Genomic DNA, 57,671 nt, shown 5'->3' with positions numbered 1-57,671 from the left:
CTTGCATGTCACAATATCAAAAAAGCCTTTGGAGAAGAAGTAATTGTCTCCGGCGGCTCCTTTCATATAGAAGACCACGAAAAAGCAGCTCTCGTAGGACCGAACGGTGCTGGAAAGACAACACTTCTTAAGATGATCGTTGGTGAGATACAGGCGGACGGCGGCAATGTTGTTCTGACACGTGGCAAGACGATGGGATATCTGGCACAGCATCAGGATATGAATAATGACCATACGATCTATCAAGAGGTACGCACTGCAAAAGCCGATATTCTCGACATGGAGCGGCAGATTCGTGAGATTGAACAGGAAATGAAGCATTTAAGCGGCGAACGTCTGGAAGAACGTATGAATACATACCAGCGGCTCACAGTAGCATTCGAACGTGAAAATGGATACGCCTGCGAAAGTGAGATTACTGGTGTTTTAAAAGGACTTGGATTTACAGAAGAAGAATTCGCAAAACCGGTCGCGACTTTATCCGGAGGTCAGAAAACCCGTGTCTCTCTCGGAAAACTGCTCCTCACAAAGCCGGATATTCTGCTTTTGGACGAGCCAACCAACCATTTGGATTTAAATTCCATCTCATGGCTGGAAACTTATCTTCTGAATTATCCTGGTGCAGTACTGATTGTCTCTCATGACCGGTATTTTCTGAACCGGGTTGTAACAAAAGTTGTCGAGATCGAACTGGGCAAGCTTACCACTTTCATGGGCAATTATACAGATTACGCCAAGAAAAAGGAAATGCTCCGTGAAGCCAGAATGAAAGAGTATCTGAATCAGCAGCAGGAAATTAAGCATCAGGAAGCGGTCATTGAAAAGCTTCGCTCCTTCAACCGTGAAAAATCCATTAAGCGTGCAGAAAGCCGTGAAAAGATGCTGGATAAGATGACCCCGGTTGAAAAACCGATGGAACTGCATACAGATATGCACTTAACACTGGAACCTTCCTGTGTCAGCGGTAATGATGTCTTAATTGTCGAGCATTTAAGCAAAGCATTTCCACCACAGATTTTATTTGAAAATATCAGCTTCGAAATCAAGCGAGGGGAACATGTCGCGATCATTGGAGACAATGGAACCGGAAAAACAACAATCCTTAAGATTTTAAATCAGGTACTCAAAGCTGATTCTGGAAGTTTCCGTCTCGGTTCTAATGTAAAGATTGGTTACTACGATCAGGAACATCACGTTCTGCATATGGAAAAAACTATTTTCCAGGAGATTTCCGATGACTATCCTAATCTTAATAACACGCAGATCCGTAAAGTGCTGGCAGCATTTTTATTTACCGGAGATGATGTATTTAAACTGATTGGTGACTTAAGCGGTGGCGAACGTGGACGCGTGTCCCTTGCAAAGCTGATGCTTTCTGAAGCGAACTTCCTGATTCTCGATGAGCCGACCAACCATCTGGATATTACATCAAAAGAGATTCTGGAACATGCACTGAATAATTACACAGGAACGGTTCTTTATGTTTCACACGACCGTTACTTTATCAATCAGACTGCAACACGTATCATGGATCTTGTTAATCATACGTTTGTAAATTATATTGGAAATTATGATTATTATCTTGAGAAAAAAGAAGAACTGACAGCCGCATACTCCAATACGTCTCGCTTAGAAAATAATTCCTCTTCTGCAGCTGCTGACTTGGCCTCTGATTCAAAGTTAAGCTGGCAGGAACAAAAAGAAGCTCAGGCAAAAGAACGGAAACGCGCTAATGAATTCAAAAAGACAGAAGAACGAATCGGTGTTCTGGAAGATAGAAGTGCTGAAATTGATATTCTAATGTCGCAGGAGGAAGTTTATACGAATTCAGTAAAATGTCAGGAACTTGCGAAAGAACGTGCAGAAATTGACGCTGAACTTGAAACTTTATATGAAAAATGGGAAGAGCTGGCCGAATAAGCCAGCTCATTTTTCTACTCTTCAAAAACACGTTTGATACTATCATAATGCAGGAAGATTCCTTCGTCAGCCAGAGCCTTGATCTCATCCGCTGTTGCAATCTTATATCCTGCAGTCTCTTCTGTCTGAAGATGCAGGTCTTCTTCTTTAAAATCCTTTTCAAAACGATAGACATCTACAAAATAATTGTCGCCTTCTCCAGGATTTTCTCTGTGATAAGTAAACATATAACCGCCCACACAGCCATTTACATCCAATCCTGTTTCTTCCAGTACCTCACGGCGTACCGCTTCCTCGGAGCTTTCGCCTGCCTGTGCAGCGCCTCCGGAAACTTCCCACCAGCCTGGTGCCCATGCCTTTGTCAGAACGCGGCGGGTAATCAGATATTTTCCATCTGGACGGCGGATCACACCTAACACTGTCAAGTGATACTCATCCTCTTTCAGGCACCAGTCATTGCGCTTCATTTTTCGCCCGGTCAGCTGTTTGTTTTTATCATAAATATCCCAGTATTCCATGCATTTCAACTCTTTCTATACTAACTTTTCAGCAATCGCTTTAATAAAGTCTTCACTGTTTAACACTGTTGGATTCGGAAGTGTTGTGATAAGAGCCAGATCTTTTGTCATCTTTCCTTCCTCAATTGTATCAATCGTTGCCTTCTCTAATTTATCTGCAAAATCCATCAGATCCTGATTTTGATCCAGTTCACCACGTTTACGAAGAGCTCCGCTCCATGCAAAGATTGTTGCAACAGAGTTCGTAGAAGTTTCTTCACCTTTTAAATGCTTGTAATAATGACGCTGTACTGTACCGTGAGCAGCTTCATACTCGTAATATCCTTCCGGTGATACAAGCACGGATGTCATCATGGCAAGAGAACCAAATGCAGAAGAAATCATATCGCTCATAACATCTCCATCATAGTTCTTGCATGCCCAGATGTAGCCTCCTTCAGATTTCATAACACGCGCTACAGCATCATCAATCAATGTGTAGAAATATTCGATACCGGCTTCATCGAATTTTTCTTTATATTCTGCATCAAAGATTTCCTGGAAAATGTCTTTGAATGTGTGGTCATATTTCTTAGAAATTGTATCTTTTGTTGCGAACCAGAGATCCTGCTTTGTGTCTAATGCGTAATTGAAGCAGCTTCTGGCAAAGCTCTCGATAGAACCACAGAGGTTATGGATTCCCTGAGCAACCCCTGGTCCGTCATATTTGTGGACAAGTTCTTTGATCTGTGTTCCATCATCTCCTGTATACACAAGCTCTACCTTTCCAGGTCCAGGAACCTTGATTTCTGTATTTTTATATACATCACCATAAGCATGTCTTGCAATGGTAATTGGCTTTTTCCAATTTTTAACGCATGGCTCGATTCCTTTTACAACGATCGGTGCACGGAATACAGTTCCATCCAAAATTGCACGGATGGTACCATTCGGGCTTTTCCACATTTCCTTCAGATTATACTCTGGCATACGCGCAGCATTCGGTGTAATTGTTGCACATTTTACTGCTACTTTGTACTTCTTTGTTGCTTCTGCGGAATCAAATGTAACCTGATCATTCGTCTCATTACGATGTTCAAGTCCAAGATCATAATAATCTGTATTTAACTCAATAAATGGATTCAGAAGATGTTCTTTGATCATCTTCCAGAGAATTCTTGTCATCTCATCTCCGTCCATCTCTACAATTGGTGTTGTCATTTTAATTTTCGCCATGTTTTTGTCCTCCTGCCACTATATAAACTTTACTTATATGATTCTTTTAATTTGAAACATTAATCTTCAATTTCGATATGAAGATTTTCCATTACATGCATGATGTGCAGATTTGCAAGTCTTTCCGCTTCATCAGCATCCCCTTTTTTGATTGCTTCCAAAATTGCCTTGTGCTCCTCGATGGACTTCTCAGCCCGGTTTTTTGCGCCTACAGACAACATACGTGCCATCTTTACATATTTGTGAAAATCCGATAACGTATGTTCCATAATCCGGCTGTTGGATGCTTCATATAGAACATGATGGAATTTACCGTCAAGATCTGACACCTGAACAACTTTGTCCTTATCCTTTTTCAAATGAAACTCAGATAAAAGAACAATTTCTTCCAGCTGCTCAATCTGTTCTGGAGTGATGTGCTCTGTCGCCCATCTGGCGCACATACCTTCCAACATAGAACGAATCATGTAAATATCCTGAACGTCTTTCGGCGTAATACCTGTTACATAGGCTCCTTTATTAGGAACAATCTTTACAAGTCCTTCCAGTTCCAATTGTCTAAGTGCCTCACGGACCGGAGTCCTGCTGACTCCCATCTCCTCACCGATTGTAATCTCCCTAAGTTCATCACAATCCTTATAGACACCAGATAAAATATCCTCCCTCAATTTTTCAAATACCCTTCCTCTAAGAGAACGGTCCTGATACTCTTCCATAATTTTAACCTTCTTCGTGACCTCCTGGAATCTTTCTGACACTAAAAAGTCACCTTTCTTTTTATATAATGCACTTCGTGTATAATTGTATACAATCAAATCTCATATGTCAAGAGACAAAACAAAAATCCTTCAAAAATCCCATAGTAAAAAGAGAAAACCCGAAACTTTTTTTGAATCTTGCTCTTTCTGGTTTTCTCTTCTATGATATTTTTATTCAAGAATGCCGAGGCATTCTTGCTGCAAGGTGCGCGTCATGCAATTGCATGACATACTTCTACTGCGCACCTCTGCAATCCTGCCGGAGGCTATATCAGCTGGGGGATTAACTCCCAGCTAATACAATTTTGCACCGATCTCTCTTGGCCGGAATCCTTTTTCTTCCAGAGCTTTCATAATCTGGTTCTTATGCTCTGTACCGTAAGCTTCCATTGTAATACGAAGCTCCACGGCAGCATTACGGTTGGTGCTAACGAACTGGTTATGTTCCAGTTTAATAACATTTCCCTGGGCATCAGCAATCGTCTGAGCAACAAGCGCAAGCTGTCCCGGTTTATCCGGAAGTAATACAGATGCCGAAAAGATACGGTCTCTCTGAATCAGTCCATGCTGTACAATGGAAGACATTGTGATAACATCCATGTTGCCTCCACTTAAAATTGCAACCGCCTTCTTTCCTTTCAAATCTAACTGCTTGAGTGCTGCAACTGTCAGCAGTCCGGAATTCTCAACAATCATTTTATGATTTTCGACCATATCGAGGAAAGCTCCGACAAGCTCATCATCTTCTACAGTCAGCATCTGATCGATGTTCTTCTTTGCATACTCGAAAATGTGGTCTCCGACACGTTTTACTGCAGTACCGTCTGCTATGGTATTTGCACTGTCCAATGTGACCGGCTCGCCAGAAGCAAGTGCCATTGTCATACTTGGCGCAGCAGCAGGCTCAACACCGATCACTTTAATCTTTGGATTCAACATTTTTGCAAGTGTAGATACACCTGTAATCAATCCGCCGCCACCAACTGGCGCAAGAATATAATCGACGGTCGGAAGCTCCTGCACAATTTCCATTGCAATACTCCCCTGACCTGCTACGATGTCCAGATCATCAAACGGATGCACAAATGTACTTCCGCGCTCCTGGGCCAGTTTTTCGGCATACGCACAGGAATCATCATAGACATCTCCGTAAAGAATCACCTCTGCGCCGTAGCTTTTTGTACGATTTACTTTGATCAAGGGTGTTACTGTTGGCATAACGATTGTAGCCTTGCATCCAAATTTCTGTGCTGCGTATGCAACACCCTGTGCATGGTTTCCGGCTGATGCAGCCACCAGTCCTTTTGCTCTTGCCTCTTCAGACATTGTGCTGATCTTATAATATGCGCCACGCACTTTATAAGCTCCTGTATACTGCATATTTTCCGGCTTCAGATAAACCTTACCGCCCGTCTGCTGGCTTAAGTTTTCACTGTATACCAGTTTCGTCGGAAGAGTTACGTTTTTTACAATTTCGCTTGCCTCTTCAAATTTTTCTAATGTTAACATACTTCATTCTCTCCTTTTACATCAAACAATGCATTTACAAATGTATCAGAATTAAATTTCTGCAGATCGTCAATCGTCTCGCCGACACCGATATATTTTACCGGAATACCAAGTTCCGCCTGGATTGCAACTGCAATACCACCTTTTGCAGTTCCATCCATTTTTGTCAGGATAACACCGGTAATATCAGCAACTTCATTAAATTCCTTTGCCTGAGCAAGTGCATTCTGACCTGTTGTGGCATCTAGCACTACCAGTGTCTCACGATATGCGTCCGGAAATTCACGGTCAATGATTTTATTCATTTTACGAAGCTCTTCCATCAGGTTCTTCTTATTGTGAAGCCGTCCGGCAGTATCAATCAAAAGTACATCGGCATGTCTTGCCTTGGCAGCTGCAACTGCGTCATAGACAACGGCTGCAGGATCAGAACCTTCCTGGCCTCCGATCAATTCTGCTTGTGCACGGTTCGCCCACTCTTTCAACTGCTCTCCCGCTGCAGCACGAAATGTATCTGCGGCAGCCAACACAACTTTTTTATTCTGACTGCGGAGTTTTCCAGCTAATTTACCAATCGTAGTTGTCTTTCCGACACCATTCACTCCAATGACCATGACCACCGAAGTTCTCTCTTCAAATTCATAAGCAGCTTCTCCGACGTCCATCTGCTCTTTGATGCTGTCAATCAGGATTTGTCTGCATTCAACAGGTTCTTTGATATGCTGGGTTTTTACCTTTTCTCTTAATTTGTCCAGAATATCATACGTTGCCTGAACTCCGAGATCGCCCATGATGAGGACTTCCTCCAGTTCTTCATAAAAGTCCTCATCAATATGTGTAAATCCGTTAAAAATACTGTCCATACTGGACACAATATTATCTCTTGTCTTTGTGAGACCATCGACAAGTCGTCTGAAAAAACCTTTCTTTTCTTCTGCCATACTTTTACTCCTTTCAAGGCCGCCCCCCTGCCATTCAAGAATGCCGAGGCATTCTTGCTGCGAGGTGCGCGTCATGCAATTGCATGACATACTTCTACGTTCTATCTTACCTGCGCTTTCTCTAATCGTCCAGTTCATCTTCCAGAAGACTGACGGACACAAGTGTCGAAATTCCTTTTTCCTGCATGGTGATTCCGTACAGACGGTCTGCCGCAGTCATTGTACCTCGTCTGTGCGTAATGACAATGAACTGTGTATTCTTTGTAAGCTTATGCAGATACTGTGCAAAACGGTCAACATTGCTATCGTCCAGTGCTGCCTCAATCTCGTCAAGCAGACAGAACGGGGACGGCTTGAGATTCTGAATTGCAAATAATAATGAGATTGCTGTCAGAGACTTCTCTCCACCAGATAACTGCATCATATTCTGCAGTTTCTTTCCAGGCGGCTGAGCAATAATACGAATTCCTGCTTCCAGAACATCTTCATCGTCCATCAGTTCCAATGTACCTTTTCCACCTCCGAACAATTGCTTAAATACGTGGTCGAATTCCTGACAAATGTGTGCGAACTGCTCTGTGAACTGCTTTCGCATCGCTTCGTCCAATTCTGCGATAATTTTTTCCAGTGTTGCTTCTGCTTCCACGAGATCATCATGCTGCGTCTTTAAGAACTCATATCGCTCCGATACATTTTTATAGTCCTCAATGGCATTGACATTAACATTTCCTAAAGCGCGTATTTCTCCTTTTAATTCCTGAATACGCTTTTTTATCTTCGCAACATCCGTTAAATTTTCATTCCTAAGCTCCATCGCACGATTATAAGTGAGTTCATACTCTTCCCACATATAATTGATCTGCTTCTCGGCAGCTTCTTCATAACTGTTTTTCTGACTCTCCAGACGGAAGATTTCTTTATCCAGATCAGAAATCTGCCTGGAGAGGTCTTCACGCTTCTGTAAGAAATCTTTATGGCGCTGGTTTAGATCTTCACGTGTCTTCTTCGCCTTTTCAATCTCATCCTGAATTTCCACAAATAATTCTCCGGAATTCTCAATCGTCTGGAGCAGTTCCTGAATCTGAGATTCTTTTTCCTCGATTTCTTTGCTCGTACCGCCTTTACTTGCTTCCAGCCCCTTCAACTCTTCGCGGAATTTTTGCATCTCTTCCTGAATACGTTCTGCATTTTCCATTACGAACAGAACCTTTTGTTCTGTAGCAGCACAGGATAAATGTGCATTTTCCGAAGCCTGCTGCTGTAATATTTCCTGATGTTTCAGATCATCTAACTTTATCTGCCCTTCTTCAATCTGTTTATTCAGGTCACGTTCTAACTGTTCAGACGTATCCAGCTCTACATTGATAGACTGCTGATTATCCATGATATCACTGATCTCCTGATCCAGTTGCTGTGTCTCTTTCTGAATTTCCAGCGCAGTCTGATTCGCTGCTTCGATCTTGCTCTTTGCCTGATCGGCATTCATCTTCGCTGTATTTTGGCGGACATATGCTTTCTGTAGTAAATCTTTGATCTGTTCGATTTTATCATAGTAACTGGAACGATTGTTTTTCAGCTCCGCGATCTCCTGCTCTGTCTTTGCTACATCAGCACGGAGTTTTTGGACAGCCTGCTCCAGATCTTCTATCTCACGGCGTCTGCTTAAAAGGTTGCTGGAATTCTTGAATGCTCCACCAGTCATAGAACCGCCCGGATTGATGAGATCACCTTCCAGCGTTACAATTCGAATAGACTGCCTGTATTTTCTTGCAATGGCAAGTCCGTGATCAATATGATCGACAACCAGTGTTCTGCCAAGCAGAGAGCCTGCCAGTTCCAGGTACTTGTCTTCCACCATAACAAGAGTGTCTGCAAGACCGATAACTCCTTCTTCATTCAATGCCTGTGGCTGAGCGATTCCTCCATGGGAACGGATCTGCGTCAGTGGGAGGAATGTTGCACGACCGAATTTATTCTTTTTCAAAAATTCAATCATACGTTTTGCTGTCTGTTCGTTATCTGTAACAATATTCTGGATACTGCCGCCAAGAGCCGTCTCAATGGCTGTCTCATATTTTTTCTCTACTTTAATAATATCTGCAACAACACCTAACAGCCCTTTTTCATGACTGCGGTTATCCATAACACGCTTAATACTGTTACCGTATCCGTCGTAGCGTTCAGTCATATTTCTAAGAGACTCCAGGCGCGAATGCTCTCTGTGGTAAGCACTCTGACTTGCACGGATCTGCTCATTTTTTTCATTTAGAGACTTTTGAAGTTCCTGAATCTGTGATTCATAGTTCTTCTTCTCTTCTGCAAAGGAAATAATCTGATCTGATACTTCTTTTAATTCCGCATAAAATGTCTCATATTGTTCTTTCTGAAAACCGGCTTCACTTTGCGCACCAAAATATCTCTGGTTCAGTCCGGATTTCCGCACCTGGATCTGTTCCATCATAGTATCGAACTTCTGGATCTGAGCTTTTGTGGATGCACGGTTTCCGAGAATTTCCCGAATATCATTCTGGTTCTTTTCAATATCAGAACTAAGACTTGCAATACGAATCTGAAGCTTGTTCAGATTCTCTTTTTCAAGTGTTTCTGCTTTTCGACCGGAATCTAATTCTGCCTGGAGTCTTGTCTGATCCGAAATCAGAGTACCAAGCTGTTCCTCACGCTCAGAAAGTTCCCGTTCAATGGACTGGGCCCGATTCGCGTAATGCTCATCATTCATTCTGGCACTGTGGATCTGCTCCTTCAAAAGAGCAATCTGATTCTCCAACTGTTGTTTTAACATGCTTGTCTCAGTAAGCTTGCGATTATAAGTCTCAATAGACGCGTCCATCGTATCGACTTGTTCTTCAATACTTTCATATTCCTGCTTTGTATCTTCATACAAGCGGTTTGCTTCTCCCATCTGAGCCTTTGTCAGATTATCTTTTGCTTCCACATCCCGGATCTGCTCTTTCAGGCGGTCTGCCTCTAACAGAAACATATTGATATCATAAGTCTTCAGTTCTTCTTTTTTCTTCAGATATTCTCGTGCTTTCTCAGACTGCCGTTCCAATGGGCCGACCTGCTTCTCAAGCTCTGAAAGAATATCATTGACACGGATCAGATTCTGCTGTTCCTCTTCCAGCTTCTTCACAGACATACTCTTACGTCTTTTGAATTTTACAATGCCGGCAGCCTCATCAAACAACTCTCGCCGCTCTTCCGGTTTACCACTTAATATCTTGTCAATCTGTCCCTGTCCGATAATGGAGTATCCTTCTTTGCCGATACCTGTATCATAAAATAATTCATTAATATCTTTCAGCCGGCATGCACTGCCATTGATCAGATATTCACTTTCACCAGAACGGTATAACTTTCTTGTTACCGTAACTTCTTCGAAATCAATCGCAAGTTTATGATCTGAATTATCCAATGTGATTGCTACAGACGCATAGCTTAACGGTTTACGGTTCTCTGTACCGGAAAAGATAACATCTTGCATTGTGCCGCCTCGAAGCTGCTTGACACGCTGTTCACCAAGTACCCACCGCACCGCATCGGCTACATTACTCTTACCACTTCCGTTTGGTCCGACAATGCCTGTAATACCGTTGTGAAAATCGAATTTTATCTTATTTGCAAAGGACTTAAACCCCTGCACTTCTATGCTTTTTAAATACATACAACACCTACTTTATATTCTTTTTGTGGAGCTTCAGAATGGTCTTGTAGGCAGCTTCCTGTTCTGCGCTCTTTTTTGTACGTCCTTTTCCGATTCCATAGACCTGTTCTCCGATTTGAAGTTCGACCTGGAAAGTTTTATCGTGATCTGGCCCCTCTTCCCCAACCAGATGGTAAGAAAGTTCTTCTTTAAAATGTGCCTGCACAATTTCCTGCAGGATAGTCTTGCTATCATAAAAGAGCTTTTTATTCTCCAGGTCTTTTAAAATGAATCGGTTGATAAACTCTTTTGCATTAGCAAAACCACCGTCTACATAGATTGCACCAATCAGTGCCTCCATAGCATCAGAAGTAACAGATTCTCTCTTCCTTCCTCCTGTTGCATCCTCTCCTTTTCCAAGAAGCAGATATTCTCCAAGTTCAATCTCCCGTGCACAAAATGCGAGTGCCGGTTCGCAAACCATGCTGGCGCGGGTCTTTGTTAATTCTCCTTCCGGAGTTGTCGGATGTTCAAAAAATAAAAATTCACTGGACACAAGTTCCAGTACTGCATCACCCAGGAATTCCAGGCGCTCATTACATTCATACTTCGGAAGATGCTCTTCATTCACATAGGAGCTGTGACTCATCGCCTTCTTAAGAAGCGCAAAATCCTGAAATGTATATCCGATTCTATGTTCTAGTTCTTTTAAATTTCTCTTCATGCTCATTCTCCTATAGTCAGAAAGAGAGAAAGCCCTTTTTCCGGACTTTCTCACTTATTATATCTTAGTTGTTTCCAGTTGCATTCTGGATCTGCTCAACAGCATCTCCTACCGTCACGATCTTCTCAGCATCTTCATCACTGATCTCAAGTTCAAACTCATCCTCTATAGCTGTAACAATCTGGAATACATCCAAGGAATCTGCGTCCAGGTCATCCTTGAATGTAGAATCCATTGTAATTTTGTCCTCGTCAACATCACAGACCTCTGCAATAATTTTTTTCAGTTTTTCAAACTCCATAATTACGTCTCCTTTTGCTTGTTTGTTCATTCTTTTATTCAGTGGCAGCTTCTTCCGCCTGAATACTTGCTTTGATTTTCTCACTGATATTCTGTTGTTTAAATGTGACACACTGAATGATCGTATTCGTCACTTCTTTTGCTTTCGCACTTCCGTGGGTCTTAACTACAAGACCGTTCAATCCCAGAAGCGGAGCTCCACCGTACTCTGTAGCATCGAATGTCTTCAAAGTCGTCTTAAGCGCCGGTTTTACAAGAAGCGCGCCAATCTTGCTTCGAAGAGTGGACATCATACCGCCTTTGATCTTATCGACAAGAACAGCCCCCAGTCCTTCATAAAGCTTTAAGATCACATTTCCCACAAATGCTTCACAGACAATTACATCTGCCTGGCCATGTGGAATCTCTCTCGCCTCCACACTTCCGATAAAATTAATTCCCGGAAGTTCTTTTAACTGTGGAAATGTGTCTTTGACCAGTGCATTGCCCTTCTCTTCTTCCGCACCGATATTCACGATACCTACCTTCGGATCCTTTATACCAAGAACATTCTCCATATAGATGGAACCCATCTTGGCAAACTGAAGAAGATGTGCCGGTCTGGCGTCTACATTCGCACCACAGTCAATCAAAAGAGAAACTCCTTTTTCCGTTGGAATAAGCGGAGCTAATGGCGCACGGTCAACACCTTTGATTCTGCCAACGATCACCTGTCCGCCCACAAGAATCGCGCCGGAACTTCCGGCTGACACAAAAGCATCTGCTTTTCCCTCTTTTACAAGCTTCATCCCGACTACGATGGAAGAATCTTTCTTCCTGCGTATAGCATGTACCGGCGGCTCTGCTGTCTCGATCACTTCTGTCGCATTCACGATCTCGATCTGCTCTGGATTGTAGGTCTTGCCTTCCAGACCTTTTCTTATGACGTCTTCAATACCGACCAGAATGACTTTTACATTCTTTTCCTTGGAAATGGCATCAATTGCGCCGTCAATCATTGCAGCCGGAGCATTATCTCCACCCATAGCATCCAGTACTACTGTTGTAATTTCTGACATGATATTTCCTCCTGTCTCTACTGGTAATATTCTACTAAACATCACCGGAAAAATCAACACGTATCTTTACAACATGACAATCAATGCAGCTGTGATCAGTCCGATACTGATCAGCATCGAAATGGAATTAATTGTACTGGAAAGCTCATAATCTTCTCCCAGAGCATCTGTATAAGCCGGACAAGCGCTGGCAATCGGGCTTAAAAATGCAAGAACAAGCGCTTGTCTGATCTGCAGTGGGAATGGCAGACAGAAAAAAGCAATCGCAGCAAATGATATGGTCACTGCATAACGCGTGAACAAAATCCGGATCACATGACTGATTCCATCTTTTTTAATATTCAGTTTGAATCCGACCCCGATCATCAGCATCGCCGTAAATGCATTGGCATTGGAGCCAATCTGTGTAACCGACAATACTAGTCTGGGAATCGGAATCCCAAGAATCAAAATGATCAACATCCCAAAATAAACAAGAAACGGTGTGGATTTACTCAATGCCCGCCCCATAGTCTTCAGCGAATTTTTTAACTGCATTTTGGTACCGGTCTCTGTTCCCGGCACTCTATGTATAGAATTTTTAAATACTTCCGCAACTGCCTTTGCCCCACCGTTACAATAAAAAGCATTTCCCATATCAAATAGTGTGATGCCAAGAAGACTGAGTGGCTCTAAAAAGCTCTGTGCAAACGGCAGGCAGAAATTTCCGATATTGTATCCTGACAAATTCAAAATATCAAATGGAATATTCTCTTTTTTTCCTGTCATTCTCGATGTGAAAAATGCAATAAACATCATAAGAATTCCAACAAAAAGACTAAGTCCTGTTACTGTTAAAAGCGAAATCTGAAAATCTACTTTTGAAAATGAATAGATAATTGCACATGGCAACGTGATATTTAACAAAATTTTTGCAAGTGTACGGAAATCCTGTTCATGAAAAAATCCGACTTTCTTCAGAAAAACTCCAAGTGCAATAATAAGCAGATACGCTGCTGCGCGGTATAAAATGTCATTCATAATCTGTCCCTCTACTTCTATTTTACTCAGGTTTTACTATACCACAGAATTCCATTTTTTCAATCCTTAACTTCCAATCTTATATAGTTACCGTTCATAGTACCTGTGCTCAGTAACCTTATATCCACCCACAGTAATCCCCATCACGAATCTTGTTGTCATATAAAATGGCACAAAAAAAACAGCTTTAAGCTGCTACGAAGTTAAATCAATAAAATTTATACACATGGACTATACATTATACATAACCGTTGAAATTCGTTTGTTTAAATTGGGGTACAAAGTGGGGTACATGTTAGAAAATACCGCTTTATCACGGGGTTAAGGAATGCCTCAACCCCCTAGATTTACAGCGTTTCTTGCTCATTAGTCCTGAGCAATGATTTCTTTTTTGTTGTAGCTTCCGCAAGCCTTGCAGACTCTATGAGGCATCATTAATTCGCCGCACTTGCTGCATTTTACCAGGTTCGGAGCACTCATCTTCCAATTAGCTCTTCTCTTATCTCTTCTAGCTTTTGAAGATTTGTTCTTTGGACAAATTGACATAGGTTACACCTCCTTAAAATTCTTAAAAACATCGCGGATAACTGACATTCTAGGGTCAAGACTCGTATCTTCACAGTTACAAGTTCCCTGATTCAGGTTTTGACCACATACGTTGCAAATCCCTTTACAGTCTTCGCTACACAGAATCTTCGTCGGCCACCCTATTAGAATCTCGCTGCCGACCAGTTGATCAACATCGAGTGTATATCCGTCAATATAATTTGCTTCGTCTAAATCCTCTGATTCCACTTCACTCTCATCTGTGACATTTCCCTTTGTAATGCGTGAAATATTCAGATCAAACACTGTTACCACCGGTTCCAGACATCTGTCACACGGAATCTCTACAGTCAGCTTGCAAGTTCCTTCTATCTGAAGTTTTCCGTTCTCCATATAATTAATCTTTACATGAATATCAGAACTTTCAGTGACCGGATACTCACCAAGCCCATTCCGAAATATTTTAAGTTCACATGGAACTGTCTCATCAACAGATCTGTGTGGTTCGGATAAGACATTGGATAGGTCAATCAACATATTAATCACCCCTATTCATACCTGTCTATTATATCATGGAAAAGCTGTTTGTCAACTACATTTTAGAAATTATTATTTGATTATTCCAAATATTTTTATACACATCTTCTTTTCGAACTATACATCATACTTTGTTCTGTCCGGAAAATATTCTACATCTTGTAATTATTACAGACATACACCCTTCCGTATTCGTACGGAAGGGTGTAAATAATCAAATCAATAACTTTTTACAATAGTTTCAGATTAAACTAATGCTACTGTCTCACGCGCGATTGCAAGCTCTTCGTTAGTAGGAATAACCATAACAAGAACTTTTGAATCTGGTGTAGAGATTGTGATCTCTTCTCCGTGAGTATCATTTGCTTTCTCATCTACTGTAATTCCAAGGTATCCAAGATATTTCAGAACAGCGCTTCTAACTGTACCTGAGTTCTCTCCGATTCCTGCTGTAAATGCAATTACATCAACACCATTCATAGCTGCCACGTAGCTTCCAACGTATTTTGCAACACGGTAAGCAAATACTTCAAGAGCTACTTTAGCCTGAGCATTTCCTTCGTTAGCTGCGTTCTCAAGGTCACGGAAGTCGCTTGAAAGGTTGTTGGAAAGTCCATATACACCTGACTTCTTGTTGAGCATTGTCATAAGCTCAGAAATATCAAGTCCCTCTTTCTTAGCTACGAACTCAAGGATAGCCGGATCAATATCTCCGGAACGTGTTCCCATTACAAGTCCCTCAAGCGGTGTAAGACCCATAGATGTATCTACGGATTTTCCATTCTCTACTGCACAGATACTTGCACCGTTACCAAGGTGGCAGACAACTGTCTTAAGATCATCGTAAGATTTTCCTGCAAGCTCAGCAGCTCTCTTAGATACAAAGCTGTGGCTTGTACCATGGAAACCATATCTTCTTACTTTGTATTTGTCATAATACTCATATGGAAGACCATACATGTAAGCTTTCTCCGGCATTGTCTGATGGAATGCAGTATCGAATACAGCTACCATCGGTGTACCAGGCATTAACTTCTGGCATGCATTGATACCGATTAAGTTTGCCGGGTTGTGAAGTGGTGCAAGATCATTACACTCTTCAATTGCAGCTTTTACCTCATCAGTAATTACAACAGAGCTTGCAAACTTCTCTCCACCATGTACGACACGATGTCCGACTGCCCCAATCTCATCCAGACTCTTAACAACACCTGTCTCGGCATCTGTTAATGCGTCGATTACAAACTGAATAGCCTCTGTATGTGTAGGCATAGCTTTGTCAGATTTAACCTTCTCACCGCCTGCTGGCTGGTATGTAAGGCTTCCATCAATTCCGATTCTCTCGCAAAGTCCTTTTGCAAGTACTTTCTCTGACTCAGAGTTGATGAGCTGGAACTTCAGTGAAGAACTTCCACAGTTGATTACTAATACATTCATTTCATTTACCTCTCTTTTAGATTAGAATTCTTAATTTATATAATAAGGACTTTCGTCCCTAATGTCTATCCCTAATTTGAAAAAATTTCAGCCATATGCATATTTTTTGTGCAAAATGCATATGACTGATCATTAAAGATATGAAATTTATTTATCCTCTGCCATTGCCTGAACTGCTGTAATTGCGATTACACCCTCAATATCCTTAGCGCTGCAACCACGGGAGAGATCATTGACAGGCGCTGCGATTCCCTGTGTAAGAGGACCGTAAGCTTCTGCTTTTGCAAGTCTCTGAACTAATTTGTATCCGATGTTTCCAGCATCAAGGTCTGGGAAGATCAGTACATTCGCTTTTCCCGCAACCGGGCTTCCCGGTGCTTTAGATGCTCCAACTGATGGAACAATTGCTGCATCAAGCTGGAATTCTCCGTCAATGAGAAGTCCTTCCGGAGCATTCTCTTTTGCAATCTTTGTAGCCTCTACAACTTTATCTACGTCAGCGTGTTTTGCGCTTCCCTTTGTTGAATGTGAAAGAAGTGCTACAACTGGCTCTTTTTCTGTCAGAAGTCTAAAGGAGTCTGCGGATGAAAGTGCGATTGCTGCAAGTTTCTCCGGATCCGGATTCTGCTCAAGTCCGGAATCACCAAACAAGAATGTTCCGTTGGCACCCATCTCACAATCTGGTACTACCATAATAAAGAATGCGCTTACGAGCTTTGTTCCCGGTTTTGTCTTCAGGATCTGAAGGCTTGGTCTTAATGTATCTGCCGTTGAGTGGCATGCTCCGGATACCATTCCATCAGCATCTTTCATCTTAACCATCATAACGCCATAGTAGAGATAATTAGTCAGAAGAAGTTCTCTTGCTTTTTCCTCTGTCATTCCCTTTTTTTCACGTAATTCTACAAGTTTTGCGATGTAGGCGTCTGTCTTCTCGCTCTTTGCAGGATCTACGATTGTTGCTCCGCTGATATCAAAAGAACCTTTGTTCTTCGCAATCTCTTCTTCGCTGCCGACAAGAATCAGGTTTGCTGTTCCTTCTTTCAGAACTGCTTCTGCTGCTTCATATGTTCTGATATCCTCTGTCTCCGGAAGTACAATTGTCTTTTTACTTGTTTTTGCTCTCGCTTTAATATCATCAATAAATCCCATGACTTAAAGACTCCTTTCGTTTGTATTCAGTTATTTCAACGTTTTCATTATAATACAAAGAATTGGCATGGACAAGTTGTATCTGCGTACTAAATTCAGTACATTAGAATTGTTTGTGATTAAATACAAAACGTCTTTACAAATGAAATACTTGGCTGACGATCATGAAGTATACGGTTACTGTACTGATATCTACAAGGGTAGAAATAAGCGGAGTAGCCATGATTGCAGGATCGAGTCCAATCTTGGAAGCAAGCATCGGAAGGGTACAGCCTACGACTTTTGCAATCAGGACGGTACAGATCATGGTTCCACCGATGGATAATGCAATGAGCGCATCTCCTTGTCCCATAACGATGATCCTGATTCCATTCACAACTGCCAGTATCACGCTGACCACTGCTGCCACCCGGACTTCTTTAAATATAACTTTGAATAAATCCCGAAATTCTATTTCTCCTACAGACAATCCACGAATAACCAACGTAGAACTCTGTGAACCGCAGTTTCCACCGGTTCCTGTCAGCATTGGAATAAAACCGGCAAGCTGTGGCATAACTACAAGTGCGCTTTCATAGCTGTTCATGATCATCTGTGTCACTGTCGCAGAAAGCATCAGAAATAACAGCCATGGAAGTCTGCTTTTTACATGTTCCACAACAGATGTTCCAAAATAAGTCTCTTCACTTGGAGACATACCGGCCATGATACTGATATCTTCTGTTGTCTCTTCCTGCATTACAAGCATGGCATCGTCAACAGTTACGATACCGACCATGCACATTTCATGATCCACGATTGGAAGGGCAATAAGACCATATTTATTAATCATAATAGCTACATCTTCCTGATCGTCTGTTGTATGCGCGTAAAGCACATTCGTATCCATAATCTCTTCGATTATTCTAGATTCACCGGTTGTCAGAAGTTCTTTGACATCGACCCGTCCGATCAGTTTTCGTTTTTCCGTAACATAACAAGTGTAGATAGTCTCACGGTTCAGACCAACCTGACGGATTTTTAAAATAGACTCTTCGACCGTCATCTCTTTGCGGAGTGCAATGTACTCCACATTCATAATACTTCCAGCACTGTCTTCCGGATATTGCAAAAGCTGATTGATCTGGGCTCTTGTCTCTTCATCGGTAGCCATCAAAAGACGATCCACAACATTCGCAGGCATCTCTTCCAGGACATCGACCGTATCGTCCAGATACATCTCTTCCATGACCTCTTCCAACTCGGAATCGGTAAGTGCTCCGATCAGTACCTCACGCATGTCACTGTTCATATAAGTAAATGTTTCAGCAGCCTCTTCTTTTGCCAGGAGACGGAACACCATAACGAGCGGTTTCTGCTCAAAATCTTCCAGTGTCTCGGCAATATCGACGGGGTACATATTTCCCAGTTCTTCTTTTAATTCTTTGTACTGACCTGCATCAAGCATATCAAGAATCTGTTCTTTTGTCAGCATCTGTTCCTCTTCCATACATACCCTCCTGCCTGTTGTCATTCATTTGCAAGCAAAACATAGTTATAGTATAATAAATTTTATTAACAGTGACAAGGAGAAAGTGTATGAAAATTGTTGGAATTATCGCGGAATACAATCCATTTCACAAAGGGCACGAATTCCATCTAGAAAAAGCAAAGAAAATCACAGGAGCTGATGCTGCAATTATTATTATGAGCGGCGACTATGTTCAGCGTGGAATTCCTTCCATCATGCCAAAGCATCTGCGTACCCAGATGGCACTTGCATGTGGTGCCGACGTAGTTTTAGAACTACCAGTCTGTTACGCAACCGGAAGTGCAGAATACTTTGCCACCGGTGCGGTCAGCCTCCTTGAAGCTCTCGGCTGTGTAGATTATCTGTGCTTTGGAAGTGAGTGCGGCGAAATAAAAATATTACAACAGATTGCCGATGTTCTTTGTAAGGAACCCGAGCTTTACAAAGTTCTCCTTCAGAAACATTTAAAAAATGGAAATGCATTTCCTGCCGCAAGAAAACTGGCTTTTATAGAATATTTAGGCAAAAACAAATCCTTATCCTGTATTCCCGAACAGATCAGCGCGATTCTGGATTCGCCAAATAACATCCTGGCTATTGAATATCTAAAAGCGCTTTCCTGTCTGAACAGTTCTATCGAACCAGTAACAATTACGCGCGAAGGAGCCGGATATCATGATCAGACACTCGGTGGCCTTTTCAGCTCTGCCTCTGCACTCCGGCAGGGATTACAGGATTGTGAACTTACAAAAAATGCGAATCACACTCCTGCTATTAATCATATACTTCAGGAACTGCCACAAAACTGTCACAAGATTTTTAAAGAAAACTATCACAAATGCTTTCCTGTGTTTGCAGATGATTTTTCCTTGCTTTTAAAAGCAAAGCTTTTGACCGAAACAAAAGATATACTGACGCGATATCTGGATATTACACCGGAGATTGCAAACCGGATCATCACATTTAGAAATGATTTTTTGACTTTCAGTCAATTCTGCGACCTGATAAAAACAAAAAATGTAACTTACTCCCGCATCAGCAGATGTCTGATCCACATTTTACTCGGCATCAGCAAATGTGATGTACCGGATCAGGCAGCAGATTCCAGGTGTGGATACGCCAGACTTCTTGGTTTCCGCCAAGAATCCTCATGGGTACTTACTTCTATCAAAAAAAATACCGGCATTCCTGTTATCTCGAAATTATCACAGCCTGCCGGTATAGATATCCATATGCTGGAGCAGAATATTTTTGCATCAGATCTGTACGAAAGTGTTGTGACAGACAAGTATCATACCCCTTATAAAAATGAATACCAAAAACAGATCATTCGACTTACGCTTTAAGTAAAATGATTTTTAAAAACCACCACTTCGTCCACCGTGTGACCGGCCGGAAGAACTGACATGTGTTGTACTTCCGCCTCCGCCACTGTGGCCGTGATCCTCATCATCTCTTGGAATCAGGCGTTTTGTCACAATACTATTGATATATCGATCCTCTTTTGCTGTCACTTTCATACTGCCTTGTTTCTTATACGCATTGGCAGCAACTTGATTTTTGACAGATTTTAATTTGCTTTTCTTCACCTGCGCCATTATGAATGCAACAACAAATCCTATGAGCAGATCCACAACGCCCCAGAAGATCATAGTGAAAACACCTGGCTTATCATCATCGCTGTCTACATCATATGGATGCCCATCTCTCGCCTGGGTAAGAAGATCATCGCAAAGTGTGGCATATTTTGAAAATGCTTCCAAATATTCACCATCACTTAAATAAGACAAGAACTCATCTTCCATATATTCCAGTCCATAATCCGTAAATGCAGTGATACCATAGCCGTATGTAGTAATTACCCATTTCCGTTCGTCCATCCCAATAAGAAACAGAACAGCGCTGTCTTCATCACCGTATCCATATCCATTATAATCAAAGAAATCATCCGCATAATCCTGCGCGCTTTTTCCATCTAATGAATTTTCCGTCACTACAACGACGTCACATTGCTGTTTTTCACTGATTTCGTCCAGTTCTGTGTTAAGCTCCTGCTCTTCACTGTCCGTCAGAAGATCTGCATCGTCTACCAGTCTGGGAAGTTGACGATCCTGTGGAATTTCTTCAGCACATACCGGGATGTTCAAAATGCTAAGCCCGACTATCAATGTCAGTACACATAGCAGGGTGAAAATTTTTCTTGTTATTTTATTTTCTCTCATATTCCCACCCTCCTACAAAAACATGACAACCATCATGATGATATAAAGGATCACACTGATAAGAATCCCTCTTGTTCCTACATATTTCCAGAATGCACCTTCGTCCGCCGGCAAATCTCCTACAATCTTTCCACTCTGTCCGTTCATGGCAAATGTGTACTTCTGTCCTTTCCACGTAGTATTCAGAAGCCATACTGGATACATGGCATAACTGGTCTTGGAATCCCGGATATTTACTGTACTGCTCTGCGTAGAAAGTGCATAATATCCATTGACAGTCTCCCGAAAAGAATCTTCCGTACTCCGTCTGATTCTCTTTTTCGCCCGTTTCATGCATTCATCTTGGTCTACATCGTATCGGTCAGCGACATAACCTGCCAGGTACGCAGATTTAAATGGTACAGCATCTTTAAAGTCATAAGGCTCCAGTGATTCCATCAATGCATCATCCATTTTTACAGAACCGTCTTCCGGCACATGTTCAAAATAGATTGTGCCTCCCCGGCGGATTTTATAATATTTGTGTTCTGTATATTCGGTATCCCCGGACTTCCAGACACGGATTTTTTCTGCGTCATAGGATATATCAGCTTCTGATTCGATATTGAATACCCAGAACGGAACATATAAACCTACAATCTCATCTATATGATTCTCCTGTCTGAACACAGACGGGATAAATGCTTTTCCTGTCAGATGCTTATAATAAGCTTCTTTTGCAGCTTTTTTATCTAATTTGAATGGAATGACATAATCCGGTTTTAACGCTCCTTCAAACTGTCCTTTTAAAACAACACGATTTCCGCAGAACGGACAAGTTGTAGCGCCTGTATTTTTATCTGCCGTGATTTCACCGCCACAAGACTGACAGATATAGACAACCATATTATCAATCTCATCCTGATTCCAGTCATGTGCAGTATAGTTTTCGGCCTTCTTCTGTTCTGTCTCGACATCTGATGCTGCATCTGCGGCAACTACCTGATCTGCCTTTGCGATCAACGATTCATATTCGTCCACGGAGATCTCTGTATCACAGTACGGACACTTCATTTTCTGGCTTTTGCTGTCAAATTCCATGGCACCGCCACATGCCGGACATTTGTATTCTTTTATCTCTGACATTCATGTTTCTCCTTACAAAGTCTCTTTTTATGCGATCCTGTTGGAGTTAACTTCTGTCGTCATCTGTAAACGGATCTCCGCACTCCGGACAGAATTTCGGAGGATTTGCAGGATCTTCCGGTTCCCAGCCACATTTATCGCAGCGATAGTGTAATTTCTGCGGTTTCGGTTTTCCACACTCCATGCAGAATTTTCCTTTGTTGAGCGTTCCACAGCTGCAAGTCCAGCTATCGTCATCCTGTGGTTTTGGCTTACCACACTCGATACAGAATCTGCCATTGTTGACCTGACCACAGGAACAAGTCCAGGACGCTATCTCTCCACCTGCTGCCGGGGCTGCTGCTTTGTTTTTCAGATTTTGGGGTTCACCCGCCTGTGGATTCTGTCCATTTGCCTGATTCTGCTCTTTTTGTACCTGCTGCTCTTGCTGCGCCTGCTTCTGAGCGGCTCCCTGGTCATAGAGTCCCTGGATATTCATGCCGCCACTCGCCATATTCATTCCCATAAATCCCATCATAGCACCATTCGGATTGCTGGCCGCATTCTTCATTGCCTCTGCCTGTGCCATACCAAGTGTGGCTGCCATCATGCTTGGATCTGTATACATAGATGTATTTTGTGCCTGACGGATTGCCTCAGCATCTTCTTCTTTAAGTGTGACTGGATTAAATGCAACAGACACAATAGAAAGTCCACGGATCTCAGACCATTTTTTCGTCAAAATCTCGTTCATGGCGTCACCAATCTCGGTGGCATGTGCCGGAATCTGGCTTGGGCGTATCTCCATCTCTGCAATCTTAGCAAATGCCGGCTGCAGCGCATCAACGAATTCTGTCTTAAGCTGTGGCATAATTTCATTTTTCTCATAACAATCTGCTACATTACCGCTAAGACTTGTATAAAACAAAAGCGGATTTGTAATTTTAAAAGAGTAAACTCCATTGCAGCGGATCTCGATATCTTTATCCAGATTAATGCGTTTATCTACCACACGGAACCAGACCGGATTCGCCGTTCCGAATTTATTATCTGTAATTTCTTTTGTATTCACATAATATACGCGCTGATCTTTCCCCGTATCACCGCCATAACTGAATCTCTTTCCGATTGTCAAAAATGTATTCTTGATACTGTCACTTAAATTCCACGCAAAAATACTTGGTTCTGATGAAGTATCATATGTATACTCGCCCGGTTCCGCACACACTTCCGCAATTTTACCCTGATCAACGATCAGCATACACTGACCATCTGCCACTGCGATTCCAGAACCATTGGAAATGATATTATCATTGCCCTTTGTATTTGAGGAACGGCTTCCTGTGCGCTTTTTTCCTCTTACAAGCAGTGTATCGTTATCAAGAGAATCACAATAGAAGAATTCCTTCCACTGATCTGCCATGACCGTCCCTGTTGCGGCTTGAGCTGCTTTTATTAATCCCATAATATTCCTCCTATTTACCCCCTGCAATCTGGCGTCTCGTCTCAGCCAGATTACAGTATATTTTTATCAATTAAAACATATTTTGATTATAACATTTCAGTGACATTTTGTGTTTTTTCTTTTTATTGCCTGAAAAAAAATATTTTATTATCCCTGCAATAGATTCAACAGTCTGCCATACACTTCTTTATTCCCAAGTATAATCAAAGCCAGACTTTCTTTTGCCTGATTCAAGTCATGAAAAAGTTTTCGAACATCAGACATTTCTTTTCTTGCCTGTGTGCTTGATCTCAGATAGCCTTCTTCGTCATAATAATACCGGTCGTTAAGCACCACTGCCAGATACTCTGCATTGGTCCGGATCCGGTTTGTCAGGCGAAAGATCTGTACTTCCGGCAAATGTACTTCATCTACAAGAATAGCGCTGTAATCTTCTAAGTTTATTGGATTTTTTATCTGATTATCCGACCAAAAGTCAATCCGACGTAATCGTTCATGTAGAATCTCCCATTTTTTTCCGGCCTCTCCACAGTGAATCATACATACTTTATGCTTCTGCGATAATTTCATGGCAATATCATAAAGTAACAGAGTTTTTCCTGTTCCCGCACAACTGCTGCCAGTCGGCCTCCACAATATGATCGTGGTTCGTCAGCCTTACAAGCCGGTTCTGACTGCTGATGTAAGTGTAAGAATAAATCGGGCGCCCCAGCACAGACAGATAATAACGGTTCTGAGTCAACTGCTTCCGGATCGTCTCATCGGATACTGCGCCACTTTTCAGTTCAATATTCACAATTTGCTCGTCCTTGATCTGAAGCAGATCAAATTCCTTTCCAAGTCTCGGAATCTGGAAGGAATAAAAAAAACGAAGGGCGTATACTTCATCCATATGCGCTTCCAGTTCACGGACAAGAGATCTCATACTCTCCAGTTCCCATGTACGCATTTTCAGAAAATACTCCCTTCCTGATAGTTGCCGTTCCAGTTTTTGTAACTGTTCTATATTCTGATTTCTTGTCACTGCATAAATAGAAATTGATTTCATTTCCTATCTCCTACATTTAAAATAGAATCTTTTCTTCAGTATAGTTGAATTTCTATTTTACAGCAAGCATTTTTGCCATGAGCACTGCCGCAATCGGCATCACCATTACACAGGCAATTGCACCGAAAATCATAGAAGCAAAATTTTGAAACAATATTTTTGAATTTAGCAAAAGTTCCAACGAATAATTTTGCATTTTCAAATAGGTAAATAACAATAGTGATTCTCCAAGATATGCAAACAGCAATGTATTTACCGTTGTTCCTATCACTTCTCTTCCGATTTTCATTCCACTTTCTACAAGCTCTGTAAATTTCATCTCGGATTTATGATTTTTCACCTCATATACAGAAGTCGTAACTGTCAGAGCCATGTCGAGAATTGCCCCCAGTGTACTGAGCAAAATAACTGAAACCATCACATTTCGCATACTGATATTCAAATCCATATTGTAATATAAAATGTCATCTCCAACAGATTGGATTTCATTCAATCCACCAGCCTCAATACTCCATATTACAACATAAATGACAAAAAATAAAACCAGCATTGTAATAGCCACAGAAATAAATGCGCTCCAGGTCTTTACATTCGTTCCATTTTGATAAAATAATGTAATGCAGGATATCACGATTCCCGCTCCAACCGTAACAAATAGAACCGGTACTCCGGTTGCCATAAGCCAGATTGCAAAGCTAAGCAGAAGTAAATTCCCGACCAGGGCAATTAAAGATACAACTCCTCTGTCTCCTCCGACAATTACAATCAAGCTAATCAAAATCAATCCAAGTATTATCAGCATATCTTTTTCACCTTCTTTACAGACATTTTCATCATAACAGATGTTACAATAATCGATACCGGTATTGCCAATACAATACCAATACTCTCAACAAAAAATCGACATAATTCACACGGAATATGAAGTTTAATAATTGTAACGAACCGCACACTGTTATTCATCCGAATCAGACACATTGGAATCAGTCCACAGCCAAATACAAATAACAGTACATTAATCATCGTCCCCATAATATCATATCCAATTTCTCTTCCTGATTTAAACAATTCAAAAAATGTTACATCTGGTTTTTTCCGGACAATTTCACTCAAAGCGGCAGAAATTGCAACGGATACATCCATAATAGCTCCCAACCCGGACAATAATATTTCTGCATGAAACATTTCATCCGGATTATCAATGCTTCCAAGATATTCCATTGTGGAGTAATCCAGTTCTTCCATATGTCTCATTACCAGATCAAAAATCCCCATAATCATTGCGAGCACACACAATGTGGACAACAATGCTGCCCATGTTTTTCTATTAATTCCATTTAGCCCAATCAAAGTAGCTGCTGCAAAAAGTATTACCAATTTGTTACAAAGCGATAATACATTCGAACTGTCTCCACATTTCCAGAATCCCACGAAAAATATAATTAGATTTATTATGACTGTCCCGACAGTCAATGCTCCATGTCTTCCGGTTACAATAAGAAGAAGCAGAAGTAAAAATCCAAGCAGTATGACAATCTCAGTATCCCTTTTTACACCTCGTATTCCCGATCCAACATCATCTTTGGAACCATTCAGGAAAACTTTTTCCCCTTTATGGTATCCTTGCTTCAACATACCTGTATAAGTATATTCATGAGAAAACGAAACTTTTTTTCCTTTATTTTTCCCGTTTAGAACAACTCCTTGAATATTCTGCTCGTATTTTTTCTCCTTCGTTCCACGAGTGCTTTTCCCTTCTCCGGTCATCCGCGTCTCAACCTTCGTAAGTTTCGCAATTGGCGTCTGATATAGCCAGGCATCATTCATAACAAATACAACTGCCAGAAAGTAAACCAGACCCAAAACACAATATACTTTTCTTTTTTTACTTTTCATAACATATTTGATTATTTTCTGACTTAGATTTTTCATTTTCTTACTTCTTTTTGTTTATTCAATAATTTTCATATCTGCATTTGCAAGTCTGCAATATGTGGTATCATCATTCTTTTCCTTATAAGCTTCAAGCGTACCCTGGACTTCAATTTCTGCATCTTCTGCCGGATATTCATCTGGGTATGCATGCGAGCCATCTCCCCATACAAATTCAAGTCCCTGAGCACAACACGCCATTGCATCTTTAATCATGCAGCAATGATAATATTCTTCGTTATTTGGATTTTCAGCTGCATAATAAGTACCTTTTATACGAAATGTTTTACCGATATAATCGTCTGGATCCACCATAAGTTGATAAATCGTTGCATATACCATATCACTGTCCATCTGCGTAAGATCATAATCTACATCTGAATCTGAATCTGAAGAATCATCTTCATTTGATTTTTCTACTTCATTCTGAACATTTTCTGTATTCTTTGCATCTTTCTGATCATTGCCCTTTTCAGAATTTATCTGTTCATCCATGACCTGTTCAACTGATCTTGCTGTGTTACTCTGGTCTTCCTGCTTTTTGCCACAATGAGTGGCTCCTATCACACATATACAGATACATAAAAATGTAATACTCCGTTTTTTTAACAATTTCACACTATTCTCCTCCTGCAAATTTTCCAATTACACAACAAATAAAAAAAGCTGCGATATCTGTTGCCACAACAGTAGAGCCAACCGGTGTTCCAACAAGAATCGATAACAACATTCCGACAATTGCACAAAAAACAGACAGCACTGCCGAACATACTGTCACTTTAAAAAATGTTTTAAAAATACGCATGGCAGATAATGCCGGAAATATTACAAGTGCCGAAATCAAAAGTGAACCGACCAGATTCATTGCAAGAACTATAATCACTGCTGTAATCACTGCAATCAGAAGATTATACTTATCCGTCTGTATTCCTGTAGCTTTTGCAAATGTTTCGTCAAATGTTACACAGAAAATCTTGTGATAAAATACCACAAAAACTATGACTACTACAATAGCCATAACTACACATAACCAGACTTGTTCTATTTTTAATGTTAAAATAGATGTTGAACCAAACAACGTACTGCACACATCCCCAGACAAATTCGGACCCGTTGCAAAAATATTCATAAGCAGATAACCAATTGCTAATGCTCCAACAGATATCATAGCAATTGCAGCATCGCCTTTTATTTTTGTATTCTGCCCTGTCCGCAATAATAAAATTGCACAGATAACCGTGACAGGCAGTATAAACAACATATTATTCGTAAGATTTAAAACAGATGCTACTGCCATAGCTCCGAAAGCAACATGGGACAAGCCATCTCCTATAAAGGAGAATCTTTTCAAGACAAGCGTAACCCCAAGCAGTGAAGAACATAATGCAATCAGTACTCCAACAATTAAAGCATATCTTACGAACGGATATTGAAAATAATAAGCCAATTTAGACACCATTGTCCGCTCCTCCCCTTCTATACTCTTCACTGGTTCCATAAAAAATATTCGGACCAATTTTCATGACATGACTGGCATAGTTTACCGCAATCTGTATATCATGTGAAATCATAATAACTGTAATATTTTCTTCCCGATTGATTTTTTGAATCAAATAATACATTTCTTTCGCGGCCTTTGGATCAAGTCCTGCCACTGGTTCATCCAACAATAACATCTTTTTTGTTGCACATAAGGCTCTGGCAAGTAAAACTCTTTGCTTCTGTCCTCCAGACAATTCCCTGTAACATTGCTCAGCCAAATCTGTAATCTGTAACTTATTCAAAATCGCTTCTGCATAACTTTTTTCTTTTCTATTATAAAATGGACGCAATCCAAGTTGGTTTTGGCATCCGGAGAGAACAATTTCTCTCACGGATGCCGGAAAATCTTTCTGCACTTCTGTCTGTTGTGGCAAATAACCAATCTCATTTTGTTTTAAATTATCGCCAAACAAAATTTCTCCCTGTATTGGCGGCTGAAGACCAAGCAGAGTTTTCATAAATGTAGACTTACCAGCTCCATTTTCACCAATTACACAAAGATACTCACCTGTATTTACAGAAAAATTCATATTCTGCACAATTGCCTTACCATCATACCCGATTGCTAAATTCCGACAAATAATTTGTGCCATATTTCCTCCTACTGTAAAGCCTCTTTTAATACTTCAAGATTTTTTTCCATAACTGATAAATAAGTCGTTCCATTCTTTACATCATCTGATAGTGTAGACTGCATAGAATCTAAGGTTAAAATATTCTGATTTTTGTCTTTTGTATTTTCAACGATTGTTTTTGCAATTTTCTGATCTGATTTTTCAATTGTTATAACATTTTTTAATCCAAGTTCATCCACTTTTTCTGATAAAAATTTAACCGTCTCAAAGCTTGCTTCTGTCTCTGCCGAGCATCCGACAAATGCTGCATAATAATCCAGCCCGTAATCATCTACAAGGTAACGGAACGGAAAACGATCTCCAAAAAGTAGTGTCTTCTGAGATGCAGCATCGACAGTACCCTGATATTCCTTGTCAAGAGTATCCAGTTTTTCTTCATATGCTTTTTCATTTCGCATGTATATATCCTTGTGTTCCTCATCAATCTCACAGAGATCATCAGCGATTGCTTTTGTTAAAGTCTTTGCATTTTTTAATGAAAGCCATACATGTTCATCATACTCCGGCTCTTCTTCCTCTTCACCTGACTCTTCCTCTTCTTCTGCTTCCATTCCTTCCTTTACTTCTTCCTCTTTTACTGTATTACCCAATACATCCAGTAAATTAATTACTTTCATATTCTTGTTGACCGCTTCTTTTAATGCATCATCGACCCACGCATCGGATTCTCCTCCAACATATATAAATAAATCACAATCTGAAATTTTCATAATGTCCGATGCCGTCGGCTGATAACTATGAAGATCCACCCCATTATCGAGAAGCATTGTCAGATCCATATTGGATATTTCATCGCCTGCAATTTCTTTTACCCAATCATACTCTGGAAAAATAGTTGTTACGACTTTAATCTTTGCCCCTCTATTTTGCACGGTATTATTATCTTCTTTTGTACTGGAATTTTTCTGTCCGCAAGCCGATATGCACAGAATCACCATAACTGTAATTAATAGAATTGATATAAATTTTTTCATAAAAATAAAACCTCCACTGTCTTATATACTATCTTACATAAAAAAGAGTACAATAACAGAAAGGTACGGTTTTTCCACACCCTTTCTGACTACTGAAGGTTTTATTTTAATCATTTAATCTCACTTTTTGGCTAACAAGAGATGTGTTAAGAATCATGCACACATACTGCATAAAAACACATAGTGTAAATAATATTGTAAAAATTGTACCCGACCAGATAATCGTTCCTGTCCCTAGATTTTTCAATGTCTGGTGTGCCTGATGCATACAGGCACAAATAGGACAATTTTCACCTGTACATTCGTGGTCTGCTTCTTTTACAATATAGAAAAGAGAAGCAAATGTCACAAACACAAAAAGTATACATATAATTGCTGCAATACATTTTTTCTTTTTCCCTGTCATTTCCTTCTCCTTTCTCAAATTCTATTATGGTTGATTTCTACATTCACTACAAATTCCGTAAAAAACTGTACGAATTGGATCCATTTGAAAATCATGATATTCTATCATATGTTTTCTAAGACTCTCAACTTCGTCACACTGAAGATGAATCAGCTTCCCGCATTTTTCACATTTGCAATGATAAGAAATAAGATTCTCATCCTGATTATATTCTCCAACGTATTCAAAACATGCACTGCTTGTTCCGTCAACTACATATTTTGCAACACTGCCTTCTTTCACCATTTTTTCCAAATGTCGGTAAATTGTTGTTGTTCCAACAGATATGCCTTTGTCTTTAAAATAATCGCAAATCTCATTTACTGTTACATGTCTGCCTTTTGTAGATTTTAAAAAAATATGTAATTCCGTCATTTGTTTTGTTTTATATGGGGCTTTTACCATTTTGTCACTCCCTCTCAATTTGGAAACCATTTTCATTTTACCATAAGTAATCGATATGTCAAGATAATTTGAAAATGATTTTCATATTTTGAGTGTTTTCAGATATACTTTCTGTTCCGGAGTAATCCGATAGCTTTCAATAGCTTTTTGAATGGACTTATTGTGTGTCCACACATCAAGTTTGCGTTCTTCAATAAATGGGAGTATCTGATCATACTGCTTTGCGAGCGCGGTTGCAAAATACCATGCCCGCATCATATTCACATAATATTCGTCTGACTGAACCAAAGCTACTTTCCTGGGATATTCGATCCGGAATTCGTCTCCCAGATAATAACGCATCAGCATACCGATACCAAATCGGATTGTATAAGTGCGGTCTGATTTCATCCAGCGGCAGACCTCTTCTATAAATGTATCCAGATGATTTTTCATTACTTTGACTGCCAGCATATCACAGGTTGCCCAGTTATCGATGTATGGTAAAAATCGTTCCAGCTCTGCCAGACATCTGTCATAATCCTTAATCTGTTCAATCAAAAGCCCGTGTAGATTATTTTCATCATAGTACTGATGTGGAAGAATTTTCAAGAATTCTTTTGCTTCTTCTGTTTTTCCATATCCTTTTGCAAATTTGCGAAGCACAGGCATTCGCACACCAATAACCGTTTCTTTCTCTATTGTCGGCAAGAGTTTTGCCTGAAAATCCCGATATTGTAAATCCTGTAATTCAAACAACTGTTTTTGTACACGCTCTGTTACTTTAACCTGATTCATAACTACCCTTCCTTCGTTAATTCATTTTGAGATTTCGTCCCAGAAATGGAAGAAGCACAGCAAATCACCATATTTCTCGTACTTCGTGATGATCTTTCTGTGCTTCCGCAAAAAATACAATTTAAAATTAAATGATATCGTGATCATTCGCAAGCCAGATGCTTCATTATAGTTCTTTGTAATGTACAATAATATCTTCGTACACACCATCTTTGTTCAGGAATCCACCTGGAATTGTCCCGAGCTGTATAAATCCAAGTTTTTTGTAAAGTGCCAGTGCAGTTGTATTACTCTTTACAACTGCATTGAACTGTATAACGCGAAATCCAATTTCCTTCGCTTTTCCCAGACAATCAGTCACAAGCTCTCTTCCAACGCCTTGCCCTCTTACGGTACTTTTTACCGCATAGCTGGCATTACAGATGTGTCCGCATCTGCCAATATTATTCGGGTGAAGAATATAAAGTCCGACGATCTCATCATTTTCGTTAACCGCAATACCTGTATAAGACTGCTCTTTAAAAAAAGCTTCTCCATCTTCCATTCCCAGACCTTCCATCTGCGGAAATGCTTTTCCCTGCTCTACAACCTCATTCCAGATTGCAATCGCTTCTTTCGTATCCTCACTTCGAAATTCTCTTACAGTAATCTCCATAGTTTTCCTTCCCGTATGAGTCCATACATTAAAATTGTAATTTCATTTATTACAATTTAATTTTACGACTGCAGGCAATTGCCCTTGCCCCTGGTCCAATATGACATGATACGCTCAGTGACAGCGGATTCATCACCACATCATATCCCGGGAATCTTGCCTCTATCTCTGTTTTCCATTCCTGTGCTTCTTCAGCAGAACATGTATAGGCAGCCTCGAGATGTACTTCTTCTCCGGCAAACCGTTCTTTCAAATCTTTTTCCATTGCATCAAGCATCGTCTTCTTTGCAGATTTCCATCCACGCGCTTTCGAAAAGGCATCCAGCTTATCGCCTTGAATCTGAAGAACCGGTTTTAAATTCAATACAGTACCGATAGCTGCCGCTGCAGGTGTGATACGTCCACCTTTTTTCAAGTACTTTAGTGTATCTACTGTAATATAAATACTGGACTCTAGTTTTTCACGCATCAGAACTTCTTCGATTTCCTGTACAGACATCCCTTTTTCTGCCATTTCAATCGCATCAAGAACTGACTGTCTCTGAGTAACAGAAATTCTCTGATTATTTACCACACGGACTTTTCCTTCAAATTCCATAGCAAGTCCCATGGCTGTATCACAGGAACTGCTAAGTCCGCTTGACATCGGAATATAAAGGATTTCATCATATTTTTTCAAAAGCTCTTCCCACAAATCCATCACATCTCCAGGAGATGGCTGTGAGGTAGATATCTCTGCATCCTCTGCCAGTTTTTTATAAAATTCTTCCTGGGACAATGTGATATCTTCATAGAATAATTCTCCGTTAATATAGAATGGCATCGGAAGAATATGGATTCCTAATTTCTTACTTTCCTCCTGTGTAATTCCACTGTTGCTGTCTGTAACAATTGCTACCTTTCCCATTCTTGTCAATTTCCTCCTAATTCTTAAAGCTGTGCACCGGAGCCGGAATCCTTCCTTTTCTGCTCACAAATGCGCTACAATCATATTCATTCACTGGTATGATCGGTGCATATCCTAACAATCCGCCAAATTCAGCGGTATCTCCAACGTCTTTTCCTATAACAGGAATCAGACGTACTGCTGTTGTTTTCTGATTGATCATTCCAATCGCCATCTCATCGGCAATAATTCCTGAAATCGTAGATGCTTTCGTCTTTCCCGGAATAGCGATCATGTCCAGACCTACAGAGCATACACAAGTCATAGCCTCTAATTTTTCCATTGTCAGCGCGCCTATCGTTACCGCATCGATCATTCCCTGATCTTCACTGACCGGAATAAATGCACCGCTAAGTCCACCTACATAAGAGGATGCCATAACACCGCCTTTTTTCACCTGATCATTCAGCATTGCAAGCGCTGCTGTTGTTCCAGGTGCACCGACACGTTCCAGACCGATTTCTTCCAGAATCTCAGCGACACTGTCTCCAATCGCCGGAGTAGGTGCCAGTGACAGATCGACAATTCCAAACGGAACACCGAGACGTTTTGACGCTTCTCCTGCTACAAGCTGACCGACACGAGTTACCTTAAATGCAGTCTTCTTGATTGTCTCACATAATTCTTCAAACCCCTGTCCGCACACCTGCTCTATGGCATGCTTTACAACCCCCGGTCCGCTGACTCCTACATTGATCACCGCATCGCCTTCTGTCACGCCAAGAAATGCCCCCGCCATAAATGGGTTGTCATCTGGTGCATTACAGAATATAACAAGCTTTGCACATCCAAGAGAATCGTTGTCTTTCGTTGCTTCTGCAGTCTCTTTTACAATCTCTCCGCAGAGACGGACTGCGTCCATGTTGATACCTGTCTTTGTAGATCCTACATTAATAGAACTGCACACCCGATCCGTACAGGCAAGCGCCTGTGGAACAGAATGGATTAAAAGCTCATCACTTTTTGTCATAGCCTTTGACACTAATGCAGAATAACCACCGATAAAATTCACACCGACTTCTTTCGCTGCCCTATCCAATGTCTTTGCAATTTCCACAAAGTCTTCCGGTTTCTTGCATGCTGAACCACCGATCAATGAAATCGGAGTTACAGAAATACGTTTATTGACAATCGGAATTCCGTACTCCTGTTCAATCTGATTACCTGTCACAACCAGATCCTTTGCAACTGTTGTAATCTTTTCATATACTTTCTGATTCAACTTATCCAGATTAGAATCAATACAGTCCAAAAGACTGATTCCAAGTGTGATTGTTCTCACATCCAGGTTCTCATGTTCAATCATCTGCTGGGTTTCATTTACTTCGTAAAAATTAATCATGTCCAATCCTCCGCTTTATTCAAGATTACAAACGATGCATTTTTTCAAAGATATCTTCCCGCTGGCAGTGGATATCTACGCCAATTGTTTTTCCGAGTTCTTCCATCTCATTAACAACTACTGCAATTTCTTTTGTACAATTTGTGACATCTACAATCATCATCATATTAAAATACCCCTCTACGATTGTCTGGGAAATATTTAATATGTTTACAGAAATATCAGAAAGATACTGACATACTCCCGCAATAATTCCAACCTTGTCTTTTCCAACTACAGTAATGATACATTTCTTCATGGTGTTCCTCCTCGTAATCTCCGTGTCAGTAAAATTTCTGACACTATGCTTTTTTGTAAGGCAGTTACAGATCAATCATTTTTGACTAGTATTTTTTTACAAAACAGTTACAGATCAATAATCTCTGACACACTGCTTCTCTTTGCAACAGTGATTGGAAAATCGTCCCCTTTATATGGATTATCTCCCAAAGTAACCTCTAACTTCACCGTCTCATAGGCAAGCTCTTCATAATTGTTCTCTTTACTGAGATGTCCAAGAACAACATGTTTCAGGTTATCATGTAATATATCACATAACAGCCTTCCTGACAATTCATTTGATAAATGTCCTTTGTCTCCTGCCACTCTTCGTTTGAGCGGATATGGATATGGACCGACCTCCAGCATCTTTAAGTCATGGTTTGCCTCCAGCACGATTGCGTCCAGATTTTTCAAATGTTCCACGGTATAATCGTCATACTTTCCAAGATCTGTTGCGACTGCAACGGATTTTTTCCCGTCACCGATCCGGTATCCGGACGGTTCATTTGCATCGTGAGAGATTTTGAATGGTTCTACTTTCAGCTCACCCAGTGTAAATGTTTCATCCGTCTGGATTTCATGGAATAATCCTTCCGGCATCTTTCCAATACTGGAAATCTTTTTGATTCCTTCTATTGTACCTTTTGTCGCATAGATCGGCACTTCATACTTTCTGCTGAACACGCCAAGACCCTGCACATGGTCAATATGTTCATGAGTGATCAGAATCCCGCTAAGCTCCTCTCCCTTGATATCCAGAGCTTTCAGACCTTCCTCTACTCTCTTTTTGCTGATTCCTGTATCTACAAGAAGATGTGTATGCTCTCCTCCCGTATAGATACAATTGCCACTGCTTCCGCTGGCAATACTGCATAGTCTCATATATATGTAAATTCCTTCCGTATATCTTAGGTATGAGATCTGTCTATAATTCCTTTACAATCTGATCGATCTGGATCATTGTCTCTGCAAAGATTCCACTATTATCAATTACACGGTCACAGGCTTTCAGGAACATCTCCTTCGGCAGCTGTGCTGCAATAATCTCATCAATCTTCTTATTATCATATCCCCTGGAATAATAAAGACGGTTTCTGCGCACTGCATCCTCCACATATATATACCAGAGCTCATCACAGATCTCATTATAATGATCTTCTACAAGAACAGCCGATTCTACAATCAGAAGATTCGTGTTCTTGCGTTCTTCTTTTTTGATTTTTTTATTTACTTCCTCTTTTACCGCCGGGTGTACAATCTCATTGAGTACATTTAACTCTTTAGGATCACCGAACACGATATCTGAAAGCTTCTTTCTGTCAAGCTCCCCTTTTTCGTCCAGTATTTCTGTACCAAAATGTTCTACGATCGGATCGTAACAGATTCCGCCTTTTTTCTGTAATTTCTTTGCCACCTTATCAGTCTGACAAACGGAAGCTCCGTATTTGTCACTTAAATATTCCAGTATCTGTGTCTTTCCTGCTCCTACTCCGCCAGTAATACCTATAATTTTCATAATCTCCACCCCTTACTTTGCTTCGTACCAGTTTTCTCCTGTATGCATATCTATCTCCAGCGGTACATCTAAGGATGCCGCCTGCTCCATCTCCTCCCGGAGGATTTTTTCTACTTCCGGAAGTTCTGGTCTGTAAGCTTCTATGAGAAGTTCATCATGTACCTGAAGTACAAGTCTGGACTTCAGATTCTGCTCTTTCAGTCTACGGTTCACACCGATCATGGCAATTTTCATAATATCTGCTGCGGTTCCCTGGATTGGTGCATTCATTGCCACTCTCTCTCCGAAGGAACGCTGCATAAAATTGCTGGAAGAAAGTTCCGGAACCGGACGTCTTCTTCCGAACAATGTCACAACATACCCCATCTCTTTTGCATGTGCCACAGTATCATCCAGAAATGTCTTGATTCCCGGATATGTCTTAAAGTAATCTTCAATATATTTTGCAGCTTCTTTTCTGCCAATACTCAAGTCCTCAGACAATCCAAAAGAACTGATCCCATATACAATACCGAAATTGACCGCTTTCGCATTTCTTCTTTGAAGTGGAGTTACCTCTTCAAAAGGAATGTGAAATACCTGAGAAGCTGTAATTCTATGAATATCCTTTTCTTCCCGGTAAGCCTCGATCAGATTTGCGTCACCGGAACAATGTGCCAGCACACGAAGTTCAATCTGAGAATAATCGGCATCCACAAAAATGTATCCGTCCTCCGGCACAAATACCTTCCGGATCAGCCGTCCCAGTTCTACCCGGACCGGAATATTCTGAAGATTCGGCTCCGTGCTGCTGATCCGTCCGGTCGCTGTAATTGTCTGATTGAACTTGCTGTGGATTCGTCCATCTTCTTCAATATAATTGACCAGACCATCTGCATACGTAGATTTTAGCTTTGTAAGCTGTCTGTATTCCAGCACTTTACTTACAATCGGATAATCCGGTGCAAGCTTGTCCAGCACACTTGCCGCAGTGGAATAACCACTTTTCGTCTTTTTACTTCCCGGAAGTAAAAGCTTTTCAAAAAGGATCACGCCAAGCTGCTTTGGTGAATTAATATTGAACGATTCACCTGCCATTTCGTAAATTTCTTTTTCCAGTTCACTGATCCGTCCGCCAAGCTGGCTGCTATAAACTTTCAATGCTTCGCCTTCAGCACGGATCCCATTTCTTTCCATATCATAAAGAGTAAATACAAGCGGCATCTCAATATTTTCAAATAGATGCAGCATCTGTGTTTCCTCTAACTTCTTGTATAACAAGTCACTGCCCTTAAACGCTGTATATGCTTCATAGCAAACCTTCACATAAGCTTCTGACTTTTCTTCAATTACAATATTAAGCTGCTCTCTTGCCACATCTTCGTATGTGTAATCATTCTTCAACGGATTCAAGAGGTAAGCCGCAACCGTTGCATCAAAGCAATGCTTCTGATTTTTGATTGGCAGCCACTTCATAGCTTCTTTGATATCGAACATGACAAAACGTCCGCAACTTTCATTCAGCTTACTCAGCTTTTCAAGAAGGAATTCCTTTGTAATCTGCTCAGTCACTTCAATACAGTATGCATGCTCTTCATCAAAACAAAGACCGATACCGCCAATTGCCGCTTCATTTGCAAAAAGCGGAAGTACATTTTCCGTATTCTGGAAGATCACCGCTCCAACACATGTGGATTCTTTTGCCTGATTCAGAACCTTTTCTGCCTTCTTATAATCTGTAATCTGTTCAAATCCGTCTTCCACCTGATTTGCCGGTGCAGTAACATCGAATTTGGGCAAAAGATTCTTAAACTGTAGTTTCTGGAAAAATGCATATGCTTCTTCTGTAAATATATTACCAAGCTTCGCCTCAGACAGTTCATACGGAAAATCCGCATGCACTTCAATCGTGGCAAGTGTCTTGCTCATAACTGCCATATCCCAGTGCTCAGCAAGTGCCTTGGACGCTCGTGGCGGCTTCAGTTCACTCACATGTTCATATGCATTCTCGATTGAATGATATTCTGTGATAATCTTGGTCGCTGTCTTTTCTCCGATGCTTGGAACTCCTGGAATGTTATCGGCCGTGTCGCCCATCAGCGCTTTCAGATCAATGAACTCCTTCGGTGTCACCTGATAACGTTCTTTCACATCTGCCGCATAATAATCTTCCACTTCAGTACGACCCTGCTTTGTCTTTGGAATGCGGATCTTAACATGTTGCGTTGCAAGCTGCAGAAGATCTCTGTCTCCGGAAATAACGGACACTTCCATTCCTTTTTCTTCACATCGTCTGGACAGTGTTCCAAGAAGATCGTCAGCCTCCAATCCCGCACACTCTATAGTCTTAATCCCCATAGAGCAAAGGACTTCCTTAATAACCGGAACCTGCTGCCTCAGTTCGTCTGCCATCGGCTTTCTTGTTCCTTTGTAAGCGTCATACATCTTATGACGGAATGTCGGCGCATGCACGTCAAATGCGACCGTCAGATAATCCGGCTTTTCTTCATCCAGAATCTTGAACATGATCGTCAGAAATCCATAGATTGCATTCGTATGAAGTCCTTCGGAATTCGTCAGATCCGGAAGTCCGAAAAATGCCCTGTTTAATATGCTGTGCCCATCGATGAGCACAATTTTTTTATTTGTATTCTCGCTCATATAGTCTCCTTGTTAATAAACAAACTACCTTATTACTATACACCAAATCTGTTTTTTTTAAAAGCTATATATTATCAAAACAAATAAAATAACGCTAAATTTGATACATTTCTATCAAATTGTTCCATTCAAGACTCTCATGGCAAAAAAAAGAAAGCCCGGCGATGAGCTTTCCTTTTTGTCATGCCTTTTAAAGCATGCATATATTCTAAAATTGAGGTAAGTAATTTCTGTTTTTACATTACAGTGTCAGGTAGTTCTCCAGAATTTCTTTTAAATCTGCCTGGATTCCGTAATCTGCAACTCCAAAAATCGCAGCATTTTCGTCTGTATTGACTGCAACATATAAATTTGTATCCTTGATTCCTTCTGTATGCTGAATTGCTCCGGATACACCAAAGGAGATACAGATCTTCGGACGGATTGTCAGTCCTGTCTGTCCAATCTGGTGATTGAACGGAATCATCTCTGAATCAACCATTGGTCTTGTTCCTCCGATTGCTCCTCCGACTTTCTCAGCAAATTTCTCGAGAAGTTCAAAGTTATCATCTTCCAGAACTCCACGCCCTCCGACAACAACAACTTCTGCTCCGAGAATACTGTCTGTTGTATTTTCTGCCGGAAGTTCTTCCAGAATCTCAACTCCAGATTTTTCAATTTTGATATCATCAAAAAATGTTACATTTGCATTTCCGCTTTCTTTTGCCTCACAGGCTGCATAGACACCAGGTCTTACTGTCATCATCTGCGGATAAATACCTTCTTTTGTAAGAATTGTAACAAATACATTTTCTCCGTAGGACGGTTTGTTCTGTTTAATATAGAAAGAACCGTCTTCTCTCTGAGCAGCCAGAACCTCTGTACAGTCCGCAGTCATACCACAACCAAGACGCATCGCTACTCTTGAGAAAATAGAGCGTCCCTGTGGTGTTGCCGGAACAAGCACTGCGGATGGCTCGATTTTCTTTAACATTTCAGCAATTGCAGCACTGACTGCATCATCCTGAAGTGTGATATCATGATCTGCTTTTACTGCATAGATTTCATCTACACCAAGCTTATCTAATTCTTTTACAAGTTCTTCTGCATGGTCGGAAAGAACGATTGCCTGAACTTTTTCTTTTGTTGTCTCAGCCAGACCTTTTGCCGCTGAAACCAGTTCTGCAGCTACCGTCTCTAATTCACCATTATAACTTTCTGCATAAACACAAATTCCATTAGCCATAGGTCTACTTTCCTTTCTCCTCTTCAATCAGGTCATAAAGCTGTTTTGCAAGTTCTGCCGGTGTACCTGTAAGCATCTTAGCACTTCTCTTTGTCTCCGGCTGGAAGGAATCAACAGTAACTGTCGGTGATCCCTTGATTCCAACTTCCTCTGCTGCAAATCCAAGTTCAGCATTTGTATAGGTAACAAGTGGTTTTGATTTTGCCGCACGTTTACTTCTAAGTGTTGCAAGTCTTGGCTCATTGCAGCCAAAGTTTACAGATAATACTGCCGGTGTAGCGCAGGCAATCCTGAAACTTGTATCGTGCATTTTCTTTACAACTTCAACTTTTCCTGCCTGATCTTCCTTATATTTTACAGACTGGATTTCTACAACATGTGGAAGATTTAATTCTTCTGCAACCATTGCTGCCACCTGTCCGGTTGCCCCGTCTGCTGACAGGGCACCTCCTAAGATCAGGTCAAATTCACCATATAACTGAATTGCTTTTGCTAATACTTTTGCTGTTGCTACGGTATCTCCTCCTGCAACTGCTCTATCTGTGATCAGGCAGCTTTCGTCACATCCGAGTGCCATCGCATCACGCAATGCTTTTTCTGCATCCGGTGGTCCCATCGTAAATACTACAACTTTTCCGTCTGTCTGCTCTTTTAACTGCATTGCTTCTTCAATGGCATTCAGATCTGCCGGATTGATCATTCCTTCAGAGCTTGCACGTACAAGTGCATGTGTTTCCGGGTCTACAGATACATCGTTAGATACCGGAACCTGCTTAATAAGAACTGCTATATTCATAGTTTCCTCCTATTATTTTTACTTTCATCTGTTACTTTCAATAGTAACTTTCATTTGCTTATTAGTCTTCAAGAAGTCTCTCGAATGCCCAGTTCTCAAGAAGTGGTGTGCTCTCGTCACGCATGATCAGTTTTGCAAGATCACGTGTTGCTGCCGGAACCTCGATGACTCCATTTCCACCAAATCCTGTTGAAAGCATGTATCCTTCTACTGGCGTCTTACCAAGTACCGGCCAGAAATCCTTTGGCTCTGCACGGTAGGATAACCAGGAAGATACAAGTCCGCTGTCTACAATTCCCGGAACCTTAGCATCCAACTGATCCAGAAGGAAGTCGATGAAGTAATCGTCTGTTCCACCTGTTGCAGGTAATTTGTCTGGATCCCACTGTCCTGCATGCATCGGATTGTTCAGATCCATAGATAAGTGAGATTTGCAGATAAATATGTTGTCTCCTGCTCTCAGTGCATAGAACTCTGGGTATTTCAGTACTGGGAATGTGTAGTCTAATTTCTTTCCTGGAGGGCATAAGAAGAATGCTTCCGCTTTTGTATGCCAGATTGGTACGTTCAGTCCAACCATTTCTCCTGTAATTTTGCTCCATGGACCTGTACAGTCAACAACTACATCAAACTCATACTCTGCTCCATCGTCAGTTGTAAGACCTTTTACTTTGTTATCTACGATCTTAACATCTGTAACTTTCACGCCTGTCTTTACAGTTACGCCATTTTTCTGAGCTTTTTTCATATATGTATTGGAAATCATTGTTCCATCAAAATATCCGTCATCCTCTGTATATCCTGCTCCAAGAATATTTTCTGTAGAAATATCTGGAAGGATTTCTTTGATACGGTCTTTATCTGTAATATACTCTCCTGTATATCCTGCTGCTTTTGCAAGAGCGATTCCTGTCTTAATGACCTTCTCTACTTCTTCATTTGTTGCTACTACAAGAGTTCCTGTCTTATCAAATCCTGCTGAACCTTTCTCTTCCGCTTCCATTTTCAGGTAGGACTCGAAACCATAAAGTCTAACGTCCCAGTATCTGTTCTTGAGGGAATCATCAAAAAGACATACTGTTCCGGCTGATTTTGCTGTAGAAGCTCCACCGATTGTGTCCTTTTCAAATACTGTCACATCAGCTTCTCCTTCGTAGAGGCTTAAGTGATAAGCCAGTCCTGCTCCTGAGATTCCGCCACCGATAATACCAATTTTTTTCTTTGCCATAGTTTTTTACCTGCCTTTCTTTTTTTAGGTTTCCTTAAAATGCATCATGTCTTTCGACTTTTATTTTTCATCCAGTTTTAAAACTGTATTTAACAAAACATTGCAGCCATTCTCAATGTCTTCCGGTGCTGTGTATTCATATCTGGAATGACTGATTCCGTCTTTGCTAGGCACGAAAATCATTCCTGTCGGGAATACGCTTGTCATGATCAGGGAATCATGAAATGCACCGCTTGGGATGACTGTATAATCAATTCCAAGCTCTTTTACCGCTTCCTCTATCGTTCCTCTTACTAATTCCGACATTGGTGCCGGATCATGATAAGATGTCGGAACAAATGTAGACGTAACTCCATATTTTTTGCAGATGTCCTCAAGAAGCCGTCTGAGATGATTTTCAATCAGTTTCATAACTTCTGCGCTCTGGTCACGAATCTCCAGGCTGAAAGTGCAAGTTCCTGGAATTACATTAACGGAATGTGGTGTAACTTTAATGGTTCCGACTGTTGCAACAGTAAATTCATTTCCATACTCTTTTACAATTTCCGGAACCTTGTTGATGAATCCAGCCGCAGCAACGAGTGCATCTTTTCTGTCAGCCATCGCAGTACTTCCTGCATGATTTGCCTCGCCTGCTACAGTCACATCATATCGATTCACACCTGCAATCGATGATACAACGCCGACCGGTGTATGTGCTTTATAAAGTCTGGATCCCTGTTCTACATGAAGTTCGATAAAACTGTGTACCGTCTTTGGATCTCTTTTGGCTTTCATCACATTTGCACTTGTGATTCCATATGATTTCATCACTTCGCCTCGTGGCTCACCGTAAATATCCAGCTCATCATCACTGACATCAGGGTCCTGTCCACAAAGTGAACTGCTTCCCAGAAGTCCTTTTCCAAAACGGAATCCTTCTTCATCGGTAAACACAATCACCTCGATCGGGTGTTTCGGAACTTTTCCATGTTCCTTTAACACTTCACATACTTCCAATCCTCCAACGCAGCCAGTCACTCCATCGTATCGACCTCCGTCCGGAACTGTGTCAAGATGTGAACCCATCATAATTGCCGGAAGATCATTATCCTGCCCATCCATATGAGCAATCAGGTTACCAGCTTCGTCCACATGGCATGTCATGCCAAGGCGCTTTGCCCAAGATGCAAAAAGTTCTCTTCCTTTTACATCTTCTTCGGAGAATGCCATTCTCGTGTACGTTCCATCTTCTTTTTTACCACACTGATAAATGTCTTCTAATCTGGAAACCACACGATTTATATTTGCTTTCATCCGAATTCCTCCTCCCTTGTGAATCTTTGTTTTTCTATGTCTCATATTATAGATATTTTTTTAACAATACGCATCTGCATAATTGGACAAAAAAATAACAGAGATTTATCAACAACTGATAAATCTCTGTTACTTTCTCAAAAAACTGCTATTTTTTTAAATTTTCCATCATTTTACATACAACTAAGCCAATTCGGACAGATAGTACTTCATTAGGGTTATCAAAATCTATGCCTGTGATCTGCGAAATCCGCTCAATACGATAGGCCGCCGTCTTATAATGTATATACAAGTCCTGAGCTGTCTTTGTCAGATTCTGGTTGTGTTCCAGATAAGTCTTAAGTGTCAGGATCAGATCCTGACGCTGCTGTTTTTTGTAATGATATAATTTTTGAAGAGATTCTGGTACATATTCCATCATTTCTTTCTCATCACTGAGCTGACAAAGCAGTTTGAAAATTCCCATGTCGGAGAAAATCATAATTTTGGACTGACTGTCTTCATTTTTATCTCCAAGAATATCAATAAACATCAATGAATCCGTTGCCTCTTTAAAACTGCTCGGAATATGTTCAATCCCCTCTATCATTCGTCCGACTCCGGCACGGACTTTCAAATCTTTTTTCGCACTTGCCACACGCTTCTGAATCTTCATGACGATTTCTTTCAATTCGTGACGATATTCTTCCTGTTTTCTCGCCGGATCTACTTCCTGGATCACAATGACTCTGTCCATATCATTCTGAATCTTCACATTCGGAAATTCAATAGCGATCGCATTGTTCAATATATTCGTGTATTTCACCGTGTCATTCAGATCGACCCGATTTGAGCCATATCCGAGATTGAACGCAATAATACGGTAGAACGCATCCATAGAAATCCCAAGCAGGGAACTGTCCCTTCGAAGTTCCTGAATTGAGTGAACCTTTCCATTCAAAATATTGTTCATAATATCACTCTGGAACTTTTTCTCAAGATCTGCCAGTGAACTTTGACGGAACAATTCCTGCTTCAACGCTGTTACTGCATTCTCAACTGCAATAAAATCCATACCGTTGACCGGATGTTCTGTTTCAGTAACAACCAGATACATTCTCGCATTATACATAACATTCAATCGCACAAGATACTGCCCGATCTTTTCTTCCGGTTTTTCCTCCAATGTAATTTCCTGTCTCCGGTATTTATAATTTGAATAGAAGTCTAAAGAATATTCTTTTGCGTCCGGCTGAATTTCAAATTCACAGATTCTCGTATCTGTTGTCGCCTGGCATTCCAGATTCTGATCAAACAATGCCACCGGGTTTCCAATCAGTTTTGACAAAATGTCTACAATACGCTGCACTCCATTTTCCATGGAATGAAAAGAAAGTGACAGCGCCGTAAAATTATCATGAGTTGTCTTAAAATACTTAAGTCTGATAACTTCCTCACTGAAAATATGCTCCATGATCGTATTAAGAATTTCTCGAAATGGCATTTCAAACGGAATCTCAACGACAGGAGTTTCTGTCTTTTGAGCATACTCCTGTATGACCGCCATCTTTTCCTCCATGAAGTCTACGGTTCTTCCTTGCTTAATCACAAGTGCACTTACTTTTTTCTTTGCAAGCTCCGCGATATAACTGCGGAACTCTTCCGGGGAACAACTCTGAAATGCATTCAATCCTGTCAGAAGGACCTCTCCACCACTGATAAAACGAACAATATCTGGAGATTCAATAATCGTAACACCACGGATTTCCTGGCCAATACCACCCTTGCCCCAGAGCAGATTCGCTTTCTGAAATAATTTCATATCAAGCATATCCTGTACTGTAAATCCCATAATCTTCTTCCTTTCGTCATTTCATTCTTTCTTCTTTTGTTCCTCTAAAAACATCGGTTTTATTATAATGAATATCTAATAAATGTGCAAGGGCAAAAAAGCACCGAAAACTTTAAGTCTTCGATGCTCTTTCATAAATCAACTGCGGATGACGGGACTTGAACCCGTACATAGTCACCTACGTCAGATTTTGAGTCTGATGCGTCTGCCATTCCGCCACATCCGCATATCCCAGCTTTTTCAAGCCGAGATTAATTGTAACACACAACTGCGTGAAATACAACATTTATTTTATTAATTTTTTTCCAATATCAAAACAATCAAAGGTTGCGAAATAATCTGCTGGTGTTTCAGCTCTTCGGATAAGCTGTGTGCTTCCATCTTCTTTTAAGAGCACCTCTGCGGATTTTAATTTCCCATTATAATTGTATCCCATAGAAAATCCATGTGCTCCTGTATCATGAATCACAAGAACATCTCCCATATCAATCTTCGGAAGCATACGGTCAATTGCAAATTTGTCATTATTCTCACAAAGGGAACCGGTTACATCATATTTGTGATCACACGGCGCATCTTCTTTTCCCATGACTGTAATATGATGATATGCACCATACATAGCCGGACGCATCAAATTTACTGCACATGCATCTACCCCAATATATTCCTTATGGGTGTGTTTCTCATGAATTGCTTTTGTTACAAGACAGCCATAAGGTCCCAACATAAATCTTCCAAGTTCTGTATAAAGAGCTACATCTCCCATGCCTGCAGGCACAAGAACCTCATTATAAACTTCCCGCACACCTTCTCCAATCGCACGGATATCATTTGGCTCCTGATCTGGTGTATACGGAATTCCGATACCGCCTGACAAATTAATAAATTTGATATGAATGCCTACCTCTTTCTGAAGCTTTACAGCCACTTCAAATAATACTTTTGCAAGCATCGGATAATATTCATTTGTTACAGTATTACTTGCAAGGAAGGCATGAATTCCAAATTCCTTCGCACCTTTGCTTTTTAAAATCTTAAATGCTTCAAAAAGCTGCTCAGTTGTCATACCAAACTTGGCATCTCCCGGGTTATCCATAATATCATTACTAATCTTAAACAGTCCGCCCGGATTATACCGGCAACTGATCGTTTCTGGAATCTCGCCAATTGTCTCTTCAAGGAAATCGATATGCGTAATATCATCCAGATTAATAATTGCTCCTAACTTGTGTGCAAGTTCATATTCTTCTCTCGGTGTGTCATTGGAAGAAAACATAATGTCCTCTCCCTTTACTCCCATTGCATCTGAAAGGAGAAGTTCTGTATAAGAAGAACAGTCACATCCGCATCCATACTCTCTCAAAATATCAATCAGAAACGGATTCGGCGTTGCTTTAACTGCAAAATACTCTTTATACCCCGGATTCCATGCAAATGCTTCTTTTAGTGCCTGCATATTCTTGCGGATTCCCTTCTCATCATAAAGATGAAATGGAGTTGGATATTTTTTCATGATTTCATCCAGTTGTTCTTTTGTTACAAATGGTTTTTTCTTCATTGCATGTTCTCCTCTCGTATTGCCAGAAGTTTTATTTCATTACTAAGAGCACTTTTATATAACTCTACAAAATTTTTCTGTCCGGAATAAAGGCATGTATTAATGCTTCCTTCTCCATACTCTCCGGTCAGCACATATCTGGAATCTGTAATCACACCAATCTGCATTCCACGATTGTTTCCAATATAGACTCTGGCATTTCTAAAATTCACAGGTTGATCTGTCACAATTACGACTTTCTTTTTAGCCCGGATCAGACTTTCCAGCTCATCCACGAACAATAACAGGTAATTTCTTGTACAGGAAATGTATACTCTCTCTTCGGCTTTTGCCAGAAGATTACGAATCTTATCCAAAATATTAGAAGAACCTTCTATTGTAATGTACCCTTCTACATGATCTTTTTCAGATGGCATATGCTTCTTTAGCCATCTTTGGGACTCTTCCAGCCTCCGGATTCTATTCCGGCAAAATTCGTCCAATGGCACAGACACATATTTTTTTGTTGTTCCTTCTTCCACCAGATAAGCCGCGCCTTTTTCAGTCATACTTGCAAGCGAATTATACGCATTGGATCTAGATATTCCAAGCTGCTTTGCAACTTCATAGCCTGTCGTCTTTCCTTCACTGATCAGGCAGCCGTAAATTCCTGCTTCCTGCCTTGTAAGACCAAATTCCATCAGGCGTTCGATATATGATTTATCTTCCATTTTTTCACCTGTTCTCATTTTTGTCCTTTTGTAGTAGTTCTCTCACGGAACACTATAGTATATTTCTTGCTATCAGTCAAGTACTTAAATGAGAAATATATTCAAAAAACGAACAACAGATGAAAGAAATCTCTCATCTGTTGTTCGTTTTCAATAATTCTTAATCTATCACTGCTATTTTCATAATATTGCTGACTCCGGCAACATTTCCGGAAATATTCGGGGAAGGGATTCCTGCTGTCAGGACTACAGTGTCCCCAGTCTCTGCAATCTGTTTTGCTCTTACAAGATCTAACGCGCTGCTACAGATTTCATCTGTAGAATTTGCATTAATAGAGCAATACGGACGTACTCCCCAGTAAATCTGCATTCTGCGAAGTGTATCTTCGTTTGGTGATATACCGATAATCTCTGTCTTCGGTTTAAATTTGGATACAACTCTTGCAGTTGCTCCTGATACAGTTGGTGTAATAATACACGTTGCTTTCAGATTTCTTGCAGTTGTTACAGTTGCATATGCCAGAGCACTGGAAGCATTTCTCATTCTGTGCGCACCTGCTTTTTCCAGCATCTCTTTATAATCCAGATGCTGCTCCGTACTTTCTACAATGTGTACCATCATCTTCAGTGCTTCAACCGGATATTTTCCCTGTGCGGTCTCACCTGAAAGCATGACAGCGTCTGTTCCGTCGTAAACTGCGTTTGCCACATCTCCAACCTCTGCTCTTGTCGGACGTGGATTACGGATCATAGAATCCAGCATCTGAGTTGCTGTAATGACCGGCTTGTAATTATCATTACATTTCTGAATGATCAATTTCTGGAGATATGGAACTTCTTCTGCCGGGATTTCTACACCGAGATCTCCTCTGGCAACCATGATACCGTCTGCACAGCGGATAATCTCATCAATATTATCAATTCCCTCCGAATTCTCAATCTTTGCAATGATTGGAATATATGGTGCTCCGCATTTATTTAAGTAAGAACGGATTTCCAAAATACACTCAGCATTTCTTACAAATGATGCTGCAATAAAGTCAATTTTCTGCTCAACACCGAATTTCAGGTCTTCTTTATCCTTTTCTGTAATTGCCGGAAGTCTGACTGGAACATTCGGGACATTGACTCCCTTTCTCTCGCCAAGTTCACCACCATTAACGATTGTACAGATAATATCTGTCTCCGTCTTTTCTTTTACTTTAAGTCCGATCAGACCATCATCGATCAGAATCATGTTCCCGATCTGCACATCATCGACCAGACCTTTGTATGTCAGAGAAACTTTTGTTTCATCTCCTTCGATTTCTTCATTCGTCAGAGTGATTGTCTCGCCTTCTTTTAACAATACCTTCTTTCCGTCTTTCAAAACACCTGTACGGATTTCCGGTCCCTTTGTATCCAGAAGGATTGCCACTGGTTTCTTCTCTTCTTCGCGAATCTTCTTCAACATGTCCATACGGCCTTTTTGTTCTTCATGTGAGCCATGTGAAAAGTTAAATCTTGCGATATCCATGCCTTCTTTTACAAGCCGTCTCATGATATTCTCATCGTTTGAATTCGGTCCCATTGTGCAGACAATCTTTGTTTTCTTCATTCCTGTTCTCCTTTTGTTGTTCAATTTCTAAATTACATGTTTATGAGTAAATAAATGCTCCTGGCAATATTCATAATTTCCATTGCACTTGGAACAATATCTAAACTCCAGTTTTGGGTCATCCAGTTCGGTTCTTCCGCAGACTGCGCATCTATGTCTTGCACCGTCTTTATAGTAATTGACCGGGCGTGCCTTATGAACCTGTCTGTGAAAATCATTTTTGCGCTTCACCTGTGAAGGACGGTATGGTCTTACATTTCTTGAATTCAGGAAAAATATCAGGAAATTCAAGATTGAGACAACTGCCGCCAGTGCATTTGCTTTATAGTATATTCCATAGGCACTTCCTCCATACGCCGGGAGAAATGCCTGGATAACTGCCCAGATAAAATACGCTCCGTCCAGCCACGCCAGCCATTTGGCTTTCACCGGAATGATGAAATATAGCATGAACTGTGCATTCGGATTCATAGCTGCGTATACAAGGAATAACGACATGTTCAGATATCCTGTTCCAAGCGGCAATACAAGCCCTGTCAGTACATAGACCAAAATGGCAGCGATCACATGAAACAGAACTCCGGCAAAGAAGTAGAAGTTAAAACGGAAAGTCCCCCATGCCCGTTCCAGTTCTTTCCCGATAAAATAATAAAGAGATAATGCCACCAGCATCCAGATCAGACTGTATGACGGAGGCTGAATGATAAATGTAATGATCCTCCAGACCTGTCCGTGCAGAATTGCCTGTGCATTCAGGCAGAGATACTGTGCATAAAATGCCGGATTTATCAAGTAGAGCACATATCCGGCTCCATACATGATGATAATGTACAACATCAGATTCGGAACTGCATATCTTCCGATCTTTCGTTCCAGTTTGTCCATCCAATTCATATTGTCCTAACTCCTGTTAAAATTATTTTCACACATAGCCATTCTATCGTCTTGCTATTATTTTGTCAATCATACGCTCCCCAGCTTTCTGTAATTTTACATTTTTTACAATTTTTTATTCACATTTCATATTTCTTTTATGTTTCTTTTATGTTTCTTTTATGTTAAGAACACGATTTCTTAATTGTAATTTGGCGCAAACTGTCGTATAATATTTTAGTTATATTGGCAGATTACATTATAATAGGAAGAGATATCTGCCAAATGAATTTTAATCATATCTTTTTTAATAATAAACATTGAATAAGGAGTACATAAATTATGGTTCAAAACGACATTTACACTCTCGGTATTGACATCGGTTCTACTACAGTTAAGATTGCTGTATTAGATCAGGACAATGAAGTACTGTTCTCCGATTATGAAAGACATTTTGCCAATATCCAGGAGACTTTATCTGATCTTCTTGGTCGTGCCATTCATAAACTTGGTGCCATTCACGTCTCTCCGGTCATCACCGGATCTGGCGGACTGACACTTGCCAAGCATCTGGGGGTACCTTTCGTTCAGGAAGTCATAGCCGTATCCACGGCTCTTCAGGACTACGCTCCTCAGACCGATGTAGCTATTGAGCTCGGCGGTGAAGATGCTAAAATCATTTATTTTGAAGGCGGGAATATTGAACAACGTATGAATGGTGTCTGTGCCGGTGGTACAGGTTCTTTTATTGACCAGATGGCATCTCTTCTTCAGACAGACGCTTCCGGTCTTAACGAATACGCAAAGAATTACAAAGCACTTTACACTATTGCTGCAAGATGTGGTGTATTTGCAAAGACGGATATCCAGCCACTCATCAATGACGGTGCTGCAAGAGAAGATCTGGCTGCCTCCATTTTCCAGGCAGTTGTCAACCAGACTATCAGTGGTCTTGCATGCGGTAAACCTATTCGCGGACACGTTGCATTCCTTGGCGGACCTCTGCATTTTCTCTCCGAACTGCGTAAGGCATTTATCCGTACATTGAATCTGGATGATGAGCATATCATTGCCCCGAATCATTCCCATCTGTTTGCAGCCATTGGTTCTGCCCTGAACTCAAAAAAGGATCTGGACGTACCAATCCAGGAGATGCAAAAGCGCCTGGAAGGCAAGATTAAGATGGAATTTGAAGTTGACCGTATGGAACCTTTGTTTGCAAGTGAAGCTGACTTTCAAGAGTTTAAAAAGCGGCACGACAAGGATCAGGTTCCCATCAGAGATCTGGCTACCTATAAAGGAAAGGCTTTCCTTGGTATCGATGCCGGATCTACCACTACAAAGGCAGCTCTTGTCGGCGAAGACGGAACACTTTTATATTCCTTCTATCACAACAATGATGGAGATCCGCTTGGTACAACAATTACTGCGATCAAAGATATTTACAGCAAATTACCAGAGGATGTACAGATTGTACACTCCTGCTCTACCGGATATGGAGAAGCTCTGATCAAAGCAGCCCTTCTCCTTGACGAAGGTGAAGTAGAAACTGTCTCTCATTACTATGCTGCTTCTTTCTTTGAGCCGGATGTTGACTGTATTCTGGACATCGGCGGTCAGGATATGAAGTGTATCAAGATCAAGAATCAGACCGTTGACAGTGTACAGCTCAATGAGGCCTGTTCCTCCGGCTGTGGTTCATTTATTGAGACATTTGCAAAATCACTGAATTATTCTGTTGAAGATTTTGCCCACGAAGCTTTATTTGCAAGAAATCCAATCGACCTTGGAACACGTTGTACTGTATTTATGAACTCCAAGGTTAAACAGGCACAAAAAGAAGGTGCTGAGGTTGCTGATATCTCCGCAGGACTTGCATATTCTGTTATTAAGAATGCGTTATTCAAGGTCATCAAAGTTTCTGATGCATCGGAACTTGGAAAACATATCGTAGTTCAAGGTGGAACATTCTACAACAATGCTGTCCTTCGAAGTTTTGAGAAAATCGCAGGATGTGAGGCTATCCGTCCGGATATTGCCGGAATTATGGGCGCATTTGGTGCAGCTCTCATTGCACGTGAACGTTATGTAGAATGCGAAGGCACGACTATGCTCTCTATTGAGGACATTGAGGCCATGGAATATTCTACAACTATGACAAAATGTAAAGGATGTACAAATAACTGTCGTCTGACGATTAATCATTTCAGCGGCGGACGTAAGTTCATTACCGGAAATCGATGCGAACGCGGACTCGGAAAAGCAAAATCCGAGAATAAGCTGCCAAATTTATTTGAATACAAATTAAAACGTTATTTTGATTATGAACCATTGCCGGAAGGATCTGCAAAACGCGGTGTAATCGGAATCCCCCGTGTATTAAATATATACGAAAACTATCCGTTCTGGTTCACATTTTTCAATCAGCTTGGATTCTCTGTCAAACTCTCTCCTGCTTCTACAAGAAGCATTTATGAACTCGGTATTGAGTCCATTCCAAGTGAATCTGAATGCTACCCGGCAAAACTGGCTCACGGACATGTACAATGGCTGATCAACGAAGGTGTGAAACACATTTTCTACCCAAGCATTCCTTACGAGCGCAATGAATTTGCAGACTCTGACAACCATTACAACTGCCCGATTGTTACTTCTTATCCCGAAAATATCAAGAATAACATTGATGCCATTGTAAATGGAGAAGTTGATTTTATGCACCCATTCCTCTCTTTTGCCAGCGAGGATACGATCTCCTATCGCCTGGTGGAAGAACTTGGAAAGAAATTTGATATTTCCGATCAGGAGATCCAGTCTGCCGTCCATGCAGCATGGGAAGAACTTGCAGCATGCCGTGAAGATATGCGTCGAAAAGGGGAGGAAGTTATCAAATTCCTGGATGAGACCGGAAACAGAGGTATTGTACTGGCAGGACGTCCATATCACATTGACCCGGAGGTTAACCATGGCATTCCAGAACTGATTAATTCTTATAATATTGCTGTGCTGACTGAGGATTCCATCTCCCACTTAAATCCAGCTGAGCACCCACTCAACGTGATGGATCAGTGGATGTACCATTCCCGTCTGTATGCAGCGGCAAACTATGTAAAGACAAAAGACAATCTGGATCTGATTCAGCTCAACTCTTTCGGTTGCGGACTGGATGCAGTCACAACCGATCAGGTTGCGGATATTTTAAATCATTCAGATAAGATCTATACATCTCTGAAGATTGATGAAGTCAACAACTTAGGTGCTGCAAGGATCCGTGTCCGCTCTCTTCTGGCTGCTATCCGCGTCAGAGAACAGCGAAATGACAAACGTACGATTCATTCCGCAGCTATTGAAAAAGTATCTTTCACAAAGGAAATGCGCGAGAATTACACGATTCTCTGCCCACAGATGTCACCGATCCACTTCGAACTGATGGAGTCTGCATTTAAAGCTTCCGGATACAACATCGAAGTCCTTCCAAATGACAACAAACAGGCAGTAGATGTGGGGCTTAAATACGTTAACAATGATGCATGTTACCCGTCCCTTATGGTTGTCGGACAGATCATGGAGGCCATCCTTTCCGGCAAATATGATACACACAAGATTGCTGTCATCATCAGCCAGACCGGTGGTGGCTGCCGTGCTTCCAATTATATCGGATTTATCCGCCGTGCCCTAAAAAAAGCCGGTTACGAATATATTCCGGTTATTTCCATTAACTTAAGCGGGCTGGAAGAAAATCCTGGATTTAAGATCACACCCGCTCTCGTACTTCGTGGTATTTACAGCGTCGTATTTGGTGATATCTTTATGAAATGTGTGTATCGGTTAAGACCATACGAAGCTGTTGCGGGATCTGTGAATGCAATGCACAGAAAATGGGTGGAAGTATGTAAAGAGTTTGTCTCCTCCGGCTATCCCTCCAGACGAAAATTCAAGAAGTTATGCTGTCAGATCATCGAAGACTTTGACAATAATATCGAACTTTTAGATGTTAAAAAACCACGTGTCGGCATTGTCGGTGAGATTCTTGTCAAATTCCTTCCGGCAGCTAATAATCATCTGGTTGATCTGCTGGAAAGTGAAGGAGCTGAAGCTGTTGTCCCAGATCTTCTGGACTTCCTGCAGTACTGCTTCTACAATCAGAACTTCAAAGTAGAAAAGCTTGGATTTGCAAAATCAAAAGCAACTATTGCAAATTGGGGCATCAAGGTCATAGACTGGTTCCGCGCTCCGGCTACCGAAGCATTTAAGAAGAGCAAACATTTTAACCCGCCGGCAGATATCCGTGATCTCGGAAAGATGGCTTCTGACATTGTATCTCTTGGAAATCAGACTGGTGAAGGCTGGTTCCTGACCGGCGAAATGTTAGAGCTGATCCACAGCGGTGCACCAAATATCGTGTGTACGCAGCCATTTGCCTGCCTGCCAAACCATGTAGTGGGCAAGGGTGTTATTAAAGAGTTACGAAGACGCTACCCACAGTCAAATATCGTAGCGATTGACTTTGATCCGGGCGCAAGTGAAGTAAATCAGTTGAATCGAATTAAACTGATGCTTTCCACAGCAAACAAGAATTTAGAGGCGTAATTTATAATTTGTAGTGATACATAAAAAAGAATCCAGCTAGATGTGTTCCTGACACGAATGATTTCTGACATCTGCTGCGTCGTTTATTTCTCATATATTTTACAAACTCGTCCGTATGGACTCAGACAATGTAAAATATATGAGACTATACTCGCAGATGTATCAGAAATCACTCTACCGTCAGATAACATCACCTTGCTGGATTCTTTTTATTCACTAATATCACTACACTTTATAATTCCTTCGAAAAGCGAAAATCACCTTATAATTTTGTTCAAAATATAGAAAATCCAGGAAAATTATTATTTGGAGAAAGGTACTCTGGAGCGGTCGGTACTTAGGCGGTGTTTTTTAGCGCCTTATGTACCGCTACCAGCGGAAGGTAGCGCGAGCGTGCCTTTGACAAATAATAATTTTCTCTGGATTAATATTGGCGAATAAATTTTTATACGAATTGTAAAATGTCTTCTACATTTTCACGAATGTAATCCGCTCCGGCTTCTTCAAATTCTTTGCGGCTTCCAAATCCGTAGAGAATGCCGAGACAGTCAAGTCCATTTTCATGGGCGCCGATGACATCGTGTTCGCGGTCACCGATCATAAGTACTTTAGACTTGTCTGTAATATCATTTTTCTCAAGAGCATAGGTAATGACCTGAGCTTTTGTTCCTCTTCCACCGTCCATCTCCATACCTGCAACGCATGCAAAGTATTTAGTCAGATGAAAATGATCAATAATAATCTTTGCATATTTCTCTGGTTTTGATGTTGCAACAATTGCCTGCTTTCCGACTTCATTTATCTTCTTTAAAACTTCTTCTAATCCATCATAAACACGATTCTCATAGATGCCTTTATCATGATAATATTCCCGGTAATACTTTACTCCATCCAGACTCTGCTCTTTTGTAAAACCGTAAAATTTCTCAAAGGACTCTGTAAGCGGCGGACCGATAAATTTATATAATTTTGTCCGGTCTGTCTCTTCGATGCCGAACTTTTTCAATGCATACATGACTGAATTGGTGATTCCAAGAGCAGAATCTGTGATAGTTCCGTCCAGATCAAATAAAAATATCTCATATTTTTTGCTCATATTCCTGTACTCCTGTTATTTATACTTCTCTACAACATGAAAAGCTGATGTACTGCCCACAAGAAAAGAAGATGCGTCGGATAGTATATGTAAAAAAACCATTTTGACGCTTTCCCTGCATGATTAGATTTCTTTCCATTGTAGCAGAATAAAATGATGATTCCTGCCACAACCGGTCCGATACCTGAACACAATGCATGAATCAGCGCACTGCCCGTATTCATACTCTCTAAATTTGACAAATAATTAAATCCTGCAAATAAACAGGCTCCGATTCCAAATGATATTGCTGTTTTTATTCGATTTCCTTTACTTTTTGCAAATAAAATTGTAAAAACAGGAGCCAGTAATGCCCAGTCTGAATACAGGGATACAAAGATTAAAATTAATATTACAATCCATTTTTCCCATTTTAAAGTGGACATTTCCATAACCTTAAGAATCAGGAAACACAAAAATAAGGTACACAGCATATTCATCTGGACCATGCCAAATGCCAGACAAAATGGTATGAATGATATCACACCGAACAGCAGCAGCCGCTCCCCATATTTTTTCTTATCATGGGTATAACCGTAACCTTCCACTAGAAAATAGCACATCGTAATTGCAGTAAAATACCCAATGTCGATCATAACCTCAAATAGTAACGTTCCCGGTGTCAGAAATATATTTGCAATATGGTTGCATGTCATGGTAATGATTGCAAGAAATTTAATTTGATCTCGATTCATGTTCTGCCCCTTACAATTTTTCACCGACTATTTCACTAAAAGGCTCTTTCCGGTCATCTCTGCCGGCTGTTTCATTCCCATTAATTCAATCAATGTCGGAGCAATATCTGCAAGGCATCCGCCTTCTCTTAATTTATATGCAGGATCTGCATTTACAAGAATAAATGGAACCGGATTTGTTGTATGAGCAGTGAATGGTTCGCCTGACTCATAGTCGATCAACTGTTCTGCATTTCCATGGTCTGCACAGATAAACATCTGTCCATCTACCTTCTTAATTGCTTCAACTGTTTTTCCTACACACTCATCAACCGCCTCAATAGCCTTGATTGCCGCTCCTTCTACGCCAGTATGTCCGACCATATCCGGGTTTGCAAAGTTGATGATAATCACATCATATTTATCAGATTCAATTGCTTCAACTAATTTGTCACATACTTCATAAGCACTCATTTCCGGTTTCAGATCATAAGTTGCCACCTTCGGAGATTTCACAAGGATTCTATCCTCGCCCTCATTCGGCTCCTCAACTCCACCGTTAAAGAAGAATGTCACATGTGCATATTTCTCTGTCTCGGCGATACGTGCCTGTTTAAGTCCATTCTTTGCAAGGAATTCACCAAATGTATTGGTAATCTTTTCTTTTCCAAATGCCACAAGTTTATTTTCAATTGTCACATCGTACTCTGTAAAGCATACGAATGTTGTCTTAATTCTAACGCCTCTGTCAAAGCTTTCAAATTTATCATCGCAAAATGTTCTTGTAATTTCTCTCGCACGGTCTGGACGGAAATTAAAGAAGATGATGGAATCATTTTCTTTGACTGTTGCAAGCGCAGCTCCATCTTTTTCAACAACTGTTGGCAGAACAAACTCATCTGTTGTATCTTTATCATAAGATGCCTGGATTCCGGCTGGTCCGCTTGTTGCCTTTTCGCCTTCTCCGTATGCAATTGCACGGTGTGCCTTTTCTACACGATCCCAGCGATTATCACGATCCATCGCATAATACCGTCCCATAACAGACGCTACTTCACCAACACCTATTTCTTTCATCTTAGCTTCTAACTGCTCTACATACTCTTTTCCTGATGCCGGTGGTGTATCACGTCCATCCAGGAAGCAGTGTACATAAACTTTCTTAAGTCCCTGTCTTTTTGCCAACTCAAGAAGTCCGAAAATGTGCTCAATATGGCTGTGTACTCCTCCATCTGATACAAGTCCCATCAAATGAAGTGCAGAATCATTTTTCTTTACATTTTCACACGCAGCAAGCAGTGCTTTGTTCTCAAAGAAATCTCCATCCTGAATAGATTTTGTGATTTTTGTCAATTCCTGGTACACAATACGTCCGGCCCCCATATT

51 protein-coding genes and 1 tRNA gene (2 of these 52 running past the window's edge) are annotated in these 57,671 nt (G+C 40.8%); 3 read left to right on the top strand and 49 right to left on the bottom strand.

Going from position 1 to position 57,671, the window contains the following annotated elements; translation table 11 throughout:
- On the top strand, positions 1-1,920 hold the 3' portion of the coding sequence (locus G593_RS0101100) for an ABC-F family ATP-binding cassette domain-containing protein (protein ID WP_029730459.1). It extends 6 nt beyond the left edge of the window; the window shows 1,920 of its 1,926 coding nt (coding positions 7-1,926); its start codon lies beyond the left edge, outside the window; it ends in the stop codon at positions 1,918-1,920.
- Positions 1,921-1,934: 14 nt separating this feature from the next.
- Here the strand turns inward: G593_RS0101100 and G593_RS0101095 are convergent, their stop codons facing one another.
- The 15 genes from G593_RS0101095 to mgtE all read right to left on the bottom strand — a co-directional run bounded on the left by G593_RS0101095 (position 1,935) and on the right by mgtE (position 18,785).
- Positions 1,935-2,438, bottom strand: coding sequence for an NUDIX hydrolase (locus G593_RS0101095; protein WP_005332616.1), 504 nt, complete (start codon positions 2,436-2,438; stop codon positions 1,935-1,937).
- Between the two features lie 15 nt (positions 2,439-2,453).
- The gene (locus G593_RS0101090) at positions 2,454-3,653 is read right to left on the bottom strand and encodes an NADP-dependent isocitrate dehydrogenase (protein ID WP_029730458.1); all 1,200 of its coding nucleotides are present in this window, start codon (positions 3,651-3,653) and stop codon (positions 2,454-2,456) included.
- 59 nt (positions 3,654-3,712) lie between these two features.
- Complete coding sequence (locus G593_RS0101085) at positions 3,713-4,369, bottom strand: GntR family transcriptional regulator (protein WP_029730457.1); 657 nt, start codon at positions 4,367-4,369, stop codon at positions 3,713-3,715.
- A gap of 336 nt (positions 4,370-4,705) precedes the next feature.
- Positions 4,706-5,920: a threonine ammonia-lyase gene (ilvA, locus tag G593_RS0101080; protein ID WP_005336502.1), complete on the bottom strand. Its 1,215-nt coding sequence runs from the start codon at positions 5,918-5,920 to the stop codon at positions 4,706-4,708.
- The gene (gene ftsY / locus G593_RS0101075; RefSeq protein WP_022278961.1) at positions 5,914-6,861 is read right to left on the bottom strand and encodes a signal recognition particle-docking protein FtsY; all 948 of its coding nucleotides are present in this window, start codon (positions 6,859-6,861) and stop codon (positions 5,914-5,916) included. The genes ilvA and ftsY overlap by 7 nt, the downstream gene beginning before the upstream one ends.
- Before the next feature lie 121 nt (positions 6,862-6,982).
- On the bottom strand, positions 6,983-10,543 hold the full coding sequence (gene smc, locus G593_RS0101070) for a chromosome segregation protein SMC (protein WP_029730456.1): 3,561 nt from the start codon (positions 10,541-10,543) through the stop codon (positions 6,983-6,985).
- A 7-nt stretch (positions 10,544-10,550) separates the two neighbouring features.
- Positions 10,551-11,246, bottom strand: a complete 696-nt coding sequence (rnc, locus tag G593_RS0101065) for a ribonuclease III (RefSeq protein WP_005336505.1) — start codon at positions 11,244-11,246, stop codon at positions 10,551-10,553.
- Between the two features lie 64 nt (positions 11,247-11,310).
- On the bottom strand, positions 11,311-11,547 hold the full coding sequence (gene acpP, locus G593_RS0101060; RefSeq protein ID WP_005336507.1) for an acyl carrier protein: 237 nt from the start codon (positions 11,545-11,547) through the stop codon (positions 11,311-11,313).
- 34 nt (positions 11,548-11,581) lie between these two features.
- On the bottom strand, positions 11,582-12,604 hold the full coding sequence (gene plsX, locus G593_RS0101055) for a phosphate acyltransferase PlsX (RefSeq protein ID WP_029730455.1): 1,023 nt from the start codon (positions 12,602-12,604) through the stop codon (positions 11,582-11,584).
- Positions 12,605-12,670: 66 nt separating this feature from the next.
- Positions 12,671-13,624 carry an AEC family transporter gene (locus G593_RS0101050; protein WP_029730454.1) on the bottom strand — a complete coding sequence of 318 codons (954 nt, stop codon included), beginning with the start codon at positions 13,622-13,624 and terminating at the stop codon, positions 12,671-12,673.
- Between the two features lie 366 nt (positions 13,625-13,990).
- Positions 13,991-14,170, bottom strand: coding sequence for a 50S ribosomal protein L32 (gene rpmF / locus G593_RS0101045; protein WP_005332600.1), 180 nt, complete (start codon positions 14,168-14,170; stop codon positions 13,991-13,993).
- 3 nt (positions 14,171-14,173) lie between these two features.
- Positions 14,174-14,707: a YceD family protein gene (locus G593_RS0101040; RefSeq protein WP_005336517.1), complete on the bottom strand. Its 534-nt coding sequence runs from the start codon at positions 14,705-14,707 to the stop codon at positions 14,174-14,176.
- Between the two features lie 246 nt (positions 14,708-14,953).
- Positions 14,954-16,144 carry an acetate/propionate family kinase gene (locus G593_RS0101035; RefSeq protein ID WP_005332597.1) on the bottom strand — a complete coding sequence of 397 codons (1,191 nt, stop codon included), beginning with the start codon at positions 16,142-16,144 and terminating at the stop codon, positions 14,954-14,956.
- A 147-nt stretch (positions 16,145-16,291) separates the two neighbouring features.
- Positions 16,292-17,296 carry a phosphate acetyltransferase gene (gene pta, locus G593_RS0101030; protein ID WP_022279061.1) on the bottom strand — a complete coding sequence of 335 codons (1,005 nt, stop codon included), beginning with the start codon at positions 17,294-17,296 and terminating at the stop codon, positions 16,292-16,294.
- Between the two features lie 136 nt (positions 17,297-17,432).
- On the bottom strand, positions 17,433-18,785 hold the full coding sequence (gene mgtE, locus G593_RS0101025) for a magnesium transporter (protein ID WP_029730453.1): 1,353 nt from the start codon (positions 18,783-18,785) through the stop codon (positions 17,433-17,435).
- 89 nt (positions 18,786-18,874) lie between these two features.
- Between mgtE and G593_RS0101020 the strand changes: the two genes are divergently transcribed.
- Positions 18,875-20,152: a nucleotidyltransferase gene (locus G593_RS0101020; RefSeq protein WP_029730452.1), complete on the top strand. Its 1,278-nt coding sequence runs from the start codon at positions 18,875-18,877 to the stop codon at positions 20,150-20,152.
- Between the two features lie 12 nt (positions 20,153-20,164).
- Here G593_RS0101020 and G593_RS0101015 read toward each other — a convergent pair whose 3' ends face one another.
- The 31 genes from G593_RS0101015 to G593_RS0100870 all read right to left on the bottom strand — a co-directional run bounded on the left by G593_RS0101015 (position 20,165) and on the right by G593_RS0100870 (position 49,910).
- Positions 20,165-21,028, bottom strand: a complete 864-nt coding sequence (locus tag G593_RS0101015; protein ID WP_029730451.1) for a TPM domain-containing protein — start codon at positions 21,026-21,028, stop codon at positions 20,165-20,167.
- Between the two features lie 12 nt (positions 21,029-21,040).
- Positions 21,041-22,153: a hypothetical protein gene (locus G593_RS0101010; protein WP_029730450.1), complete on the bottom strand. Its 1,113-nt coding sequence runs from the start codon at positions 22,151-22,153 to the stop codon at positions 21,041-21,043.
- Positions 22,154-22,199: 46 nt separating this feature from the next.
- The gene (locus tag G593_RS0101005; protein WP_029730449.1) at positions 22,200-23,597 is read right to left on the bottom strand and encodes an SPFH domain-containing protein; all 1,398 of its coding nucleotides are present in this window, start codon (positions 23,595-23,597) and stop codon (positions 22,200-22,202) included.
- Between the two features lie 147 nt (positions 23,598-23,744).
- Positions 23,745-24,167 (bottom strand): hypothetical protein, encoded by a 423-nt coding sequence (locus tag G593_RS20640; RefSeq protein WP_049946438.1) that lies wholly within the window; start codon positions 24,165-24,167, stop codon positions 23,745-23,747.
- Between the two features lie 7 nt (positions 24,168-24,174).
- On the bottom strand, positions 24,175-24,645 hold the full coding sequence (locus G593_RS20635; RefSeq protein WP_049946437.1) for a hypothetical protein: 471 nt from the start codon (positions 24,643-24,645) through the stop codon (positions 24,175-24,177).
- Positions 24,646-24,697: 52 nt separating this feature from the next.
- Positions 24,698-25,447, bottom strand: a complete 750-nt coding sequence (locus G593_RS0100995) for a YibE/F family protein (protein ID WP_029730448.1) — start codon at positions 25,445-25,447, stop codon at positions 24,698-24,700.
- Entirely contained in the window at positions 25,441-26,577 is a 1,137-nt protein-coding gene (locus G593_RS0100990; protein WP_005336533.1) for a YibE/F family protein, read from the bottom strand. The genes G593_RS0100995 and G593_RS0100990 overlap by 7 nt, the downstream gene beginning before the upstream one ends.
- 18 nt (positions 26,578-26,595) lie before the next feature.
- On the bottom strand, positions 26,596-27,195 hold the full coding sequence (locus G593_RS0100985) for a hypothetical protein (RefSeq protein ID WP_029730446.1): 600 nt from the start codon (positions 27,193-27,195) through the stop codon (positions 26,596-26,598).
- Between the two features lies 1 nt (position 27,196).
- The gene (locus G593_RS0100980; RefSeq protein WP_022279054.1) at positions 27,197-28,036 is read right to left on the bottom strand and encodes a metal ABC transporter permease; all 840 of its coding nucleotides are present in this window, start codon (positions 28,034-28,036) and stop codon (positions 27,197-27,199) included.
- Complete coding sequence (locus G593_RS0100975) at positions 28,026-28,712, bottom strand: metal ABC transporter ATP-binding protein (RefSeq protein ID WP_005336537.1); 687 nt, start codon at positions 28,710-28,712, stop codon at positions 28,026-28,028. Before G593_RS0100975 ends, G593_RS0100980 begins: the two co-directional genes overlap by 11 nt.
- Positions 28,713-28,720: 8 nt before the next feature.
- Positions 28,721-29,728 carry a metal ABC transporter substrate-binding protein gene (locus G593_RS0100970; RefSeq protein ID WP_029730445.1) on the bottom strand — a complete coding sequence of 336 codons (1,008 nt, stop codon included), beginning with the start codon at positions 29,726-29,728 and terminating at the stop codon, positions 28,721-28,723.
- 106 nt (positions 29,729-29,834) lie between these two features.
- Entirely contained in the window at positions 29,835-30,134 is a 300-nt protein-coding gene (locus G593_RS0100965) for a hypothetical protein (RefSeq protein WP_029730444.1), read from the bottom strand.
- A gap of 24 nt (positions 30,135-30,158) precedes the next feature.
- Positions 30,159-30,578, bottom strand: a complete 420-nt coding sequence (locus G593_RS0100960) for a Fur family transcriptional regulator (protein WP_005336540.1) — start codon at positions 30,576-30,578, stop codon at positions 30,159-30,161.
- Positions 30,579-30,659: 81 nt separating this feature from the next.
- Entirely contained in the window at positions 30,660-31,355 is a 696-nt protein-coding gene (locus G593_RS0100955) for a DNA alkylation repair protein (RefSeq protein ID WP_029730443.1), read from the bottom strand.
- 166 nt (positions 31,356-31,521) lie between these two features.
- Positions 31,522-32,010, bottom strand: a complete 489-nt coding sequence (locus G593_RS0100950) for a GNAT family N-acetyltransferase (RefSeq protein WP_005336545.1) — start codon at positions 32,008-32,010, stop codon at positions 31,522-31,524.
- A 49-nt stretch (positions 32,011-32,059) separates the two neighbouring features.
- Positions 32,060-32,917 (bottom strand): DegV family protein, encoded by an 858-nt coding sequence (locus tag G593_RS0100945; protein WP_005336546.1) that lies wholly within the window; start codon positions 32,915-32,917, stop codon positions 32,060-32,062.
- A gap of 16 nt (positions 32,918-32,933) precedes the next feature.
- Positions 32,934-34,298: a PFL family protein gene (locus G593_RS0100940; protein ID WP_029730442.1), complete on the bottom strand. Its 1,365-nt coding sequence runs from the start codon at positions 34,296-34,298 to the stop codon at positions 32,934-32,936.
- Positions 34,299-34,323: 25 nt separating this feature from the next.
- Positions 34,324-34,596, bottom strand: a complete 273-nt coding sequence (locus G593_RS0100935) for an ACT domain-containing protein (protein WP_029730441.1) — start codon at positions 34,594-34,596, stop codon at positions 34,324-34,326.
- A 107-nt stretch (positions 34,597-34,703) separates the two neighbouring features.
- Entirely contained in the window at positions 34,704-35,501 is a 798-nt protein-coding gene (locus G593_RS0100930; RefSeq protein ID WP_005336549.1) for an MBL fold metallo-hydrolase, read from the bottom strand.
- A 43-nt stretch (positions 35,502-35,544) separates the two neighbouring features.
- Complete coding sequence (gene coaE, locus G593_RS0100925; protein WP_005332574.1) at positions 35,545-36,135, bottom strand: dephospho-CoA kinase; 591 nt, start codon at positions 36,133-36,135, stop codon at positions 35,545-35,547.
- Between the two features lie 12 nt (positions 36,136-36,147).
- The gene (gene polA / locus G593_RS0100920) at positions 36,148-38,775 is read right to left on the bottom strand and encodes a DNA polymerase I (protein ID WP_029730440.1); all 2,628 of its coding nucleotides are present in this window, start codon (positions 38,773-38,775) and stop codon (positions 36,148-36,150) included.
- 241 nt (positions 38,776-39,016) lie between these two features.
- Positions 39,017-40,000: an electron transfer flavoprotein subunit alpha/FixB family protein gene (locus G593_RS0100915; RefSeq protein ID WP_005332571.1), complete on the bottom strand. Its 984-nt coding sequence runs from the start codon at positions 39,998-40,000 to the stop codon at positions 39,017-39,019.
- Positions 40,001-40,004: 4 nt separating this feature from the next.
- A complete protein-coding gene (locus tag G593_RS0100910) occupies positions 40,005-40,796 on the bottom strand; it encodes an electron transfer flavoprotein subunit beta/FixA family protein (protein WP_005336551.1) in 792 nt (263 codons plus the stop codon).
- A gap of 61 nt (positions 40,797-40,857) precedes the next feature.
- On the bottom strand, positions 40,858-42,024 hold the full coding sequence (locus G593_RS0100905; protein ID WP_005336552.1) for an NAD(P)/FAD-dependent oxidoreductase: 1,167 nt from the start codon (positions 42,022-42,024) through the stop codon (positions 40,858-40,860).
- 60 nt (positions 42,025-42,084) lie between these two features.
- On the bottom strand, positions 42,085-43,320 hold the full coding sequence (locus G593_RS0100900; RefSeq protein ID WP_005336553.1) for a Zn-dependent hydrolase: 1,236 nt from the start codon (positions 43,318-43,320) through the stop codon (positions 42,085-42,087).
- 148 nt (positions 43,321-43,468) lie between these two features.
- On the bottom strand, positions 43,469-45,151 hold the full coding sequence (locus G593_RS0100895) for a PucR family transcriptional regulator (protein WP_029730439.1): 1,683 nt from the start codon (positions 45,149-45,151) through the stop codon (positions 43,469-43,471).
- A 143-nt stretch (positions 45,152-45,294) separates the two neighbouring features.
- Positions 45,295-45,377 (bottom strand) — tRNA-Leu (locus G593_RS0100890).
- Between the two features lie 60 nt (positions 45,378-45,437).
- Positions 45,438-46,709, bottom strand: coding sequence for a diaminopimelate decarboxylase (locus G593_RS0100885; RefSeq protein WP_005336555.1), 1,272 nt, complete (start codon positions 46,707-46,709; stop codon positions 45,438-45,440).
- Positions 46,706-47,437 (bottom strand): TrmB family transcriptional regulator, encoded by a 732-nt coding sequence (locus tag G593_RS0100880; RefSeq protein ID WP_005336556.1) that lies wholly within the window; start codon positions 47,435-47,437, stop codon positions 46,706-46,708. The genes G593_RS0100885 and G593_RS0100880 overlap by 4 nt, the downstream gene beginning before the upstream one ends.
- A gap of 142 nt (positions 47,438-47,579) precedes the next feature.
- Entirely contained in the window at positions 47,580-49,016 is a 1,437-nt protein-coding gene (gene pyk / locus G593_RS0100875) for a pyruvate kinase (protein WP_029730437.1), read from the bottom strand.
- A gap of 27 nt (positions 49,017-49,043) precedes the next feature.
- On the bottom strand, positions 49,044-49,910 hold the full coding sequence (locus tag G593_RS0100870) for a rhomboid family intramembrane serine protease (protein ID WP_029730436.1): 867 nt from the start codon (positions 49,908-49,910) through the stop codon (positions 49,044-49,046).
- Between the two features lie 321 nt (positions 49,911-50,231).
- On the opposite strand from G593_RS0100870, the gene G593_RS0100865 reads away from it, so the two are divergent.
- A complete protein-coding gene (locus tag G593_RS0100865) occupies positions 50,232-54,476 on the top strand; it encodes a 2-hydroxyacyl-CoA dehydratase (protein ID WP_029730435.1) in 4,245 nt (1,414 codons plus the stop codon).
- 445 nt (positions 54,477-54,921) lie between these two features.
- Here G593_RS0100865 and G593_RS0100860 read toward each other — a convergent pair whose 3' ends face one another.
- The 3 genes in view from G593_RS0100860 to gpmI are tightly spaced (at most 29 nt apart) and all read right to left on the bottom strand, a layout consistent with a single transcriptional unit that may run on beyond the window.
- Complete coding sequence (locus G593_RS0100860) at positions 54,922-55,572, bottom strand: HAD family hydrolase (protein WP_029730434.1); 651 nt, start codon at positions 55,570-55,572, stop codon at positions 54,922-54,924.
- Positions 55,573-55,601: 29 nt separating this feature from the next.
- Positions 55,602-56,306, bottom strand: coding sequence for a TraX family protein (locus G593_RS0100855; protein ID WP_029730433.1), 705 nt, complete (start codon positions 56,304-56,306; stop codon positions 55,602-55,604).
- A gap of 27 nt (positions 56,307-56,333) precedes the next feature.
- Positions 56,334-57,671, bottom strand: partial view of a 2,3-bisphosphoglycerate-independent phosphoglycerate mutase gene (gene gpmI / locus G593_RS0100850; RefSeq protein WP_029730432.1) — the 3' portion only. The gene runs 201 nt beyond the window's last position; 1,338 of the gene's 1,539 nt are visible here — the last part of the coding sequence; its start codon lies off the right edge, out of view — the gene reads right to left on this strand; the stop codon is at positions 56,334-56,336.

It is taken from the genome of Dorea sp. AGR2135 (assembly GCF_000420885.1).
GTDB lineage: Bacteria > Bacillota > Clostridia > Lachnospirales > Lachnospiraceae > Dorea > Dorea formicigenerans.
The sequence above is the reverse complement of the archived record's forward strand: the minus strand, read 5'-3'. Positions and strand labels throughout refer to the sequence as shown.

Coding starts and splice junctions, on each gene's coding strand:
- rnc (WP_005336505.1), bottom strand. CDS start 11,246: ATGAAGAGAAATTTAAAAGAACTAGAACATAGAATCGGATATACATTT.
- smc (WP_029730456.1), bottom strand. CDS start 10,543: ATGTATTTAAAAAGCATAGAAGTGCAGGGGTTTAAGTCCTTTGCAAAT.
- G593_RS0100945 (WP_005336546.1), bottom strand. CDS start 32,917: ATGGGAAAGGTAGCAATTGTTACAGACAGCAACAGTGGAATTACACAG.
- G593_RS0101020 (WP_029730452.1), top strand. CDS start 18,875: ATGAAAATTGTTGGAATTATCGCGGAATACAATCCATTTCACAAAGGG.
- G593_RS0100855 (WP_029730433.1), bottom strand. CDS start 56,306: ATGAATCGAGATCAAATTAAATTTCTTGCAATCATTACCATGACATGC.
- G593_RS0100885 (WP_005336555.1), bottom strand. CDS start 46,709: ATGAAGAAAAAACCATTTGTAACAAAAGAACAACTGGATGAAATCATG.
- G593_RS0101040 (WP_005336517.1), bottom strand. CDS start 14,707: ATGTTGATTGACCTATCCAATGTCTTATCCGAACCACACAGATCTGTT.
- G593_RS0101015 (WP_029730451.1), bottom strand. CDS start 21,028: ATGAGAGAAAATAAAATAACAAGAAAAATTTTCACCCTGCTATGTGTA.
- G593_RS0100930 (WP_005336549.1), bottom strand. CDS start 35,501: ATGAGACTATGCAGTATTGCCAGCGGAAGCAGTGGCAATTGTATCTAT.
- G593_RS0101035 (WP_005332597.1), bottom strand. CDS start 16,144: ATGAATGTATTAGTAATCAACTGTGGAAGTTCTTCACTGAAGTTCCAG.
- polA (WP_029730440.1), bottom strand. CDS start 38,775: ATGAGCGAGAATACAAATAAAAAAATTGTGCTCATCGATGGGCACAGC.
- G593_RS0100995 (WP_029730448.1), bottom strand. CDS start 25,447: ATGCTGATAATACTTGGATTGATTTTGATTAGCTTGATTGTAATTGTC.
- G593_RS0101090 (WP_029730458.1), bottom strand. CDS start 3,653: ATGGCGAAAATTAAAATGACAACACCAATTGTAGAGATGGACGGAGAT.
- G593_RS0101050 (WP_029730454.1), bottom strand. CDS start 13,624: ATGAATGACATTTTATACCGCGCAGCAGCGTATCTGCTTATTATTGCA.
- plsX (WP_029730455.1), bottom strand. CDS start 12,604: ATGTCAGAAATTACAACAGTAGTACTGGATGCTATGGGTGGAGATAAT.
- ftsY (WP_022278961.1), bottom strand. CDS start 6,861: ATGGCAGAAGAAAAGAAAGGTTTTTTCAGACGACTTGTCGATGGTCTC.
- G593_RS0101085 (WP_029730457.1), bottom strand. CDS start 4,369: ATGGAAGAGTATCAGGACCGTTCTCTTAGAGGAAGGGTATTTGAAAAA.
- G593_RS0100990 (WP_005336533.1), bottom strand. CDS start 26,577: ATGAAAAATCTAAGTCAGAAAATAATCAAATATGTTATGAAAAGTAAA.
- acpP (WP_005336507.1), bottom strand. CDS start 11,547: ATGGAGTTTGAAAAACTGAAAAAAATTATTGCAGAGGTCTGTGATGTT.
- G593_RS0100870 (WP_029730436.1), bottom strand. CDS start 49,910: ATGAATTGGATGGACAAACTGGAACGAAAGATCGGAAGATATGCAGTT.
- pta (WP_022279061.1), bottom strand. CDS start 17,296: ATGGGATTTATTGATGATATTAAAGCGAGAGCAAAAACAAGTAAAAAG.
- G593_RS20640 (WP_049946438.1), bottom strand. CDS start 24,167: ATGAAATTATCGCAGAAGCATAAAGTATGTATGATTCACTGTGGAGAG.
- pyk (WP_029730437.1), bottom strand. CDS start 49,016: ATGAAGAAAACAAAGATTGTCTGCACAATGGGACCGAATTCAAACGAT.
- G593_RS0100935 (WP_029730441.1), bottom strand. CDS start 34,596: ATGAAGAAATGTATCATTACTGTAGTTGGAAAAGACAAGGTTGGAATT.
- G593_RS0100910 (WP_005336551.1), bottom strand. CDS start 40,796: ATGAATATAGCAGTTCTTATTAAGCAGGTTCCGGTATCTAACGATGTA.
- G593_RS0100940 (WP_029730442.1), bottom strand. CDS start 34,298: ATGATTAATTTTTACGAAGTAAATGAAACCCAGCAGATGATTGAACAT.
- G593_RS0100965 (WP_029730444.1), bottom strand. CDS start 30,134: ATGACAGGGAAAAAGAAAAAATGTATTGCAGCAATTATATGTATACTT.
- G593_RS0100905 (WP_005336552.1), bottom strand. CDS start 42,024: ATGGCAAAGAAAAAAATTGGTATTATCGGTGGCGGAATCTCAGGAGCA.
- G593_RS0100970 (WP_029730445.1), bottom strand. CDS start 29,728: ATGAAAAAATTTATATCAATTCTATTAATTACAGTTATGGTGATTCTG.
- G593_RS0101010 (WP_029730450.1), bottom strand. CDS start 22,153: ATGTCAGAGATAAAAGAATACAAATGTCCGGCATGTGGCGGTGCCATG.
- G593_RS0100865 (WP_029730435.1), top strand. CDS start 50,232: ATGGTTCAAAACGACATTTACACTCTCGGTATTGACATCGGTTCTACT.
- ilvA (WP_005336502.1), bottom strand. CDS start 5,920: ATGTTAACATTAGAAAAATTTGAAGAGGCAAGCGAAATTGTAAAAAAC.
- coaE (WP_005332574.1), bottom strand. CDS start 36,135: ATGAAAATTATAGGTATTACTGGCGGAGTAGGAGCAGGAAAGACACAG.
- G593_RS0100860 (WP_029730434.1), bottom strand. CDS start 55,572: ATGAGCAAAAAATATGAGATATTTTTATTTGATCTGGACGGAACTATC.
- G593_RS0100950 (WP_005336545.1), bottom strand. CDS start 32,010: ATGGAGATTACTGTAAGAGAATTTCGAAGTGAGGATACGAAAGAAGCG.
- G593_RS0100975 (WP_005336537.1), bottom strand. CDS start 28,712: ATGGCACAAATTATTTGTCGGAATTTAGCAATCGGGTATGATGGTAAG.
- G593_RS0100960 (WP_005336540.1), bottom strand. CDS start 30,578: ATGGTAAAAGCCCCATATAAAACAAAACAAATGACGGAATTACATATT.
- G593_RS20635 (WP_049946437.1), bottom strand. CDS start 24,645: ATGAAATCAATTTCTATTTATGCAGTGACAAGAAATCAGAATATAGAA.
- G593_RS0100980 (WP_022279054.1), bottom strand. CDS start 28,036: ATGGTGTCTAAATTGGCTTATTATTTTCAATATCCGTTCGTAAGATAT.
- G593_RS0100880 (WP_005336556.1), bottom strand. CDS start 47,437: ATGAGAACAGGTGAAAAAATGGAAGATAAATCATATATCGAACGCCTG.
- mgtE (WP_029730453.1), bottom strand. CDS start 18,785: ATGGAAGAGGAACAGATGCTGACAAAAGAACAGATTCTTGATATGCTT.
- G593_RS0100955 (WP_029730443.1), bottom strand. CDS start 31,355: ATGAATCAGGTTAAAGTAACAGAGCGTGTACAAAAACAGTTGTTTGAA.
- G593_RS0101095 (WP_005332616.1), bottom strand. CDS start 2,438: ATGGAATACTGGGATATTTATGATAAAAACAAACAGCTGACCGGGCGA.
- G593_RS0101005 (WP_029730449.1), bottom strand. CDS start 23,597: ATGGGATTAATAAAAGCAGCTCAAGCCGCAACAGGGACGGTCATGGCA.
- G593_RS0100895 (WP_029730439.1), bottom strand. CDS start 45,151: ATGGGATTTACAGTACAGGATATGCTTGATATGAAATTATTTCAGAAA.
- rpmF (WP_005332600.1), bottom strand. CDS start 14,170: ATGTCAATTTGTCCAAAGAACAAATCTTCAAAAGCTAGAAGAGATAAG.
- G593_RS0100915 (WP_005332571.1), bottom strand. CDS start 40,000: ATGGCTAATGGAATTTGTGTTTATGCAGAAAGTTATAATGGTGAATTA.
- G593_RS0100900 (WP_005336553.1), bottom strand. CDS start 43,320: ATGAAAGCAAATATAAATCGTGTGGTTTCCAGATTAGAAGACATTTAT.